This is a genomic window from Corallococcus praedator, assembly GCF_003612125.1.
Lineage (GTDB): Bacteria > Myxococcota > Myxococcia > Myxococcales > Myxococcaceae > Corallococcus > Corallococcus praedator.
Genome location: NZ_RAWI01000034.1, coordinates 1 through 42,581 on the forward strand (window position 1 = coordinate 1; position 42,581 = coordinate 42,581).

Annotated in this window: 31 protein-coding genes; 15 read left to right on the plus strand and 16 right to left on the minus strand. The window is 70.2% G+C overall.

Annotation, left to right across the window (positions count from 1 at the left end):
* The first annotated feature begins 547 nt into the window (after positions 1-547).
* The 4 genes from D7Y13_RS06850 (at position 548) to D7Y13_RS06870 (ending at position 7,420) form a co-directional block, all read left to right on the plus strand.
* Positions 548-1,537 (plus strand): type 2 periplasmic-binding domain-containing protein, encoded by a 990-nt coding sequence (locus D7Y13_RS06850; RefSeq protein WP_120532326.1) that lies wholly within the window; start codon positions 548-550, stop codon positions 1,535-1,537.
* Between the two features lie 118 nt (positions 1,538-1,655).
* A complete protein-coding gene (locus D7Y13_RS06855) occupies positions 1,656-2,699 on the plus strand; it encodes a Vgb family protein (RefSeq protein ID WP_120532325.1) in 1,044 nt (347 codons plus the stop codon).
* Between the two features lie 261 nt (positions 2,700-2,960).
* Complete coding sequence (locus tag D7Y13_RS06860; protein WP_233595478.1) at positions 2,961-5,594, plus strand: hypothetical protein; 2,634 nt, start codon at positions 2,961-2,963, stop codon at positions 5,592-5,594.
* Positions 5,595-5,689: 95 nt separating this feature from the next.
* Positions 5,690-7,420, plus strand: coding sequence for a DUF4397 domain-containing protein (locus tag D7Y13_RS06870; protein ID WP_233595483.1), 1,731 nt, complete (start codon positions 5,690-5,692; stop codon positions 7,418-7,420).
* 83 nt (positions 7,421-7,503) lie between these two features.
* Here D7Y13_RS06870 and D7Y13_RS06875 read toward each other — a convergent pair whose 3' ends face one another.
* Together D7Y13_RS06875 and D7Y13_RS06880 are read right to left on the minus strand one after the other, a co-directional pair.
* Positions 7,504-8,007, minus strand: coding sequence for a hypothetical protein (locus D7Y13_RS06875; RefSeq protein WP_120532322.1), 504 nt, complete (start codon positions 8,005-8,007; stop codon positions 7,504-7,506).
* A 98-nt stretch (positions 8,008-8,105) separates the two neighbouring features.
* The gene (locus D7Y13_RS06880) at positions 8,106-9,452 is read right to left on the minus strand and encodes a short-chain fatty acid transporter (RefSeq protein WP_120583248.1); all 1,347 of its coding nucleotides are present in this window, start codon (positions 9,450-9,452) and stop codon (positions 8,106-8,108) included.
* Between the two features lie 76 nt (positions 9,453-9,528).
* Here D7Y13_RS06880 and D7Y13_RS06885 point away from each other — a divergent pair, with 76 nt between their 5' ends.
* The 8 genes from D7Y13_RS06885 (at position 9,529) to D7Y13_RS06920 (ending at position 17,616) form a co-directional block, all read left to right on the plus strand.
* The gene (locus tag D7Y13_RS06885) at positions 9,529-11,001 is read left to right on the plus strand and encodes an ATPase domain-containing protein (protein ID WP_120532320.1); all 1,473 of its coding nucleotides are present in this window, start codon (positions 9,529-9,531) and stop codon (positions 10,999-11,001) included.
* A gap of 14 nt (positions 11,002-11,015) precedes the next feature.
* The gene (locus D7Y13_RS06890) at positions 11,016-11,402 is read left to right on the plus strand and encodes a response regulator (RefSeq protein WP_120532319.1); all 387 of its coding nucleotides are present in this window, start codon (positions 11,016-11,018) and stop codon (positions 11,400-11,402) included.
* Between the two features lie 31 nt (positions 11,403-11,433).
* Positions 11,434-12,255 carry a hypothetical protein gene (locus D7Y13_RS06895; RefSeq protein WP_120583249.1) on the plus strand — a complete coding sequence of 274 codons (822 nt, stop codon included), beginning with the start codon at positions 11,434-11,436 and terminating at the stop codon, positions 12,253-12,255.
* Positions 12,256-12,382: 127 nt separating this feature from the next.
* Positions 12,383-12,790 carry a hypothetical protein gene (locus D7Y13_RS06900; RefSeq protein ID WP_120532317.1) on the plus strand — a complete coding sequence of 136 codons (408 nt, stop codon included), beginning with the start codon at positions 12,383-12,385 and terminating at the stop codon, positions 12,788-12,790.
* Positions 12,783-13,040, plus strand: coding sequence for a DUF5985 family protein (locus D7Y13_RS06905; RefSeq protein ID WP_120583250.1), 258 nt, complete (start codon positions 12,783-12,785; stop codon positions 13,038-13,040). Before D7Y13_RS06900 ends, D7Y13_RS06905 begins: the two co-directional genes overlap by 8 nt.
* Before the next feature lie 14 nt (positions 13,041-13,054).
* Positions 13,055-13,330, plus strand: a complete 276-nt coding sequence (locus D7Y13_RS06910; RefSeq protein WP_120532315.1) for a DUF5985 family protein — start codon at positions 13,055-13,057, stop codon at positions 13,328-13,330.
* A gap of 27 nt (positions 13,331-13,357) precedes the next feature.
* Positions 13,358-14,314, plus strand: a complete 957-nt coding sequence (locus D7Y13_RS06915) for an aldo/keto reductase (RefSeq protein ID WP_120532314.1) — start codon at positions 13,358-13,360, stop codon at positions 14,312-14,314.
* A 158-nt stretch (positions 14,315-14,472) separates the two neighbouring features.
* Positions 14,473-17,616, plus strand: a complete 3,144-nt coding sequence (locus D7Y13_RS06920) for a sensor histidine kinase (RefSeq protein ID WP_120583251.1) — start codon at positions 14,473-14,475, stop codon at positions 17,614-17,616.
* A 27-nt stretch (positions 17,617-17,643) separates the two neighbouring features.
* On the opposite strand, the gene D7Y13_RS06925 is transcribed toward D7Y13_RS06920, so the two are convergent.
* Complete coding sequence (locus D7Y13_RS06925; protein WP_120583252.1) at positions 17,644-18,036, minus strand: DUF779 domain-containing protein; 393 nt, start codon at positions 18,034-18,036, stop codon at positions 17,644-17,646.
* 2 nt (positions 18,037-18,038) lie between these two features.
* Positions 18,039-19,565 carry an acetaldehyde dehydrogenase ExaC gene (gene exaC, locus D7Y13_RS06930; protein ID WP_120583253.1) on the minus strand — a complete coding sequence of 509 codons (1,527 nt, stop codon included), beginning with the start codon at positions 19,563-19,565 and terminating at the stop codon, positions 18,039-18,041.
* A 178-nt stretch (positions 19,566-19,743) separates the two neighbouring features.
* Here exaC and D7Y13_RS06935 point away from each other — a divergent pair, with 178 nt between their 5' ends.
* Positions 19,744-22,122 carry a TonB-dependent receptor gene (locus D7Y13_RS06935; protein WP_158620343.1) on the plus strand — a complete coding sequence of 793 codons (2,379 nt, stop codon included), beginning with the start codon at positions 19,744-19,746 and terminating at the stop codon, positions 22,120-22,122.
* A 32-nt stretch (positions 22,123-22,154) separates the two neighbouring features.
* On the opposite strand, the gene D7Y13_RS06940 is transcribed toward D7Y13_RS06935, so the two are convergent.
* Together D7Y13_RS06940 and D7Y13_RS06945 are read right to left on the minus strand one after the other, a co-directional pair.
* Positions 22,155-22,649, minus strand: a complete 495-nt coding sequence (locus tag D7Y13_RS06940) for a hypothetical protein (RefSeq protein WP_120583255.1) — start codon at positions 22,647-22,649, stop codon at positions 22,155-22,157.
* Positions 22,650-22,834: 185 nt separating this feature from the next.
* Positions 22,835-24,439, minus strand: coding sequence for a CocE/NonD family hydrolase (locus D7Y13_RS06945; protein ID WP_120583256.1), 1,605 nt, complete (start codon positions 24,437-24,439; stop codon positions 22,835-22,837).
* 722 nt (positions 24,440-25,161) lie between these two features.
* Between D7Y13_RS06945 and D7Y13_RS06950 the strand changes: the two genes are divergently transcribed.
* Both D7Y13_RS06950 and D7Y13_RS06955 read left to right on the plus strand, forming a co-directional pair.
* A complete protein-coding gene (locus D7Y13_RS06950) occupies positions 25,162-27,090 on the plus strand; it encodes a serine/threonine-protein kinase (RefSeq protein ID WP_120532307.1) in 1,929 nt (642 codons plus the stop codon).
* 75 nt (positions 27,091-27,165) lie between these two features.
* The gene (locus tag D7Y13_RS06955; protein ID WP_120583257.1) at positions 27,166-28,476 is read left to right on the plus strand and encodes an ABC1 kinase family protein; all 1,311 of its coding nucleotides are present in this window, start codon (positions 27,166-27,168) and stop codon (positions 28,474-28,476) included.
* Positions 28,477-28,494: 18 nt separating this feature from the next.
* Here the strand turns inward: D7Y13_RS06955 and D7Y13_RS06960 are convergent, their stop codons facing one another.
* The 10 genes from D7Y13_RS06960 to D7Y13_RS07005 form a co-directional block, all read right to left on the minus strand.
* Positions 28,495-28,899, minus strand: coding sequence for a response regulator (locus tag D7Y13_RS06960; RefSeq protein WP_120532305.1), 405 nt, complete (start codon positions 28,897-28,899; stop codon positions 28,495-28,497).
* Between the two features lie 456 nt (positions 28,900-29,355).
* Positions 29,356-30,159 carry a dienelactone hydrolase family protein gene (locus tag D7Y13_RS06965; RefSeq protein WP_233595480.1) on the minus strand — a complete coding sequence of 268 codons (804 nt, stop codon included), beginning with the start codon at positions 30,157-30,159 and terminating at the stop codon, positions 29,356-29,358.
* Positions 30,160-30,335: 176 nt separating this feature from the next.
* The gene (locus D7Y13_RS06970) at positions 30,336-31,397 is read right to left on the minus strand and encodes a methyltransferase (protein WP_120532303.1); all 1,062 of its coding nucleotides are present in this window, start codon (positions 31,395-31,397) and stop codon (positions 30,336-30,338) included.
* The gene (locus D7Y13_RS06975; protein WP_120583259.1) at positions 31,394-32,539 is read right to left on the minus strand and encodes an aminotransferase class V-fold PLP-dependent enzyme; all 1,146 of its coding nucleotides are present in this window, start codon (positions 32,537-32,539) and stop codon (positions 31,394-31,396) included. The genes D7Y13_RS06970 and D7Y13_RS06975 overlap by 4 nt, the downstream gene beginning before the upstream one ends.
* Positions 32,536-33,531: a tryptophan 2,3-dioxygenase family protein gene (locus D7Y13_RS06980; protein ID WP_233595481.1), complete on the minus strand. Its 996-nt coding sequence runs from the start codon at positions 33,529-33,531 to the stop codon at positions 32,536-32,538. The genes D7Y13_RS06975 and D7Y13_RS06980 overlap by 4 nt, the downstream gene beginning before the upstream one ends.
* Positions 33,532-33,750: 219 nt before the next feature.
* Positions 33,751-34,170: a response regulator gene (locus D7Y13_RS06985; RefSeq protein WP_120532300.1), complete on the minus strand. Its 420-nt coding sequence runs from the start codon at positions 34,168-34,170 to the stop codon at positions 33,751-33,753.
* A complete protein-coding gene (locus tag D7Y13_RS06990) occupies positions 34,163-37,129 on the minus strand; it encodes a response regulator (protein ID WP_120583261.1) in 2,967 nt (988 codons plus the stop codon). Before D7Y13_RS06990 ends, D7Y13_RS06985 begins: the two co-directional genes overlap by 8 nt.
* A 4-nt stretch (positions 37,130-37,133) precedes the next feature.
* Positions 37,134-38,294 carry an FIST signal transduction protein gene (locus tag D7Y13_RS06995; protein WP_120583262.1) on the minus strand — a complete coding sequence of 387 codons (1,161 nt, stop codon included), beginning with the start codon at positions 38,292-38,294 and terminating at the stop codon, positions 37,134-37,136.
* 34 nt (positions 38,295-38,328) lie between these two features.
* The gene (locus D7Y13_RS07000; RefSeq protein WP_120583263.1) at positions 38,329-40,209 is read right to left on the minus strand and encodes a cytochrome c3 family protein; all 1,881 of its coding nucleotides are present in this window, start codon (positions 40,207-40,209) and stop codon (positions 38,329-38,331) included.
* Between the two features lie 267 nt (positions 40,210-40,476).
* The gene (locus tag D7Y13_RS07005) at positions 40,477-42,336 is read right to left on the minus strand and encodes a sensor histidine kinase (protein ID WP_120583264.1); all 1,860 of its coding nucleotides are present in this window, start codon (positions 42,334-42,336) and stop codon (positions 40,477-40,479) included.
* Between the last annotated feature and the right edge of the window lie 245 nt (positions 42,337-42,581).

The following is a 42,581-nucleotide window of genomic DNA, read 5'->3' on the forward strand; positions in this document are numbered from 1 at the left end:
ACTCCCCCACCCTTCAACCGCGCAGGGACCCTTCTGCAAGCGCGCGGCCAAGGTCCTCACGCGAAGGTGTTCCCTCTGGGAACGCCCTGGGAACGCGGCGCAAGGGCGGGGTGCGTGTCCGCCAGCCGGTAAATCCTCCCGCCCCGGGGGCGGGGGGCGGCGGTAAAGAAAGTCGCCGCGCGGGTTGCCCTCCCGAGCACCAGGCGGGCGAGGGCAGGGGACGCGCTGTGTCCAATGGGTGACAGGAATGCCGCCACGCCCCCGTCACGGGAACGTGAGGGATTGGGCATCCCGCCGCGCGGAACATTCCTCCCATGCGGTGTGACCTGGCGTGGCAGAGATTTGACGCGTTTGAGTCATGTCGTTGTCTGGCATTGAGGCATCTTGCCCGTCGTCGAATCCGGGCACGCCGGGTCCGATGACTCTTCCGCCACCTCCATGTCCTCCCGACCGCGCAAGGCGGAAGGGCCGGGGTCTGCCCGGCAGCAGGGGCACGGGTGGCGATGAGGCTGTCCAACCTGCATCAGGCACCAACCAGGAGTTGTCCATGAAGACGACGATGAAGTGGGTGATGTCCGCCGCGGTGTTCGCGATGTCGGCCGTGGGCTGCGGTGGCGCGTCGGAGGCCACGGTGGAAGACATGGCGACGGCGAAGCAGGACCTGGGCCCGAACCGGGAGTTCTACGGCTCGGATACCTTGAAGGACGCGATGATCGCCGCGAGCCTCGCCTCCAGCGCCAACCTGAACGTCCAGGGCAAGGGCTCCGGCGTGGGCGAGGGCTGTGTGCGCACCGGTTCCGCCGGTTACTGCACCGCCGGCCAGCAGGCGCTCTCTCCGATGTCGCGTGACTTCAAGGCGCCCTGCCGCACGGGCGAGCGCAGCAACATCATCGCGCTGGACGCGGTGAACGCGTTCGTGAACACCAGCAACGCGCTGACCGACATCTCCCTGGCCGACCTGCGCAAGCTGTTCTTCGCCACGGACAGCGCGGGCGTGGCCATCCCCGGCTCCTGCACCAGCACCCTCACGAAGTACCGCCGCGACGACCTGTCCGGCACCACGGACACCTTCAAGTCCCTGGTGGGCGGCGGCACCTTCTGCTCCGACGTCACCGTCATCGCCGACGGCGCCCTGCCGGCGGCCTGCGCGGGGGAGACGAGCGCCACGAAGTGCATCGGCAAGCTGACCGCGACCGACGCAAACGCCATCGGCTACTCCGGTGACTCCGCCGCCCGCACGGGCAACCGGGCGCTGAGCGTGAATGGCATCGCCCCCAGCGTCACCAACGTCCGCAAGTTCCTGACGGACAAGGCCAACGCCTACCCGCTCTCCCGCGGGCTGTTCCTGAACGAGAGCACCACCAACACGCGCTCCACCAACGAGCGGATCCTCTACGCGTGGGCCTACAGCGCCGCGAACAAGCAGGCCTTCGAGAACATCCTGGTCAACCAGGGCTTCATCGCCTGCGACACCACGGGCGCCCTGAAGTGCGGCGGCGTGAACAACGACGGCAAGGGCGCCGGCCTCTGCCAGTAGTCCCGCGCTGAACCCAGGCAGCACGTCGCACCGGGCCGGGAGGGAAGACCCCTCCTGGCCCCCTTGCGCCGTGGGGCTGCCGCTGTCCCCCCACTGTCACCCGAAAGAACCCGGACCCATGCGCTCCATCGTCACGCTGCTCGTCGCATCCACCACCTTCATCAGCGCGCCCGCGCTCGCCGACTCCACCTCCCAGAATGCTCTCAAGGGAAGCCCGCCCTGGGCCTGCCGCCAACCGGCTGGCACCGTGGGCACCGTGCGGGAGATCCCGCTCGCCCCGGGCTCGGAGCCCGTGGGCATCACCGTCGGGCCGGACCTCAAGGTCTGGTTCACCCAGACCGGCAGCAACACGATTGGCCGCGCCACCCGGGACGGGCAGGTGACCCAGTTCGCCCTGCCCACGCCGTATGCCTCTCCCCAGAACATCACCCCGGCCCTGGACGGCAACCTCTGGTTCACCGAATTGAGCGTGGACCAGGTGGGGCGCATCACCCCGGCCGGCGTCGTGACGGAGTTCCCGCTCCCGGAGCGGGGTTCGTCCCCGTTTGGCATCACCGCGGGCCTGGACGGCAACGTGTGGTTCACGGAGGTGACGGGCAACCGCATTGGCCGCATCACCCCGGCGGGCGTGGTGACCGAATTCGCCATTCCCACGCTGGCGTCCCAGCCCCGGGGCATCGCCCTGGGCGTGGACGGCAACATCTGGTTCACCGAGCTGGCCGGCAACAAGATTGGCGTCATCTCCCCCGCCGACGGCACGCTGCGGGAGTTCAGCATTCCCACGCCGGACAGCGGCCCCAGCGCCATCACCCCGGGCCTGGACGGCGCCATGTGGTTCACCGAGCAGTTCGGCAACAAGGTGGGCCGCATCACCCCGGCCGGCGTCGTGACCGAGTACGCCATCCCCACCCCTGACAGCTCACCCGCCGCGCTCTCGGTCGGCGCCGACGGCAACGTCTGGTTCGTCGAACAGTTCGGCAACAAGCTGGGCCGCATCACCCGCACCGGCGCCATCACCGAGTTCCCCCTCCAGACCCCCGACAGCTTCCCTTCCGGCATCTCCTTTGGACCCGCTGGATTCTTCTGTCTGGATGGCAATGTCTGGTTTGCCGAGCGCTTCGGTGACCGGCTTGGAAAGCTTCAGGTCGTCACGACGCCGTGACGTCAGGTGTTGCAAGGACTTGTCAAAGCAAGACAGTGTCTGCGCGGTAGGGTGCCCTTCATGGTTGGCGCCCTACCGCGGGGGTTCTTCAAAGGCGGGGCCCGGCTGACGCCATTCGACGAACGGGGTCCCGAACACATGTGGATGACACGGAAGGGGTTTGTGCCCGGCCTGGCCCGGGGTGTCTTGTTATGGGCTGGGGTGCTCGCGGCGGGCTGTTCCGAGTCACCGCCCCCGCCGCTTCCGGTGCCGCCACCGCCCGTGGCCACGGCCTGTCCGCCCGCGCGTTCGGGCGAGCGCATCCCGATGCACGCCGGTGCGCCCGCGGCGACCTTCACGGAGACCTTCGACGGGCTGAAGGCCCGCGTGGATGCCCAGTGCGCCCAGTGTCATGCGGCGCCCAACGCCGTGGGGGGCTTCCAGTACGGCGCCGGCCTGGAAGGGCTGAAGCACGACGGCGCGAGGATGGCCCTGAAGGCCTCCCAGGGAGAGATGCCTCCGCTGGCCACGCCCGAACAGACGAAGAAGGCGGTGGAGCTGGCGTGCGCGATCGACGCCTGGCTGGCGCAGGGGTCTCCGACGGGGAGCTTCAGCGGCAGTTGTGACGACGCGGTCACGGGTGGTGTCTCCGTGGAGCCCGGGGTGGCGGCGGCGATGACCGACCTGGGCCACTGCGTCCCGGACGTCACGAAGCCGGAGCTGTTCGGGAGCGACCCGGACAAGGACGCGGCCTTCGCGGCGCTCACGAAGCTGCCGCCCAGGCTGTCCGACACGGACACGGACATCATGACGTTCGACGTGGAGAAGCTGGCGGCGCGCGGCACCTTCGCCTTCGCGCCCACCTATCCGCTCTTCTCCGACCACGCGAAGAAGCTGCGCCTGGTGCACGTGCCGGCCGGTCAGTCCATCCGGTACGACGCGCAAACGAAGGCGTTCCACATCCCTCCCAACACGCGCTTCTACAAGACGTTCTTCAAGTCGGTGGCCGGCAAGGATGGCTACCTGCGCTACCGGAAGATTGAAACGCGCCTCATCGTCGTGCGCGAGCCCTGGAACCAGTCGCTCTTCGGCACCTACCTGTGGAACGCGGAGGGCACGGTCGCGGAGCTGCATGACCTGCGCTACCGGAACGGGGAGCCGTTCTCCGACCGCGTCCTCGTCTACACGGAGCACGAGGGCACCGGGAAGACGCGCAACTACGCCATCCCCGGCGCGCACCGGTGCGTCAATTGTCACACGGGCTCCGAGGGCCAGAACTTCGTGCTCGGCTTCACACCGCTGCAGCTCAACCGCCGCGCTCCGGGCGAGGCGGGCGTGGATGCGAACGCGAACATCCAGGAGGACGAACTCAGCCAACTGGAGCGGCTGGTCCGCGCGGGCGTCATCACCGGCTTGCCGGCTTCCGGCACGCGGCAGGAGTTGAGGGACCTGCTCCCGAAGCTGGAGGGGTACGCGCAGCAGGCCGGCCCGGAGGGCCAGCCCGTCCCCGGAAAGGAAGCCCTGGAGCTGCAGGGCTACTTCGTTGGCAACTGCGCGCAGTGCCACAACCCCAACGGGTTCGCCGTGCAGAGCAACCCCGCCATCGCTTCGCTGGATTTCTCCGCGGGAGGCATCCTCTTCGGCTGGAACCCCTGTGGCGTGAAGGAGAGCAACGGCCAGCGCAGCTATGCCGTCTGTGATGATGGAGCCCAGCCCGACTTCTTCCTGAAGGACCTGTTGCTGCGCACCCCGGGCAGCACGCTCTATCAGCGCGTCGCTCGGGACACGGATGCCCGCATCATCCACATGCCCGCCAACGTGCCCGGCAACGACTGCCGCGCCGCGCTGCTGATGGCGCGCTACCTGGGCGCGCTGGAGTGGAAGGGCGAGGAGGCGCTGTCCGCGCAGGACAAGGCGGCGAAGAAGCAGGAGCGCCTGCGCCAGGCAGAGCAGGCCGTGGCCGCCTCGTGTTCGAACCCCACCGATGTGCGGTGGATCACCGAGGACTTCACGGACAAGGTGCCCTACGAGCCGCGCAACTCGCGCTGGAAGGACGCCATCGGGAAGCCTCCCTATGAGCACCTGACCCGCTATCCCATCACCGCCCAGCACGAACAGCTCGCCCGTCAGTCCTTCCCCACGAACTGGTGGGTGGGCAAGCCGGGCTGCTCGTTCCCAAACCAGCCCGCTCCGGAAACCATCGAACCGTGGATGCTGGATACGCTGGGCAGGCCCCGCTACAGCTGGGGCCGGCTCTACAGCTCCACGCCGGGCGCCACCGCCTTCCAGGGCATCTGCGCCAACTGCCACGGGCGCGCGGGCGACGGCCAGAGTGGCGCGGCCAAGACGCTGGTGGCCCTCAACGGCGCACGGGTGGCCAACCTCACCGCGGGCCTCTTCGGCGCGACGAACGGCACGCCCAACCTCGTGCCCTTCGAACAGGAGTACGGCGCGCACGGTGGCGCCCGCTACCTGCTGTGGATGGCGAGCGGCGGCACCACGGTCCAGTTCACCGAGCAGTTCATGCAGGCCTGGGTGAAGTACGGCGAGGTGGACATCGACTTCTCCGCCGACACCCGGGACTGGGCGTCGTGGGGCGCGAACATGCTCGGCGCGGCGCGCGGTGCCTGCGACCTCATCCGGCTGGGCAAGTTCGGCACGGCCACGCCCCCCAGCGCCAACATCACGGCCATCGGCGGAACGCGGATGTGGACGGAGGTCTGCGCCCTGGACAATCCGCTGACAGAAGGCATCCGCGAGGGCACGGACTCGGCGGCGCTCCAGGAGTGGCTGCGGCACGCGGAGTTCAACGTGGGCGTGATGGCCTACTTCTTCCTCCGGGATGAGCTGTCGAAGAACCCGCCGGGATGGATCTACCCGCTGCGCAACGAGTGCGAGAAGCGCGTCGCTCCCTGAAACCCATTCATGACCCTGCAACACCCATTCCCGAAAGGGGAAGTCGCGTGAAGAGACACAGCTTGAGGGCACTCCTGTGGTGTGTGGGATTGAGTGTGGTCCCGCTGCTGGCCGGATGTGGTTCCACCGAGTGCCGGGATGCGTTCGATTGCCGGGACCAGGGCACGGCCCCCACGGGCCAGGTGTGGGCGTGCCAGGAGGAGAAGTGCGTCGCCGTCACTCCGACGCCGACCGCGGAGGTGGACGCGGGCACGGGCACCGATGCCGGGACGGACGCGGGCACCGATGCCGGGACGGACGCGGGTGTGGACGCGGGCACCGATGCCGGAACGGACGCGGGCACCGATGCAGGGATGGACGCGGGCCCCATCGCGTATGTCCGCTTCGTCAACGCGCTCTACGAGGGCAACTTCGACGATGCCAACACCCCATGGGACGCGGCCCGTTACCGGATGGATGTCCAGGCGGGGACGCCCGCGCAATCCCTGTTCACGGGGGTGGAGTCCGGCGAGCCGGGGGTGAAGGACTTCGTCCCCGTCACGCCGGGCGCGGACCTCCAGTTCTCCCTGCGCAAGGCAGGGGCGTCCGCCACGGAGCCCGCGCTGGCGACGACCGGGAAGGTCTCACTGGCCGAAGGCGAACGGCTGACGCTGCTGGCGGTGGGCGGGATGGCGAGCGTGGGGACCAGCGAGGTCAACGCGCCGAAGCTCCTGGCGCTGAAGGACGACGCGTTCGGCGCCGTGCCGCCCGACGAGGTCCGCGTGCGCCACGTGACCGCGGACCAGGTGATCGCTGACTTCTTCCCCCGGCTCCTCAAGACGGACTCGGGCGAGGAGCTGCCGGAGGTCACGCCCTTCACCGCGGATCCGGAGGTGAAGGGGCGCGCCATCCCGGCGACGACGGGCCGGCTGCTGGTGCGAGGCAGCATCGACGCCCCGGAGCCCTCGCAGAGCGCGGAGGTGGGCTACACCCTGCCGTCCGGTGCGCTGGTGAAGGGTCAGGGCTACTACGTCCTGTCCTCGGGGGATGACCGCCGTGCCATGAACGACGCGGGCGCTTCCTCACTGCTGCTGATTCCCGCGGGGAAGGGCGGCGCCGTGCGCCTCAAGCGGGATCCGCTGCTCTATTTCTTCCATGCGCTCATCGACGGTGGGGCGCTGAAGGTGAGCAGCCAGGGCGCGCCCATCGCGACGGGCCTGGGCTACGGGAATGATCCGGCGGTCGGTGATGTGGCAGCGGGCACGGCGGGACATGCGCTGACGTTCTCCCTGGCGTCGGGCACGACCGTGCTGGACGCCTTCCAGACGGGCCCCCTGGAGGCGGGCCGCCGCTACCTGGTGGTCGTGAGCGGCAGGTCGGGACAGACGGGCGCCGAGGGGCCCCGGGCCTTCATCGTCCCGGACACCTTCGCGCCGGACGCGCAGGACGCGCGCGTGCGGTTCATCAATGCCTGTTCATCTTCTCCCGCGCAGGGCGTGGGGCTGGGCTTCTTCGATGTCGCCGGTGACAACTCCAGTCGCGGCCCCACGTACACGAGCGTCATCCCGGACGTGACGTATGGCGCGGTGGGCGGCTCCGTCGAAGGGGAGGGCTTCCCCGCGCCGATGGGGACGGACGCGACGGGCTCCTACGCCTGGTACGCCATCCGAGGGCAGGAGGGTGGTGCGTCCACGGAGCGCTCCGTGAAGGGGACCCGCATCACCCGGCCCCACCTCTTCGTGCTGATGGGGGACTGGACGACGGGCCCGAAGTTCCGCGCGCTCAACCTGCGCAACAACAGTTGGACCGCCCTGACGCCCCGGGGCGACGAAGCCTTCAAGCCGTAGTCGCATCGCTGGAAACACCAACGCCCGCTCGGGAAACCCATCCCGGGCGGGCGTCGTCGTGTGCCGTCTCGCGGTGCGGAGGACTACAGGACCTTCACGGGCACTTCCTTGAGCACCTGGTCGCCGCGCATGATGACGACGGTCCACGCGCCGGGCTTCGCCAGCTTCACGCCGGTCCACTGACGCGCGCGCCAGCCCTCGCCCTTCACCTTCACGTCCTTCGTCTCGCGCACGGTGGCGCCCTGCTTTACCTGCACCAGCAGGTCCTCGACGGAGTCGCCCTGGGGCACCAGGTAGCTCTGCCACAGCATCACGGAGGTGCCCGCCTTGACGCCCTCGGGGCCCACCTCGGCGGTGCACTCGTACTTGTTGGGGCCGTCCTTGGCCACCTCGGTACACAGCTTGGCTTCCACCAGCACCGGACCCTGGCCCTGGCCCTTGTAGAAGAAGTTCCAGGTGTCACGCACCGCGTCCGCGCTGGGGGCCTTCACGGTCTGCGCCGGCGGAGCCGCCGCCTCCTGCGCTCCCGCGACCGTCGCCACACCGAGTACCGCGCACAGCACGCTTCCGTTGAACACGCTCTTCATGATTCGGGATCCCCTCGTTTGGACGTTCAAGGAGGCCGTCCCACGTCCGGCCTCCAGGAGTGTGTGTCTAGCACGGAACACCCCGCCCCCGTCCTGCCCTACCCGAAGAGGAAGAAGCCCAGCGTCACCAGTGGCAGGTAGACGAGGAAGGCGACCAGGAGGAAGCCCAGGATGTCTTTGAACTCCAACCGCGCCACGGCCAGCAGCGGCAGCGCCCAGAAGGGCTGGATGAGGTCGGTGGCCATGTCGCCCCAGGCGTACGCCAGCACCACCTTCTCCGGCGCCACGCCCAGCCGGCCCGCGGCCTCCAGCAGGTACGGCGCTTCAATGGCCCACTTGGAGCCGCCGGAGGGCACGAAGTAGTTCACCACCCCGCTGTACAGATACACGATGGCGGGGAACGTCTCCCGCGTGGACAGCGACACGAAGAGCTCACCGATGCGGTCCGTCAGCCCCGTGGCCTTGAAGATGCCGTAGATGCCCGCGTACAGCGGGAACTGCAACACGATGCCGTGCAGCACGCTCGCGGCCTCCTCGCTCGCCTTGAGCAGCCGCGCGGGCGTGCCGTGCAGCAGCACCGCCAGCACCAGGAACGTGAAGTTCACCACGTTGAGGTTGAGCGCGCGCCAGCCGCCGTTCAGCCACAGGTGCCGCGCGAACCACGCAAGGCCCAGCACGCCGAAGATGACATTGAGCAGCCACGCGTGATCCAACCACTCGGCGGGGCTGAGCTTCCCGGAGGGCTTCGGCGGCGGGGTGAAGTCCCCCAGCTTCTCCAGCACCGCAGGCTCCACGCGCACGGTGCGCTCCGGGGACGGGTGCAGCGCCCACGCGAGCGCCGTGAGCAGCGCCACCGCGCAGAGCGTCAGGCCCACGTTGAAGGGGGAGAACAGCGTCCGGTCGATGGGGATGATCCCCAACTGCTTCTCCAGGAAGTGCCCCGGCGTCGCGACCAGCAGCGGGGCGGAGGCGGACAGGCCCGCGTGCCATGTGGCGCCCAGGCCGAAGTACGCGCACGCCACCAGCAGCCGGTAGTCCACGTCCGGCCTGCGGCGCGCGATGAAGCGCACCAGCATGGCGCTGGCCACCAGGGACAGGCCCCAGTTGAAGTACGCGAGCGCCATGGACACCGCCGCCATCAGCGCGGTGGCGCCGCGCGGGCTCCTGGGCAGGCTGGCGACCTTCTCCAGCAGCGCCTTCACCGGGGCGGTGAGCGCCAGCAGGTAGCCGGTGAACATCACCAGTGCCATCTGCATGGAGAAGGTGAGCAGCTCCCAGAATCCGCCGCCCCACGCATCCAGCACCACCGGCGGTGAAGCCCCCACCCACCCCAGGGCGAGGGCCATGGTGAGCAGGGTGAGGAGCACGGCGATGGCGAAGGCGCTGGGAACGAACCGGGAAGAGAAACGGCCCAGCCCTTCGGCGAGCCTGACGAGGGTTTCCACGGGGCGGACTCCAGGCGGGCAGGCGCTCCACAAACTCCGGAGCGACACCCCGGGTTTTACGGTATGAGCGGTCGCCATGTCCCCTAGCGAGCAGCACACCCCCGTCTTCGATCGCATCGCGACGGGCGTGCCCGGACTGGATCCCATCCTGGGCGGCGGCCTGATGGCATCGGGCGTCTACATCGTCGTGGGAGAGCCCGGGGCAGGGAAGACCATCCTCGCCAACCAGCTCTGTTACGAGCAGGCGCGCCAGGGCACTCGCTGCCTGTATGTGACGCTGCTCGCGGAGTCCCATTCGCGCATGCTGGCGAACCTGCGCAGCATGGCGTTCTTCGACGCCTCGCAGCTTCCCCAGCGCATCTACTACGTCAGCGGCTTCCGGATGCTGGAGGAGCAGGGGCTACCGGGCCTGCTGGAGCTGTTGCGCCGGGAGATGCGCAACCACGGCGCGGGCATCCTGGTGCTGGACGGGCTGGTGCAGGCGCAGGAGGCCGCGGGCAGCAGCCGCGACTTCAAGAAGTTCATCCATGAGCTCCAGGTGTCCGCGGGCCTCACGCGCTTCACCGCGCTGCTGCTCACGAGCAGCGTGGGCCCCACCGTGCATCCCGAATACACGATGGTGGACGGCATCCTGGAGCTGCGCGAGCGCACGGCGGCCATGCGCTCCTGGCGCGAGCTGCAGGTGCGCAAGTTCCGCGGCAGCGCGAGCCTGAGCGGGTCGCACCACTTCCGCATCTCCGAGGCGGGCGTGGAGGTGTTCCCCCGCCTGGAGTCGGTGGTCAGCCGCGCGCAGCCGCCGGACTGGGGCACGCAGCGGGTGCGCTTTGGCGTGCCCACGCTGGACGCGATGATTCCAGAAGGGCTGGCCGCCGCGTCCACCACGCTGGTGATGGGGCCTCCTGGCAGCGGCAAGACGCTCCTGGGCGCCAGCCACCTGGCGGAGGGGCTGCGCCTGGGCGAGCCCGGCCTGATGGTGAGCTTCTACGAAGGCCCGGACCGGCTCTTGCACAAGGCGGCCAACGTGGGGCTGTCGCTGGGCAGCGCGGTGCGGGACGGCCGGCTGACGCTCCAGTGGAACATGCCCGCCGAGTGCAACCTGGACATGGTGGCGCACGCGCTGCTGGAGGACGTGCGCAAGCGCGGCGTGAAGCGGCTGTTCGTGGACGGCCTGAGCGCCATGGTGGAGACGACGCACGAGCCGGCGCGCATCAGCCCCTTCTTCGCCGCGCTCACGCAGGAGCTGCGCCGGCTGGGGGTCACCACGTTCTTCACGTTGGAGACGCCCCGGCTCTTCGGCCCGGACATGGACGTGCCGCTGGGCACGGGCCTGTCCGGCGTGGCGGAGAACCTGCTGTTCATGCGCCACCTGGAGCTCAACGGCCGGCTGCGGCGGCTGCTCTCCATCTTCAAGCTGCGTGACGCGGACTACGACCCGACGTTGCGCGAGTTCCTCATCACGCCCCAGGGCATCGAGGTGCAGCCTCCGTTCCAGCCGTCGCCTGAATTGCTGCTCACCGGCATTGCCCGCTTCCCGGGCAACCACTCCTGACCCCCAGAGACTCCGTGGCTCCCGCGACCGAGACCGTGCTGGTGGTGGACGACGAACAGGGCATCCTGGAGGCCCTCGCGGACCTCTTGAGGGAAGAGGGCTACCGCGTGCTGACGGCGTCCCATGGCAAAGAGGCCCTGGAGCGCATGGCGGAGGTGAAGCCGGACCTGGTGCTCACCGACTGGATGATGCCCGTGCTGGATGGGCCCGCGCTCATCGAGCGCATCCAGAAGGACCCGGAGCTGCGGCACATCGCCGTGCTGGGCATGAGCGCCGTGGACACCAACGGCCTCAGGCGTCAGCACCCCGGGATGGAGTTCCTCCAGAAGCCCTTCGACATCCGCGCCCTGATGAAACAGGTGCGCAAGGCCCTGGACGCGCCGCGCGTCCGGGAAGGCTGAGCATTCCAGCCGCGAGCCCGGGAGGCCCGCCATGTTCCACCTGCTCAAGCTGGGCCCGGTGCCCCTCTCCATGGGCACCACCGGGGTGTACCTGCGCATCGGCGCGTCGGGCGACCCGTCCGCCCCCGTCTTCGAACAGGACGACGTCGCGGGCGTGAGGGCCCTCATCGCCGGCCTGGAGGACCCGTCCCAGGCGCTGTGCGAGCCCGCGCTGGCGGAGGCCGCCCTGGAGCTGGGCCTGAGCGTGGCGCCGCCTCCGCAGGCGGCGCTCTCCTCGCGGGCGGCCATCGCCACGTTCCTCGCGTGGGGACAGCGGGGCGTGTCCGGGCTGGGGTCGGACAAGGCGCTGCTCTTCGTCCAGGCCGCCACCGAGTACTGGAACGCGATGCCCTGGACGCACTGGGATGACGGCCAGCCCTTCGTGGTGGACGTCACCGGCGCGCACGCGCACACCTACGAGGGCTGCGTCTTCCACGCGGACGACGGCCTCGCGGGACTGGCCCTCTATGAACGGCCCGGCGCGCTCGCGCGGCTGCTGGAGCTCCAGGTCCACGGTCAGGGGGAGGAGGCGAAGGCGCTGCCCGCCATCGCCGTGTCCCTGGAGCCAAGCCCCGCCTACGCGGTGGAGGCCCTGTCCGCCGCCGGCCGCGTGCCCCGGCTGCCCCTGCCCATCAAGTCCGGCCCGCACGGCGTGAGCGTCCCCTCCAGCCTGGAGTCCCTCATCCTGGTGGCCGCCCTGCGCGCCGTGGCCCGCCTGTCCCCCACCCAGCCGGAGGCCCTGAGCAGCATGGTGGCGGGTGAGGCGCGGATGGACGTCCGGGTGCGGGCCCCGGCCCAGCGCGTGCGCAACTAGGCGGAATCAGGCGCCCCAGCCGTTTCGCCCCCTGCCCGAACAGGGGAGCGGGCTTGTGTGTAGCTGTGAACAACCGCTGCGATGGAAAAGGTTGATTCACAAAGTATCTGGGTCCATAGGTGGAGGCGTGACTGACGCCGGCCTCTCTCCACGGGTCCAGCGCTTCCTCACGACGCACATCGATTCCATCGAGAAGCTGGAGGTCCTCCTCCTGCTTCGCGCCCGGACAGACCGGGCGTGGAAGGCGCCGGAGGTGGCCCTGGAGCTGCGCATCACCGAAGCCTCGGCGGCCCGCCGTCTGGCGGAGCTGAAGACGGGAGGGCTGCTGCTCCAGGATGGGGTTCCGGGCGAGGCCTTCCGCTTCAGCCCCTTCCAGTCAGACGACGTGCAGGCCGCGGCGGAGCTGGCGACCACCTACGCGGCGCGGCGCGTGAGTGTGATTTCGTTCATCTTCTCCCGTCCCATGGACCGGGTGCGGGGGTTCGCGGACGCATTCGTGTTGAAGCCGGACAAGGATGGCAAGGACCATGGCTGAAGCGGTCTACCTCCTGTGCGCGTTGACGAGCGTGGCGTGCGCGGTGTTGCTCCTGCGCGCGTGGCGGCGCACGCGGATGAAGCTGCTGTTCTACAGCGGGCTGTGCTTCTGCATCTTCACCCTCAACAACGTGCTGCTCTTCGTGGACCTGGTGCTCATCCCGGAAGGGGACCTGTCGTTGGCGCGCACCGTCACGTCGCTCCTGGCCAGTGGGGTGCTGCTCTTCGGCCTCATCTGGGACGTGTCCTGACGGACGGACCGGCCATGCTCAAGACCCTGCTCGACGGCGCGGTGATGATGGCGTACCTGGCGTGCGCCCTGTTCTTCCTGCGCTTCCACCGGCAGTCCCGCGACCGGCTCTTCGCCTTCTTCGCCCTGGCCTTCGCGTTGATGGGCCTGCACAACCTGCTGGGCACGGTGGTGGGCCAGGACCTGGACTCCGAAAACCGGCACTACCTGTACGTCGTCCGGCTGGTCGCCTACCTGCTCATCCTGGGCGGCATCTGGGACAAGAACCGCGCGGGGCGAAGCGCGCGGTGAGATGTTGGGGGCCTGGAGGCGTCATCCATGTCCGGCCCATCGTCGTTGCCCCGCTTCACCCCGCGCCGTGAGTTGGGGCGCACGGGCTTCACCGCGACGTCGGTGGGCATTGGTGACGTGGCGGACCGCACGGTGCCGCGCGAGGAGTTGATCGCCACGCTGCGCCGGGCGCTGGACGCGGGGCTCAACGTCATCGACACGGCGCCCGGGTACGAGGACGGCCTGAGCGAGGAGGTCGTGGGCGAGGCCCTGCGCGGCCGGCGCGAGGGCGTCTTCGTCATCGACAAGGTGGACGTGCTGGACGCACCGGTGGCGCCGCAGGTGGAGGAGAGCCTGTCCCGGCTGGGCCTGCCGTCGGTGGACCTGTTCGCGCTGCACGCGGTGAAGTCGCTGGCGCAGTGGGAGCAGGTGGCGCGGCCGGGCGGGGCGCTGGAGCAGTTGGAGGCGTGCGTGGCGAAGGGCCAGGCGCGCTTCCGGGGCATCTCCTGTCACCACCCGGACGCGCTGCTGGCGGCGGTGCGTTCCGGGCGCTGTGACGTGGTGATGTTCCCGCTGGGCCCGTTCGTGGACGCGCGCTACGTGGAGCAGGTGCTGCCCCTGGCGCGCGAGAAGGGCGTGGGCGTGGTGTCCTTCAAGACGTTCGGCGCGGGCAAGCTGTTGGGGGACACGGAGGGCTACGGCCGGCCGCTCCAGGCGCGTCCGCGCGGAAAGGTGGGCTCCGGCGGCGAGGCGCGGGACACGCCGGTGTTGCCCCACCTGTCGGTGGCGGAGTGCGTGCACTACACGCTCACGTTGGATCCGGACGTGATGTTGATGGGGCTGGGCTTTCCCAACGAACAGGACGCCGCGCTGCACGCGGCCGCCGCCTTCCGCCCGCTGGAGGATGCCGCGCTGCGGACGGTGCGGGAGCGGGCCCATGCGGCCATCGAGGGCAAGGGCGCGGTGTGGTGGAACCCGCCTTCACCCGAAGTGCCCACGCGCTGAGCCGCCGCGAGAGGGCAGACGGGCCTGGACGGGTTGGCTGGCGGACACTCGTCCCGACTCCGGATTCCATGGGGCCTTGTGGGGGGGAGGAGACCGTCATTATCGAAGCGCCCCATCGGTAATGAAGCGCTGCCCGTGCGGTGCCTCGGTCCTCCTCCATGCCCGAACCCTCCCTCGAGCCATCCGCCGAGCCCTCCGGAGAGACGCCGCCTGTCATGGAGGCGACGAACGCGGTCCGGCTGGCGGACGCAGGAGGCGTGTCTGACTTCGCGAGGGCACCGGAGCCCCTGGATGCGGCGGCGCAGGTGGGGGTGTGGAACCTGTCCGAGCGTGTGCTGGAGGACAGTCCGCCTTCGCGAGGACCCGGCGAGGGGAATGATTCGCCCGAGGGCCGTAACCAGGACGTGAAGGTGGCCTCCGCGAACAGCCTGACGGACCTGGACGTCGCGAGCGCTCGCGACGTGTCGGAGCTGCGAGCCTCGCGCTCAAGCGGTCCACCCGAGCTGACGGCTTCGGCCGTGAGCACGAGGGACGCGGCGGACGGCGTGAAGGACCCTCCCGTGAGCCGGACCGGGGCCGCGCCGGTGCTGGCGCTTCCACCCGAGGCCGGCGCGCCGTCGCATGCCTTCGGGGAGGAGGGCCGCTTCGCCTTCCTGGCCCGCGCGGGGGAGGTGCTGTCGTCGTCGTTGGATGAGCCCACGGTGCTGCGCCAGCTCGCGGACCTGGTGGTGCCGGGGCTGGCGGACTGGTGCGTGGTGGATCTCATCACGCCCGCGGGCACGGTGGTGCGTCGGGCCGCGGCGCACCGCGACCCTTCGCTCGTGCCTGACGCGTATGCCATCGCGGAGCGCTGGCCCCTGCGGGTGGGCGGCCCCACGGGCGTGCCCCATGTGCTGGGCACCGGCCAGCCCTACCTCCTGCCGGACGTGCCCGAAGCCTACGTCCAGGCCGCCGTGGCGCGAGGAGACGGACGGCTGGCGGAGGCCTGGAGGCTGGGCTGCCGCTCCGTGATGCTGGTGCCGCTGGAGGCGCGGGGCCGGGTGCTGGGATGTCTGTCATTGATGCGCGGTACGTCCGACCGCCGCTATGGCGAGCAGGACCTGGCGCTGGCGCACGAGCTGGCCCGGCGGGCCGCGCTGTCGCTGGACAACGCCGCCCTGTATGGCGAAGCCCGTCAGGCCCAGGCGCGCACCGCGCGACTCCAGGCGGTGACGGCGGCCCTGTCCCGCGCGGCCACCGAGGACGCGGTGGCGCAGGTGCTGGCGCGCGAGGTGTGGGAGGCCAGCGGTGCCACGCGCGTCGCGGTGCTGGCCCTGGAAGAGGACGGCGGCCTGCGGCCCCTGCGCCTGCTGGGGTACTCCGAGGACGCGCTGGCCCGGTTCCTCCGCCCCCAGGACGAGGACGCCTTCCCGAGGATGCTCCAGGACTGTCGGCGCGAGGCGTGGTGGTTCAGCTCGCAGGAGGAGTTCCTCCGCCAGCACCCCCAGGCCGCCGGGTTCGCGCGGAGCCAGGGGCCCGGGGCCCGCGCGGTGGTGCCGCTGTGGGGCGAGACGCGGGTGCAGGGGCTGTTGCTGCTCGCGTGGCCGGAGGCGCGCGCCTTTTCTCCGTCGGAGCGGTCCTTCCTGGAAGCGCTGGCGCACCAGTGCGCGCAGGCGTTGGAGCGGGCCGCGCTCTACGAAGCCCTGCGCGAGCGCACCGAACGCCTGCGCCAGGCGCTCGTCACCGGCGACATGGGCACGTGGCGGGTGGACCTGGGGCGCGCGAAGGAGACGCGGGACGCGGCGCTCAACCACATGCTGGGATTGCCCGCGGTGGATTCCTCCTCGGCCGTGGGCGACTTCCTCTCCCGCCTGCACGCGGAGGACCGGCCGTACGTGGAGGCGGAGTTCCACCGGTACCAGCGTCAGCCCCCCTGCTTCTTCGAGCTGGAGTTCCGCGTGGTGCGCCGCGACGGCGGCGTCCGCTGGTTGCACAGCGTGGGGCAGTCCTTCCCCGGCCCGGACGGGAAGGTCGCGTACCTCACGGGCGCCATGGCGGACATCACGCGGCGCAAGGAGGCCGAGGAGCGGCTGCAATTGCTGCTGGACGCAAGCCGCGTGCTGGCGCTGCGCCTGGACGACGTGGAGCAGACGCTGCCGGAGGTGGCGAAGCTGGTCGCGAACCACGTGGCCACCGGATGTCGGGTGGACCTGGCATCGCCGGACGGCACCCTGCGGCGGGTGACGGCGGCCCACCGGGCGTCCGCGCACGACGCGCGGTGGAAGGACACCCCGTCGGACCGGGAATCGGGGCCCACGCAGCCGGCGCTCCAGTGCTTCGCGTCGGGCGAGGTCTGCTTCCTGTCGCACCTGGACGCCCAGCGGGGTGACGCGCTGTCCGTCCACGTGGACGGTGTGTCGCCCACGTCGGTGCTGGCGGTTCCGCTGCGCGCCCGGGGCCGCGTGCTGGGCGTCATCACGCTGTTCACCGCCGTGCCGCAGCGCGCGCTGGTGGCCGCGGACGTGACGATGGTGGAGGAGCTGGCGCTGCGCATTGGCGTCGCGCTGGAGAACGCGCGGCTCTTCCACGACGCCCAGTCCGCGGTGCGCCTGCGCGATGAGTTCCTCTCCGTGGCGAGCCATGAGCTGAAGACGCCGCTGACCAGCCTCATCCTCCAGCACAACCTGATTGGCCGGGCGCTGGAGGTGGCCGGGGCGTCGGGGCTGGTGACGGGCCGGCTGACCACGGCGCAGCGGCAGGTGCTCCGGTTGACGGCGCTGGTGGACAACCTGCTGGACGTCAGCCGTCTGTCATTGGGCAAGCTGGCGCTGGAGCGCACGGAGGTGGACCTGGCGCAGCTGACGCGCGACGCGGTGGAGCGGCTGGAGGAGGTGTTCGCCCAGTCCCGGTGTCCGGTGCGCGTGGACCTGCCCCGCACGCTGACGGGCCAGTGGGACGCGCTGCGGTTGGATCAGGTGCTGGTGAACCTGCTCACCAACGCGGCCAAGTACGGCGCGGGCCACCCGGTGTCGGTGCGCGCGGGCACCGGAGCGGAAGGCGAAGCCTGGCTGGAGGTGCGCGACGAGGGCATCGGCATCGACGCGGCCGCGCTGCCCCGCCTCTTCGGCCGCTTCGAGCGCGCCGTGTCCGACCGGCACTACGGCGGCATGGGGCTGGGGCTCTACATCAGCCGGCAGATTGTCGAAGCGCTGGGCGGCCGCATCGACGTGGACAGCCAGCCGGGGCAGGGCGCCACCTTCACCCTGCGACTGCCCCGTCACGCCGCGCCCGACACGCAGTCCCGTCCCCCCCAGGATTCGTGAGGGGGGGACGGGGCGCGCGGGGCGTCGTCAGTGGTGCTGGACGCCCTTGAGCGGAGGCCCTTCGGCTTCCATCGCCCGGTACTCGTCGTCGGTGAACAGGCGCGAGCGGATGAGGAAGCGCACGCCTTCGGGGGCTTCGACGGAGAAGCCACTGCCGCGACCGGGCACCACGTCCACGGTGAGGTGGGTGTGGCGCCAGTACTCGAACTGCGACCCGGACATGTAGAAGGGCGTGCCGACCACCGCACCCAGGTACACGTCCTCCTGGCCCACGCGGAAGTCGCCGCGCGGGAAGCACATGGGCGCGCTGCCGTCGCAGCAGCCGCCGGACTGATGGAAGAGCAGCGGACCGTGGAGGCCCTGCATCTTGTGGAGCAGGGCCTCGGCGGCCGGCGTCACTTCAACGCGCGGAACAGGCATCCCTAGAAGAAGCCCATGGGCTTGGCGTCGTAGCTGACGAGCATGTTCTTCGTCTGCTGGTAGTGATTGAGCATCATCTTGTGGTTCTCGCGGCCGATGCCGGACTGCTTGTAGCCGCCGAACGCCGCGTGCGCGGGGTACAGGTGGTAGCAGTTCACCCAGACGCGGCCGGCCTGGATGCCCCGGCCCATGCGGTAGGCGGTGTTGGTGTCGCGCGTCCACACGCCGGCGCCCAGGCCGTAGAGCGACTCGTTGGCCTGCGCGAGCGCGTCGGCTGCGTCCTTGAACTTCGCCACCGCGACGACGGGGCCGAAGATCTCCTCCTGGAACACGCGCATTTTATTATTGCCCTCGAAGATGGTGGGCTCCACGTAGAAGCCCTCCGCCAGCGCGCCGGGCAGCGCCTTGCGGCCGCCACCGGTGAGCACCTTCGCGCCCTCCTTCCTGCCGATGTCCAGGTAGGAGAGGATCTTCTCCAGCTGATCATTGCTCGCCTGGGCGCCGATCTGCGTCGCGGTGTCCAGCGGGTTGCCCTGCACGATGCGCTTCGTGCGCTCCACGGCCTTCTGCATGAACTCGTCGTAGAAGCGCTCCGCGACGAGCGAGCGCGACGGGCACGTGCAGACCTCGCCCTGGTTGAGGGCGAACATGGCGAAGCCCTCCAGCGCCTTCTGGGCGAAGTCGTCGTCCTTGGCGAAGACGTCCTCGAAGAAGATGTTGGGGGACTTGCCGCCCAGCTCCAGCGTCACCGGGATGAGGTTCTCGGAGGCGTACTGCATGATGAGGCGACCCGTGGTCGTCTCACCCGTGAAGGCGATCTTCGCGATGCGCTTGTTGCTCGCGAGCGGCTTGCCGGCCTCGATGCCGAAGCCGTTCACGATGTTGAGCACGCCGGGGGGCAGCAGGTCGCCCACCAGCTCCACGAACTTCAGGATGGTGACGGGCGTCTGCTCCGCGGGCTTGAGGACGATGCAGTTGCCGGCCGCGAGCGCGGGCGCCATCTTCCACGCGGCCATCAGCAGCGGGAAGTTCCACGGGATGATCTGCCCCACGACGCCGAGCGGCTCGTTGAAGTGGTAGGCGACCGTGTTGTCATCCAACTGGCTGAGCGACCCCTCCTGCGCGCGGATACAACCGGCGAAGTAGCGGAAGTGGTCGATGGCGAGCGGCAGGTCGGCGGCCAGACACTCACGGATGGGCTTGCCGTTGTCCCAGGACTCGGAGACGGCCAGCATCTCCAGGTTCTGCTGCATGCGGTCGGCGATCTGATTGAGGATGTTCGCGCGCTCGGCGGCGGGCGTCTTGCCCCACGCATCCTTGGCCGCGTGCGCTGCGTCCAGCGCGTTCTCGATGTCCTCCGCGGTGGAGCGCGGGACCTCGCAGAAGGGGCGCCCGTTCACGGGGCTGATGTTCTCGAAGTACTGGCCCTTCACCGGGGGCACGAACTTCCCGCCAATGTAGTTGCCATAGCGGCTCTGGAACTGGACCTTGCTGCCCTTCTGACCCGGTGCTTCGTAGACCGTCGACATTCGCGCGACTCCTGTCCTGCGGTGGGTTTTGAAGACGAACCGACGATAGGCACGTGACGCTCCGCGTTATGCGAGGGGCGCGGCCTGTTAATGTCTGTTAATGATCTGCGAGGATGCGCAGACGGGCGCCCGCAGAGCCTGCCTGGGGCCGAGGGACGCAAGCGTGGATGGGAGTGGGATGACCTGGGTCGCCAGGGCTGCACTGGCGGCCTTGCTGGCCTGCGGGAGCGGGGCTCGAGCGAGCAGTGACATCGTCGGCACCGCGGTGGACGTCTGGGAGGAAGCTCCGCTCAAGGACGTCCAGGTCTGGGCCCACTCGCCTTCCCAGGACGTGTCCCGGTTCGCGCGGACGGATGCGCAGGGCAGATTCCACTTCGCCCAGCTTCCTCCGGGGACCTACTCGCTCCTGTTCTCCACGGAGCAGGACAGGTCACAGCACCGCTACTGGGTTCTCCGGAAGGAGGACGTCCTGCTGCGGGACGGAGTCACCCTTCGCGTCGACGCGGCGCTGGTGGAGGAGTCCGGCACCATGATCTGCTTTGGGGGGCGCGACCGGGATGTGAACAGGTCGAGGACGGACTGGTCGCTCACGCCTTCGTACCTCGGGGGCTTCGCGGTGGGACGGTCCACGCCGGTGCAGGGCGCGGTGCGCTCGCTCGACGGACTCCTCGCGCTCGCGGCGGGGGGGCGCACGGACGCCTCAGGAGCGGGCATCTCCTTCCATGGCGCCTCCGCCTTCGAGAATCGCCATGTCCTGGAGGGGATCTCCACCAGCGATCCCTCGTTCGGAACCAATGCCCTTCCGCTCAGCACGGAGCTGCTCGGGTCCTTCCTCCTGACGACGGGGGGATACGCTCCGGAGATGGGCCGCGTCTCCGGTGGCCTCATCGAGGCGACGCTCCCCACGGACGCCACTCCCCTCGTGGACCTCGCGACCCTCGACACCGTCGAATACGACGACGCCCTCGAAGCCGCCAAATCCCTCCATGGCTCCGTCTTCGGCTCCTGGGCGCCGGGTGTGTTGGAGGGCCCGCGCGCGTCCGACACGGGCACGCTCCAGCACCTGGGGGACTTCGGGGCCACCGTCGGTGGACCGCTCATCCCGGAGCGTTTGTCCTTCTTCGCGGGCGTCACCCCGGCACTCAGCCGCGTGGCGACGCCCCGGTCCGCGCAGCAGGGCGAACCCTCACGCTTCACCGACCAGCGCAGCGTCCAGGCCCTGGCGAAGCTGACGTATTCGCCCAGCCTGGCCCATGTCCTGTCGCTGTCCTGGGTCACCACGCCTGCTTCCCTGAGAGGCGCCAGTCCCCCCGTGGGGGATGCCTGGACGGGAAGCGGATCCGACAGCACCACCACGCTGATGGCGCTGGGGTATTCAGGGTACCCGGGCCCCGTGCAGGTGGATGCACGGGTGGGCTGGCTGCGACAGCAGGGCTCCGACGCGGCCTTCCCTCATGAACGGGAGCGCCTCCAGGCCAATGCCCGCACCACGTACCGGCTCAAGGCCCTGGGCGCGCATGTCTTCCGCGCGGGGGCCGACGCGGAGTTCCTGCGTGATGCGCCCCTCGGAGCGAGCGCGACCAGCCAGCAGGTCGGGGTCTTCGTGCAGGACTTCTGGGACGTGCGCGACTGGTTCGCGGTCAATGGAGGGGTTCGCTACGACGTGCAGTGGTTGAGGGACACGGACGGCGGGCCCGCGCTTCGGCTCGGGCGCCCCTTCTCCCCGCGCCTGGGCGTGGTCCTGGACCCGTCTGGCAGGACCTTCTCGCGGTTCTTCGCTCACGTCGCGAAGGTCCAGGGGCCGGTCCTGCTGGGCCTGCTCACGCCCCCGTCCTCCCGTGTGTCGCTGGCGCCGGGGCTCGTGGCGCCGTCCTCCACGGAGTTCCTCGCGGGCGTGGAGCTGCCCCTCATGAGCGAGGACACGCTGGGCGCGACCTATACGCACCGCCGACTGGAGACGGGCCTCCGGTCGTTGAACCGCGACGACGGCGGCCTCGTCCTCGTCAATCCAGGGACGGGCCTGGGGGCGGACCTGCCGGAGGCGCGGCGCACCTACGAGGCGGTGATGCTGGAGTGGCGACGCACGCTCCGCTTCGGCTGGCAGGCCCAGGTCAGCTACACGTGGTCGCGGCTGCGCGGCAACGACGCGGGACTGATGCTGCTGTCGGATGCGCGGGGCGTGCCCCGGCTCGTCACCGACACCGAGGCCCGTGAGCCGGACGCCCTGCTGCCGGCGGACCGTACCCACATCCTCAAGGCGTTCGGCTCCCGGGAGTTCAAACACTCCCACCGCCTGAAGTCGGTCCTGGGCCTGTCCTATCTCGGAGGCTCCGGTACCCCCGTCGACGGTGTGGCCGAGCGCCTGCCGTGGAGCCACACCGTCAATGTCCATGTGGACGTGCGCTACCGCGTCGACCGCGTGGCCAATGCCTCCTTCAGCCTGGATGTCTTCAACCTGCTCAATGGCCAGGCGGAGACCCGTCTGGATGTCGCGGGAGCGCCCTTGCGGTACCCGCTTCCCCGGCAGGTGCGAATCGGGGTCCGGTACACCTTCTGATCCTTCAGGGCGGAGCGTGGAGGGAGTGGGTCCTACTTCGCGGCGACCGTGGCGGACTCCACCTTCTGGATGAGCTCCCACTCCAGGTCGGTGTCGCGGGTCGTCGGGTACAGCCCCGCGTTCTGGATGACGTCGTTCTTGTACACGTTGCGGCCGTCGGCCTCGCGCGTCTGCGTGCGCTCATCGCGCTGGAAGTGGACGGTGCTCTGGCCGGGGACGCGCTCGACGCCCGTCACGGAGTAGCGCGCCCAGGTGGTGCCCAGGGACGTGGGGGTGCCGATGAGGAGCCACTCGGTCCGCGCGATGAAGCCTTCGCGGGAGCGCTCATCGAGGGGCTTGATGGAGAAGCCCTCGTCCTTGATCAGCGCGAGGGCCTCGGGCCAGACCTCCGCGAGGGGCTTGCGGTACACGTGGTCGCGCGCGGTGTCTTCCTGAGCGACCTGCTGGCGGACAGCGGCGCAGCCGGAGCCCGCCAGCGAGAAGACGGTGGATGCCAGCAACGCAGCGGTTCGGAAGGATGGCTTCATGGCGTTCCTGTTTCCTTGGGAAGGTGGCGCCAGGACTGTCCCTGGCGCGGGGCCCAAGCGCCAAGCCTCCGGACACGGTCGGGACGACTACCCTTCAAGACGCAACCATCCGCCGTGTCTTCGCCCAAGCCCGGAGGCCGACGCGCGCGGTTTCAGCACCGGCGCGCGCCGGCACGGGACTCCCATCAGCGCAGCGGCAGGTCCAGCCAGGACGGGCCGCGGAGCGACAGCTGTGCTCCGACGTTGTTGGCGCCCAGGTAGAGCGGGTCCTGGGTGTCCACGACGAGCGCGAGCTGGTGCAACGCCGCGACGTCATAGGCCGTGGCGGGGAACTTCAGGTCCAGGTCCACGGGGGTGCCGGGCGTGGCGCCGGTCCAGGTGAGCGGCACGTGGGTGATGAGGCCACCGAAGTCGCCGGTGACGTCATACAGGTACGCGACCACGGTCCCGGAAGAGGCGGACGGCGTGATGCGCAGGCGCAGGGTGGCCGAGCCACGGATGGCGATGGACCGGGTTGAAAGGGCCGACGTCCAGACGCCCGCGTTGAGGCGGTTGATGCCCGGCAGCCAGACGATGGGCGGAATGCCGGTCAGCGCCTGGAGCCCGTTGGTCAAGAGCGCCACGCCCGCGTCGGCGGTGGTGTCGAACGCCCAGACGGTCCTCGCGGCGCTGGAAGAGGGCGTGCCACCCAGCGTGCCGGCGCCATCCAGCAGGCGGATGGCGCCCAGTCCGTAGCGCTGCGTGCTGGAGGCGACAGCGGCCCATGACGCGTAGCCCTCCACCGCGCCGTTGTACGTGCGCAGCACGATGGGCGCCTCGTGGGTGATGCTGGGGTCCACGCCCGCGACGTGCGCGTCCATCCAGCGCGTGACGCTGCTCCAGACGTGGTTGGGAAGCCCGAACAGGCCGGTGGCCTCCACGACGGCGTGGTCACCCGGCGCGAGCTCCAGGCGCTTGGGCCCCGTGAGCTGGCCGTAGAACTCCACCAGCTGGTTGGGCGGAAAGAGGCTGTCGCCATAGGCGTTGGCGATGAGGATGGCGGGCGCGTTCGCGTTGATGCGGGACAGGTAGGTGCTCGCGGAGCGCACCCGGCCCCAGGCCTTGATGCCCGCGATGTCGCGGTTGGCGTAGTAGTTGTCGATGGTCGTGCGCAGCTCCGGGCCAGGCCTGCCCAGCAGGCGCGACGTGAAGTCCAGCAGGCCCACCGCCTGCGGTCGCCGGGTCTCCCCGCCGAACAGCGAGGCCACCAGGTCCGTCCAGCCGGACAGCGCGGCCACGGCCTTCACGCGCGGGTCGAACCCGGACGCGATGAGCGAGATGCCAGCGCCATACGAGACCCCCGCGAGGCCGATGCGCGAGCCGTCCGCGGACGTATTCGCGAGCAGCCAGTCGATGATGCGCGACGTGTCCGCGATGTCCGCGGGGCCTGCCGTGTCGATGCCACCCCCCGAGGCCCAGAAGCCTCGCGGCGTATAGGACAGCGCCACGTAGCCCCGCTGCGCCAGCGCGCTCGCCTGGGCCAGGTACTCCAGGTCATTGAGCCCCCAGCTGGAGATGAAGACGATGGCCGGGTGCGGCCCCGGCGTCGTCGGCGCGATGTAGTTGGCCTTGAGCACGGTGCCGTCGCCCGCGGTGATGTCCACGAACTTGAAGCCGGTGGTCGGCACCGCGGCCACGACGGCACGCGCGGCCGTGGCCTGGACGGGAAGCGCGACGCCCGCGAACGGCGCGAGCAAGGCCAGCAGGAGGAACGGCAGCGGGAGGACCCGCGATGGAACACGCTGCGACATGGGACACCTCAAGTGGGGGAAGCCTTGAGAAGAGGGGAAGACCTCTAAGATTAGATAGAGGCGCACTCACGGTATGAGCAGATTGATTCCCGAATCAAGGCCCCGGCAGGGGTCCATCCCAATCGCAGACAAATGTTTCAAGGCATGGCGGGGCACCGTCGGTCCTGGTCGGTCCGAAGCCCGGGAGCCCCCGGCATCCACGGAAGACTCTTCATTCCTGCGGGCTTTGTCGTGCCTCGAACAGGTCGCGGATCCGCGCGCCCCTCGCACGGCGTCAGCGGCTTCCACGCGTCCACCGGGAGCCGCGCGAACACGGCTTTCTTCGCGAGTGAACGAGGTGTTTTCCGCTCTCGTTGGTGATGTTGATGAACACTGGAAACCCGCACGCACGCCTGTCATCGTGTGGGACTGCGCGTCGCGGTGGCGACGTTGAAGGGGCGTGAAGGCGGAAGTCGGTCAAGGTTGGGCGGACTGAACGTATTGAGTAGCAGGGCGGAAAATTATCCCGTCCCGGGGCTGTAAAAACTCCCCGAAACCGAAGGGTGTCTCCGGATGCGCTGGAACACGGGTCGCGAAGGAGTGTCGGAAAAGCGAAGCGGATCAACCGTTTGGCGCGACCGTCCGCGCAACCCTGAAAATCCCGGGTCCTGGCACACCGCTGGCATCCGCTCCTGACGCTGTCCCAACCCCCGCTTCGCTTCGGCAGGTCCCGGTCCCCCTCCGTGCTCGCTTCGTCGTCCTTCACCTGTTCCTGTGGTCAGCCCCACTCCGACGCGGAGGCGTGTCCCACGCTGATGCGGGGGCTCGACACCGGTGGCACCCTGCTCTACGCGGGCACGCCTCCTCCGGGACCGGTCGCGGCGCTGCCCCTGACGCCTTCGCCCCTGTCGTCGCCCACGCCCATCGTCCCGTCGCTGGTGGGCCAGGAGTTCGGCCGCTTCCGCGTGGTGCGCGAGCTGGGGCGCGGCGGCATGGGCACGGTGTTCCTCGCGGAGCACACGCTCATCCAGAAGCGCGTGGCCATCAAGGTGCTGCACGCGCACCTGGCGCAGGCGCCGGAGCTGGTCGCGCGCTTCCTGTCCGAAGCGCGCACGCTCACGCTGGTGCAGCACGAGAACGTCGTCACGCTCTACGACCTGGACTCGCGCGACGGTCGCCCGTACTTGGTGATGGAGTACCTGGAGGGGGACAGCCTGGCCCAGTTCGCGCGCGGCCCCATGGCCCCGGCGCTGGTGGTGGACCTGATGACGCAGGTGTGTGACGCGCTGGGCGCCGCGCACGCGCACGGCATCGTCCACCGCGACCTCAAGCCCGCGAACGTCTTCCTCGTGCCTGGCCCCGGTGGCCGGCACCGCGTGAAGCTGCTCGACTTCGGCATCGCCAAGCTGCTGTCCCGGCCCGCTGGTGAGATGACCACGGAAGTGGGCGTCCTGCTGGGCACGCCGGAGTTCATGGCCCCCGAGCAGTGCGGCGACGGGCTGGTGGATGCCCGCAGCGACATCTACGCGGCGGGCGTGCTGGCCTACCTGCTGCTCACCGGTCAGGTGCCCTTCTTCGGCCGCACTGCGGCGGAGATCCTCGTCGGCCACCTGCAGAAGGAGCCGGTGCCGCCGCACGAGGTGTGCGCCGCCGTGCCGCAGGCCCTCTCCAAGGTGCTGCTGCGCGCCCTGGCCAAGCGCCCCGAGCACCGCTTCGCCTCCGCCGCGGAGCTGAAGGCCGCCCTGGAGGCCTCGCTCGCCCCGCCGCCCGCGCCGCAGGTGCCGAAGCTGTCCGCGCTCCTGCGCGGCACGGGCGCGCAGGCCTCCCTGGAGCTCCAGGGCGAGTGGGTGGGCCGCACCGGCCTCTTCTTCCCGCTGGCCTCCCCGCCTCCCGCGCTCCTGTCGGACGTGTCGCTGCTGCTCCGGCTGCCCGGCGGCGAGCTGCCCTGCACCGCGCAGGTGGTGCGCCACGTGACGGCCGAACAGGCCCAGGCGTGGCACATGTCCCCGGGCTTCGGCGTGCAGCTGCGCGACAGCGGCCCCGGCTTCCAGGCCTCGCTCGCCCAGCTGCGCCACGCCACGCGCCCCCTGTCCGCGCAGGCCGGGGCGGCCGCTGCCCTGCCCACGCCGGAGGACACCCAGGCGGAAACCGTCCTCCAGGCCTTCCGTCGCCGGCTCGCCGGGGACCCGTACGCGGTGCTGGAGCTGCCGCGCGACGCCACCCTGGAGTCGGTGCGCACCGCCGCCCAGCGCGCGCGCGGGGCCCTGGAGCTGCTCAAGGCCCGCCCGCTGTCGGACGCCCAGCGCGCCCAGGTGGAGCGCGCCCTGGAGCGCGTCGCTGGGGCCCTGCACACGCTGGGACACGTGGAGCGCCGCGTGGAGTACGACGCGACGCTGGGCAACGTGGAGGGCATCGAGCGGTGCCTCGCCGCGGGCCTCACCGCCACGATGCTGGAGCAGTGCCGCCGCCGCTTCCTCGCGGGCAACACCGGCCGCGAGGGCCGCGCCGCCGTGCACCGGCTGTCCGGGGATGCGCTGGCGTCGGTGGGCCGGCTGGAAGAGGCGCTCGCCGCCTACGAACAGGCCGTCCGCGCGGACCCCCTGGACCTGGAGGGCCTCAAGCGCTGGCGCTTCCTCCGGGCCCGGGTCCAGGGCTCGGCTGCTCCCCGGTAGGGGGGCCGGCCCCGCATCTGGAGTGGGGTCGCCTTGCGTATGGGAGGGGAGTCCTCGTTAATCCTCTCCTCTTCCATGGCTTCCGAACCCGACGACAAGCTTCCGCCCCAGGGGCGGTTCAACCGCCTGCGCAAGCTGGCGGGCCTCTCCATGCACGTGGGCTCGGAGGTGCTCAAGACGGGCGCCAAACACCTCGCGGGCTCTAGCCCGTCTGAGCTGCTCAGCCTGGGCACCGCGGAGAAGCTGGTGGCCACGCTGGGGGAGATGAAGGGCGCGGCCATGAAGCTGGGCCAGGCGCTCTCCATGGACCAGGACCTGCTCACGCCCGAAGTGCGGCAGATGCTGGCGAAGCTGCAGAACCAGGCGCCCGCCATGTCCTACGCGCAGGTGTCGCGCGTGGTGAAGGAGGAGCTGGGCGCGCCGCCGGAGGAGCTGTTCCGCGAGTTCTCCCGTGAGGCGCTGGCCGCCGCGTCGCTGGGGCAGGTGCACAAGGCGGTGCTGCACGACGGCCGCGCGGTGGCGGTGAAGGTGCAGTACCCGGGCATCGACGCGTCCATGGTCCACGACATGGACAACCTGGGCCTGGTCGTGAAGACGGTGTCCAAGACGTCGCGGATGATGGACGGCACCGCGTACTTCCAGGAGTTCCGCGACGAACTCATGCTGGAGCTGGACTACCGCCGCGAGGCGATGCTCGCCGCGGGCTTCGCCCAGAGCGTGGCGAAGCTGCCGGACCTGTACGTGCCGCAGGTCATCGTGGACCGGAGCGCCCGGCGCGTCCTCACGCTGGAGTTCCTGGAAGGCCAGACGCTCAAGGACTGGGTGCCGACGTCCCCGGACAACGCCGCGCGCTTCCGCGTCGCGCGCCAGCTCATCCGCGCCACCTACGGGCCCTTCCTGGACGCGGGGGAGATCCACGCGGATCCGCACCCGGGCAACTTCATGGTGATGCCGGACGGGCGCATGGGCCTCTTGGACTTCGGCTCCATCAAGCGCTTCAGCCCGGGCTTCGTCGCCTCCAACCGCCGCATGTTCCACCAGGCGCTGCGACTGGAGACGCTGGACGTCCTGGCCCTGTGCCGGGAGGTCGGCTTCACGGTGGAGTTGCCGGAGCCGGAGGCGGAGGCGCTCCTGCGCGAGGTGCTGCACATCGCCGGGCGGCCCATGCGCGCGTCGCCGTATGACTACGGCACCTGCGACATCAACCGCGACCTGCGCAACCACTTCACGCGCAACGCCGCGCGCTTCCTGCGCATCAAGCCGCCCCCGGAGGCGATGATGTTCTTTCGCGCCACCGGCGGGCTCGCGCAGAACCTGCGCCTGCTGGGCGCGCACGGCGACTTCCGGCAGGTGTTCCTGGAGGTCGGCGCCCTCGTGGAGGCGTGAGGGCGCGCGGGGACGGCGCTACTTCGCGGGGGCCTCGGCGGCGCGCGGGCGCTTGTGCAGCCGCTCCAGCTTGCGCGCCAGGTCCGCGCCCTGCGTGCTCTTGGACAGGTAGCCGTCCGCGCCCGCCGCCAGCGCCAGGGCGCGCAGCTTGGCCTCGTCGGAGGCGGAGTAGAGGACGAAGCGCGTGTGTTCCGGGGCCTGCTGCCGGGCCAGCGCCAGCACCTTGTCGCCGCTGAGCGCCGGGATGTTCACGTCCAGGAGCACCAGGTCCGGCGCGGTGGTGCGCACCAGGTTGGAGACCCCCAACGACGAGCGGTGCGTGCGCACCTCGAAGTTGTAGGAAGACAGCGTCCGCTCGGCCAGCGCGAGCTGGTCCGGGTCATCGTCCACGATGAGGACGCGAATCTTGGACTCCGACGACATGGTGGCTCCCCCTGGAACCGACAGTTGGGGTGTCCCGATCACGCCGCCCCAGAGACCAGCGCGTCAGGCACCCCCGGAGTATCGCCCAAGCGTCTCCCGCCTGACCAGCGTCCCTGGAATTTTCTGGAATGTTTCATCCTGGATGGGGCCCCTGTACCTGGAGGGTCGGGCCGTTCGTGCAGGTCATCGTTCACTTCTCGTGGATCGCCTCCCACGAGGACTCCCGATGTCCACCCAGGACGTCGTCTCCAGGTTGCGCCAACGCAGCCAGCGCCTGGCCGGCCGCCAGCACTCCCAGGGATGACGCGGAGTGCGGCCGGGCGCTCGGCGATGGACGCCGCGCCCACGCGAATGCCCTCTGCGTGGACCGTCCCGTGCTGTGGCAATGACAGACACCGGGAGTCCCCCGTGGCTGGCACGGGGGACCCTGGCATGAAGCGATGAAGCCGGGCTGCTTCAGGGCGCCAGCGCGGGGTCCGTCTCCGCGTCGTGCCGGGGCTGGCCCAGGTGTTGGAGGAACCATTCCCCGGCGAGCTCGGCCACCCGCTCCAGCTCCGCGTCCTCCTGGAAGTGGTGGGTCGCGCCCGGGATGATCTCCATGTGCTTCTGGGCCTGGAGGTCGGCGTAGGCCCGGCGGTTGATGTCCAGGCCCAGCGTGTCCGCGCCGCCCACCAGCAGCAGCGTGGGCGCCCGCACCCTGGGGAGCACCGCGCCGGCCAGGTCGGGCCGGCCGCCCCGGGAGACGACGGCGCCCACCAGCTCCGGACGGTTGGCCGCGGCGGACAGCGCCGCGCCCGCGCCGGTGTGCGCGCCGAAGTAGCCCACGCTCAGGCCGGTGGTGTGGGGTTCGCGTTGCAGCCACCGCGCCGCGCCCGCCATGCGCAGGCCCAACAGGCCCATGTTGAAGCGCAGCTGTCGCGTGCGGCGCTCCTCCATCTCCTCGCTGGTGAGCAGGTCCAACAGCAGGGTGCCCAGTCCCATCGCCTGGAACAGGCGCGAGGTCTGCGCGAGCCGGGGACTCTGGCGGCTGCTGTCGCTGCCTCGCGCCAGCACCACCACGCCCCGAGCGCCCGCGGGCACCGCCAACCGCCCCCGCAGGAGGACGGCGTCATCCACCGGCACCATCACCTCGCGCTCCAGGTGCGTGCGCGCCGCCGGTGTTCCCGCGCCACGTGCCGCGGGGGCTTCCCGCTGCTGCTCCGACGACCCGTGGTCCTGCCGTGCTGCCCTCAACCCCGTTCGTGACCGGGGACCTGTCATACAGGCTCCTCCCGTCTGCGTTTGGCTGACCTGCGACTGAGGGCAAGTTGAGCACCCGCCCGGCCGCTGTGACCTGTCGGAAGGTCCAGGTTGTCCGCCGTCCGACACCGCATTGTAGGGAGGGAGGAGGCCCCGAGGAAACGACCCACCCCGGAGGGTGGGGCCGCTGTCGGATTTCAGGGCTTCGTGGCCACCACGAGCTCGAAGGGGCCGGGCCGCACGTGCGCGTCGCGGAAGCCCGCGGCGGTGAGCGCGTCCAGGTAGAACTCCACCTCGCGCAGCCGGCTGGAGCACGCGTCCACGCCGATGAGGAAGTAGGACCAGAAGAACTGCGCCGCCAGTCGCTCCGGCGTGCGGAACTCCTCGCAGATGAGCACGCGGCCCCCGGAGGGCAGCGCGGCGAAGGCGGCCTGCATCAACTGACGCGCCACCTCCGCGGGCCAGTCGTGGAGCACGCGCACGAACGACAGCGCGTCGTAGCCCTGCGGCAGCGGCTCGCGCAGGAAGTCCCCGCCCACGAAGCCCAGGCGCTCTTGCGGCAGCCCCGCGCGCTCGCGCGTGCGCGTGACGAGCGCCTCGGTGGCGGGCAGGTTGTAGACGTCCACGGAGAGCGCCGCGTGTTCGCGCAGCAGGTGCTCCGCGAGCGTCCCGTCACCGCCGCCCACGTCGAGCAGCCGCGCCCCGGAAGGCCACAGCGCGCCCGCGTGCGCGCGGAACGTCTCCAGGATGGGGCCCAGGCCCGCGGCCATGCTGGCCTCGAAGCCCTCCACCTGTTCGGGCGTGCGCGGAGGCCAGTCGAAGGAGGCGGCGGACATGGAGTGCTGTCCGCGCAGCACCTCCGGAAGCCGGCCATGCAGCGCCTTCCAGTCGTACTTCTCCCGGTCGCGCTCCAGCGCGCGAGGCCCCAGCACCGCCTCCGCCGCCGCGCGCAGCCCTGCCACGCCCCGGTAGCGCGTGTCCTCCAGCGCGTCGGTGGGCTGTTCGCGCTGCACGAGCCCCAGGCTCTCCAGGCAGTCGAGGAACTTGTACAGCCGCTGCGGCACGAAGCCGTGCCGCGTGGCCAGCGTCCCCAGCGTCACCGGCCCGGGCTCCAGTTCGTCCAGGAGCCCCAGCCCCAGCGCCGTCTCCACCACGTCCAGCGCGCGCGCGCCGTTGAACAGCAGGTGCAGCAGGGCACGCGGCGACGTGGGCTCGCGCGGGGGAAGGGCGGAAGGGGAGGATGACAGCGCCGCGCTCATGCGGCCTCCTTGCGCTGCTCTTGGAGGAGCGCGTCCATGAAACCGTCCACTTCTTCCAGCGTATTGTAGAAGTGCGGCGCGACGCGCAGGAAGCCCCGGTGGCTGCAGATGAAGCCGCGCGCCACCAGCCGCTGCATCACGCTCACGTCGCCGGGGAAGCTCAGCGCCACGATGCCGCCGCGCTGGTGCGGCTCGCGCGGCGTCACCACGCGCAGGCCCGCTTCATCCGCGCGGGCCATCACCCGCGACGTGAGCTTCAACGAGTGCTCGCGCACGGCGGTGATGCCCACGCCCTTCAGGAGCTCCAGCCCCGGCCGCGACAGCAGCACCATCAGCGGCGCGGGCGTGCCGCCCATCATCCGCCGCGCATCCGGCGCCCAGTCCTCCGCGGCCTGGAAGGCCAGCGGCGTCGCGCCGGCCAGCCACCCGGTGCTCGCGGGCCGGAGCGTGGGCAGCAGCTCCGGACGCACATACAGGAAGGCGGCCTCGGAGCCGCCCAGCCACTTGTGCGCGCCGCCCATGAGGAAGTCCACGTCCAGCGCGCGCACGTCCACGGGCACCGTGCCCACCGACTGGTACGCGTCCGTGGCGATGAGCGCCCCGGCCGCGTGCGCCGCCTTCGCCACGCGCGCGATGTCCAGCAGCGCGCCGGTGGAGAACGCGGCGTGCGACACGCAGACCAGCCGCGTGCGCTCGTCGATGGCCGCCTCCAGCGCGGCCTCATCCACGCGGCCGTCGCGCGACGGCACCACCACCAGCTCCGCTCCGTAGCGCGCGAAGCCCTTCCAGATGAAGGGCACCGTGGGGAACTCCAGGTCGGTGACGACGACGCGGCGGCGCTCGCCGCTGAAGTCCAGGCAGGTGCCCAGGCGCGACAGGTGCGCGCTCAGGTTCAAGTCCAACGCCACGGACGCGGGCGGCGCGTTGATGAGTCCCGCCACCGCGTCCGCGTAGCCCTGCATCTGGGACAGCCATTCATCCCAGACGGCGTCGCGCCACGTGCGCATCGTGGTCCAGTACCGCGCGAGCACGCCCTCCACGGCCCGGGGCATCGCCCCGGTGGAGTTGCTGTTGAGGTAGGTGCAGGTTTCAAGCAGGGGATACTCCGCGCGCAGGGCCCCCGGGAGCACCCCTCCGCTCACGTCTGGTTCCTCAGCTCGTGGGGATGGGGATACGCGGTCGGCGCGCCGTGGGCGTGCATCGGGGCCGGTGCGCCGTGGGCGTGCATCGCGGCCGCCGCGCCGTGGGCGTGCATCGCGGCCGCCGCGTCGTGGGCGTGCATCGCGGTCGGCGCGCCGTGGGCGTGCATCATCGGGCATCCGCCCCCGCGAGGCGCCGCGTGCGCATCCGTCCCGCGCGCCGCGCCCGTCGCGTAGCCACCCTCGCGCTTCCAGCTGTTGGTCATCTCCACGCGCACGTCCCACAGCGCGCGGAACAGCGGCAGGGTCATGCGCCCGGCCAGCACCTGCGTGGGCAGGCCGTCCAGCGCCTTCACCGAACGGTCCACGCCGATGGTGCGGCGCACCAGCTGGAAGTGCGCGTACAGCCAGCCCTGGAAGGCCTCGTCCATGGTGACCAGGTTCTCGCAGACGTGCTTCAGATCCTCGTGCCCCCCGGCCGTGTAGATCTGCATCAGCGTCACATTCCGCCGCTCCAGCATCCGCTCCATCGCGGACTCCAGCCCCGTGGCCGCCAGCCGGAACGTGTTGTAGCCCGGCGACTCCTGCCCGCTGCCGTTGCCCAGGCTGCGGCGGATGACCTGGTACGCCTCCGGCGTCATCGTCTCCAGGATGGCCATCTCAGAGGTGATGCACTGGAGGATGCGCTGCACCCGCGCCAGCCGGGCGACCACGGCCCACAGCGCGTCCCGGTCCAGCTCCGCCACCACTTCCACGATCTCCCGCGACGCCAGCTTCAGGTACAGCTCCTGGGACTGGTGGACGATCTGGAACATCAGCTCGTCGTGCGACACGCGCTCCGCTTCCGCGGACTGCAGGCCCAGCAGCGTCCCCGTGTGCAGGTAGCGCTCGTAGTCCAGCTCTCCCTTGCCCACCCACTTCTTCAGCATCGGGTTGAAGAGCGGCTGAGTCAGCTCGTGCTTCAGTTTTTCCGCGTGGCTGTAATCAGTGGACATGAACATAGCTCCCTCCGGGGTGCAGGAACGTATGAGTGCTGGGTGGAATGCGCCCCGGTTCGGCGGGAACAGTGAGCGCGGAAAACTCTAGAAGCGACTACCTTACAGGGCTTTCTGTAGAGTTCAAGATGCCAGCCCTACTTGGTTATCACTTTCCGAGATTTTTCTCGCACTGGAAGGCAGGGTGGCCCGAGGGGTCGGGCGCACCCAGGGTGCTGTCTACCCCTCAACAGGCGAGGGGTTCCGGCCTGGCGTGGCCGGCCGGGGCTTCAGGCGCATCGCATTGAGCTTCTGGGCCAGGTCGGCGCCCTGCACGCTCTTGGAGATGTAGCCGTCCGCGCCGGAGGCGATGGCCAGCGAGCGCAGCTTCGCCTCATCTGACGCGGAGTAGAGGATGAAGCGGGTGCCGGGGGGCGCGTACTGGCGCGCCAGCCCCACGACCTTGTCGCCCTTGAGGGCGGGGAAGTTCACGTCGATGAGCACGAAGTCCGGCTCGGACGCGCGCACGATGTTGGACACACCCAACGCGGACGTATGGGTCTGCACTTCGAACCCGTACGCGCTCAGCGAGCGCTGCACGAGGTCGAGCAGGTCCGGGTCGTCGTCCACCACCAGGACGCGCGGTTTTGGTTCAGCCATGGCTTCTCCCTAGGTACTGACGAATCGTCTCGATCAACTGATCGCGATCCAGGGGCTTGGTCAGGTAGGCCGTGCAGCCGGCCGCCTGGGCCTTGTCCTGGTATTCGCGCCCCGCGTGGGCGGTGACGGCGATGACGGGCACATTCTGCCCATCCGGCAACGCCCGGAGCCTGCGGGTGACTTCCCAGCCGTCGAGTCTCGGCAGGGACAAATCCATGAGGATGAGGTCCGGCACGTCGGCTTTCGCGCGCTCCAAGCCCTGCTCGCCGTCCTCCGCCTCGATGAGGTCATACAGCCCGCCCAGGTAGCGGCGGACGATGTCGCGGTTCTGCTCGCTGTCCTCCACGTACAGCACGCGGGGCAGCTTGCCGGCGCTCGCGGCCCGCTGGGACATGAGCAGGCCCTTGGCCTGGGAGATGACGTCCTCCAGGGCCGTGCCGCCCTTGCGCACGAAGCCGGCGAAGCCGTCGCGCAGGAGCGTCTCTTCCTCGCCGGTGAGCGTCTTGCCGGTGAGCACCACCACCGGCACGGACAGCTTCTCCGCGCGCAGCCGGCGCAGCACCTCGAAGCCGTCCAGGTTCGGCATCATCAGGTCCAGCACCACCAGCGACGGCGGGGACACGCGCGCCTTGAGCAGCGCGTCCTCGCCGTTGCGCGCCTCGTTGGTGGAGAAGCCCGCGCGGCGCAGGTTGCGGCTGACCAGCTCGCGCGTGGCCGCGTCGTCGTCCACCACCAGCACGTCACCCGTGGCGGCCGTGGCGCCCGCGGAGGCGAGGCTCTTCTGCACTACCTCCACCAGCCGCTCCGGCTCCACCGGCTTCACCAGGTACTCGCACGCGCCCAGGCTGAAGCCGCGCGCGCGCTGCTCCTCCACGGACACGAGGATGACCGGGATGCCCGCCAGGCCCGGCTCGCTCTTGAGCTGGCTCAGCACCGACCAGCCGTCCATCCGGGGCAGGTGGATGTCCAGCAGGATGGCCTGCGGCTTGAGCTCCCGCGCGAGCTTCAGCGCGGCGATGCCGTCATCCGCCGTCACCACCTTGAAGCCCGCGGGCTCCAGCTGTCCGGTGACGAGCTGCTGGATGAGCGGATCATCATCCACCACCAGCACCGTGCTGCCCGGCCGCGCCATGGGCGCGAGCTTCTGCGCCACGTCCTGGATGGGGACCAGCCGCTCCGTCGCATGCGGGCTGTTGGCGCCCACCGTGGTCGCCAGCACGTCCGGCAGCCGCACGGTGAAGGTGGAGCCCCGGCCCAGCGTGCTCGTCACATCCACCGTGCCGCCCAGCACGCGCGTCAGTTCGCGCACGATGGCGAGCCCCAGCCCCGTGCCGCCCACCTTGCGCGTGGTGGAGCCGTCCACCTGGCGGAACTTCTCGAAGATGAAGGGCAGCTGGTCCGCGGGGATGCCCACGCCGGTGTCCTCCACCGTCATCAGCATCTCCCCCGAACCCGCGGGCACCACCGTGAGCGCGACCTCGCCCGTGTCGGTGAACTTGGCCGCGTTGCTCAGGAGGTTGAGCATGATCTGCCGCAGCTTGAGCGCGTCCGTGCGCACCTCGTGCGCCTCCGGATCCACGTGCACCGTGAGGGCGACGTCCTTGCCCTTCAGGTACTCCTTCACCGTGGCCATGCACTCGTCGGCCAGCTCCTGCACGTCCACCGGTTCGGTGACGACCTCCACGCGGCCGGCTTCAATCTTGGACAGGTCCAGGATGTCGTTGATGAGCGCCAGCAGCGTCTTGGCGTTCGTCTTCACCACGTTGAGGTCGCGCCGGCCGTGCGGCGTCAGGCGGTTGCCCTCCTCGCGCATCAACAGGTCGCAGTAGCCGATGATGCCGTTGAGCGGGGTGCGGATCTCATGGCTGAAGTTCGCCAGGAACTCGCTCTTGAGCCGCACGGCGCCTTCCGCCTCGCGCGCGCGCTCCTCCTCGTTGCGCTTGGCGACGGAGAGCTCCTGGGCCAGACGGTCCAGGTCCTCGTTCTGCTGACGGATGATCTCCATCTGCAGCGCGCGCTGCTGGTAGCTGGCCAGCGACCGGGCGGACACCGCGCGCGTCTTCTTGATCTCCTCCAGGCTGGCGGCCAACTGGAGGTTCGCGGCCTCCAGCTCCTCCTTGGAGGCGCGCAGCATGGCCTCGTTCTGCTTGCGCTCGGTGATGTCGTCGGTGACGCCCATCACGAAGCGCGCGATGCCGTGCTCGTCCAGCAGGGGAATCTTGCGCGTGGCGAAGATGCGGTCCTCGCCGTCCGCGCGGGCCACCTCCTCGAACGTCTTCATCTTCCGGGTCTCGAGGATCTCCGTGTCGATGGCGACGAACGAGTCCGCCTGGTCATGCGGGAAGTAGTCGTGGTCCAGCTTCCCCAGCAGCCATTCCTTGGTGACCTTGAAGGCGTCCGCGAACGTCTTGTTGGCCACCACCAGCCGGCGCGTCTGGGCGTCCTTCACGAACAGCACGAAGGGCAGCGCGTCGATGATGTTGCTCAGCAGGTAGTTGGTCCGCTTCAGCTCCACGCCCGTCGCCTGGTGCTGGGCGCGCTCGGCGTGCAGGCGCAGCTCGCGCGCGACGACGAAGGGCAGGTGTCCGTAGCGGTCCTCGGTGACGTAGTCGAGCGCCCCCAGCCGCATGGCGGTGTCCAGCGTGGCCGGGTTCCACGCGGGCGAACTCACCACGAACGAAAGCGACAGCCCGCGCTGCTGCCACGTCGCGTGGACGGCCTCCCAGGACAGCCCCGGCACTTCCGTGCCCACGAGCACGAGCGCGTAGGGCCGCGCCAGGGCCTGCTCCAGCGCCGCCTGCGAGCACGCCTGCTCCAGCGTGAGCATGGAGAGGATGTCCTCGCGCTCCAGCGCGTCGCGCATGGCGCGCGTTTCGCGCTCGCTGCCCACCAGGAGCAACGACAAGGTGTACCCCAGCGGTGCTTCCGCGAGCGCCACGTCGAACGGTTGGTTGGCCATGTGTCTAGTTGGAACCGAACGCCAGCACGGTCAGCGTGGTGTTGATGTGGAAGCCTGAGTAGATCTCGAACTGCACGTTCATCCCAGCAGCGGACGGTGCGAGCTTCAACGCTTCGGAGAGCTGGGGCACCACACCGGTCGCGTTCGCGTACCACATGCGTCCGCTGCAGTGGAACAGGAGGGCGGCCTGGGGGTTCTGGACCCGCCTGGGCAGCTCCTCGGCGAAGAAGTCGCGCGTCATACCCGCCAGGTCGCCTGCCTTCATCAAATCCAGCTCGCTTCCCTCCTCCAGCAGGTTGGCGAACAGGATGGAGCCGTCCTCCAGGGGCCGCCACGCGGCGCGGATGAAGTACTCGCGGCCCACCTTCAGCGCGGTGGGGCGCACGGCGAAGCCCTTGGGCTTGCCGAACTCCAGCTCGTCCGGGGTGACGCCCAGGATTTCGGCGTAGCGCTTCGCGGCGGGCTGCCCGTCGATTTCGAGCGCGCGCGTGTGCGTCTCATCCACCTTGGTGATGGTGAGCCGCTGGCCGGTGGGCACGTACCAGTGCGAGCGCAGCGCGGCCCAGGGCGCGTTCGTCTTGAAGAGGGCCACGAGCACGCCGTCGCCGGCCACTTCGCCATCCACGTGGATGAGCGCGGACTGGCGCGAGGGGTCCGGCTCCGAGTCGCTGGCGCCGCCGCCCACCAGCACCAGCGTCTGGTTCTTCTCCAGGATGCCCAGCAGCAGCTCTTCTTTTTTGTAGCGGAAGCCGTCGTCAATCACGAGGCCCACGTACCGGCGCGCGTCCAGGTCCTGCTGGCGCACGCCCAGCTCCTCGCACGCGCGCTTGATGGCCTGGGCGCCCGCGGCGATGGCGTCGCCGGTGAGGCCGCTGCCCAGGCCCAGGCCCACCTCGAAGTCGCCGGACAGCGCGCCCAGCACCACGCTGTTGGTGTGGATGCCGTTGTTGTCCAGCTCCCCGGCCGTGGTGGCGCCCACGAGCCGGGTGTCCTTGGGCAGCCGCTCCCGCACCGCGCGGTTGAGCGCGCGCTGGTCGCGCTGGCGGGAGGCGAACAGCGTGACCAGCTTCGGCGGGGGGCCGTGAAGCTGTCGTAGGAGGTCCTCCGCGGCGGCGACTGGATCCGTGAGGGTGGAGCGAGCCGTCTGCATCTTCACGCTGGCCATGGAGGACCTTCCCTTGCGAACCGGGCTTGGGCGGCTAGAGGCCGCTGCCCGGGTGTGTCTTGTGACAACTGCCGGTGCACTGCTGGAACGATTCGCGACCGCCACCGACATACATGCTTTCGATGGGGCCGAAGGACTTCACGTGGCTGTCCGGATAGCTCTTGTGGCACGACAGGCAGGCGGCCTTGCTGGTGCGCTGCGTGGTCTCCTTGTCCAGGTGGCAGGAGGAGCACTTCTCCAGGGGCGCGTCGAAGCGGTTGGAGCGCGAGTGGATGAAGTGCGTGCGCACGAAGATGGGGCCTTCCAGTTCGAAGCCCAGCGGAGCATGGCACGACGCGCACGCGGCGCGGTTGTCGTTTCCGTGCAGCACGTTGCTCAGCTCGCCGCCCTGGCTGTGGCAGCTGTTGCAGGGGCCGGTGGTCAGCCTGGCCTCGGTGTGGGTCTTGGTACCCACCTGGATTTCGATGGTGCGGGAGGCGGGCAGGTCCTCGCCCAGGAACACGCGGCGGCTCTTGGCCGTGACCAGGTACGTGCCGGGCTTCGCGTCCGTGGGCAGGTGGTAGGTCCAGGTGTCGCTCACGGGCGCGTCCCAGCGGCCGTCATTGGGGAAGAAGGCGCCGCCGAAGAGCTTGTTGGCGGGCGGGAACGTCATGAACTGCGCGTAGACGCCGTCGCGCGCCGGGGTGGCGATGGTCTGCACGTCCTGGGAGTCGTCGAGGAACGCCTCCAGGTCGACGATGGTGCGGATGGGCTTGATGTCCTGCGCGGGCCCGATGAGCTGCGTCATCATCATCCGTTCCCGGTGCTTGCGGCGGTAGTACGTGGCGGTCGGGTCGAAGAAGGCCTGATAGTACTGGATCCCGGCGGGGTGACCGGGAGCACCCGGCGGTGCGACCTCATTGTAGGTTGGTAGGCTGCCGGCGGGGTGCAGCCGCTTGCCCTTCCCGTCCTTCAGGGTCATCTGGAAGGTGACATCCGACCCGGGGGCATACGTGCCGTCCTTGCGGGGCGCCGTCAGCGCCTTGATGTCGATGGCGAACCCGTAGTCGTACGCGGGCGACGCCACCTGCGTGACGGGGATGTAGTAGGGCGCGAACGGCCGCAGGCTCCAGCGCAGGCGCAGGCCCTTCGTCTTGGACGTGAAGGTGAGGGTCTGCTTCTTCGCGTGCTCGTACGCGTTGCGCACCTCCACCAGCGCCTCCTCCTCGAAGGCCTTCGCGCCCGAGCAGTCCGTGAGGCTGCGACAGTCGCGCGTCCACTGAATGGCGCGCAGACGGCGGATGAAGAAGTCGTCGCGCTCCGTGCGGCGCGTCTCCTCGCTGCCGATGTTCAGCAGCACCGGCGGACCGGTGAGGATGCCGCGCGCGTCCACGGGCTCCACGGTGAAGAGGCTGGTCGCCTTCATCCAGGCCGCGTCGCGGTAGAAGCGGCGGCGGGTGAAGGTCCCGTCCGGGTTGGACAGGCCGACGAACTCCTCGTCCGCCTGGCGCACACCGCCCCACCCGATGGCCAGGAAGTCGCTGTTCTGGCGCAGGCCGTTCACGCCCTCGTCCACGGTCGCGTTGATGGAGGCGCGCAGGTCGATCTGGTTCACCCAGAACGTCTGCCCGGCCTTCACCTTCAGGGGCACGCCCTCGCCGTTGTCCACCTCCAGCGCCAGCGCCACGGGGGCCGACCCGCCGTTGCCGCCGCCCCTGCGGGCGTCGTCGTCCGTCACCGCCTGGGACTGGGACGCGAGCTCCAGCGGGGCGACCTGACCGTCCAGGGAGGTGGAGTCCTCCGAACCTGAAGCGTCCTGTCCGCCGCACGCCAGCGCCAGGCCCGCCATCGCTGCCAGCAAGCTCGCGCGGCCCGCGGAACCCACGCGGGAAGAAGTACGAGTACACCGCGCCCTGAAAGCTCCAACTGCGACCATGGGGGACTCCTCGAAGGCTTGATTGCGGACGCTTACAGTCACAGCGTCGCGTTCTGGGGACCCGGTAGCCCTTCCGTCGGGGGGACGGTGGCGGATGAGGTCCGACTCAAAACCGGCTTTTACCGGGAGCGAGTACTTTTAGCCGTACGAAGAATATCCACAACGAACAGATCGATTCAACTTCTGAGAATATTTCCGCTCAGAGGAGAACCCGATTGTTTGGGACTGGATGGGAGGGGTGCCTGGGGCACAACCCACCCGGACGGGTCAGGCCCGAATCGCGGCGGCGACATCCGCCGGGGATTCCGGGATGAACGGGAGTTCGACAATGAACTCGGCCCCTTCGCCCTGGCAGCTGTGGACGCGGATGGTGCCGCCGTGGGCCTCCACGAGCTGCCGGACGATGTAGAGGCCCAGGCCGAAGCCGGGGGCGCGGCTGTCGGTGGTGACCCGCTCGAAGCGGGCGAAGAGGCGCTGCTGGTCTTCCAGGGGGATGCCGGCGCCGTGGTCGCGCACGACGAGCCGGGCCCGGTGGGCGTCGTGCTCCACGCGCACCTCCACGGGCTGGCCCCGGCCGAACTTGAGGGCGTTGCTGACCAGGTTGGTGAGGACGCGGTCCAGGCGCTGGCGGTCCCAGCGGCCGCACGCGGCGCCCCGGGCGTGGACGGTGAGGGCGCAGCCGGCGGCGGTGGCCTGGTCCTCGTGGCGGGCCACCACCTCGCGCGCCAGCTCCGCCAGGTCCATGGTGCGCGCTTCCAGCTCCAGCCGGCCTCCGGACAGGCGCGACAGGTCCAGCAGGTTGTGCACCAGCCGGCCCAGGCGCTTGGTCTCGTCCTCGGCCAGCAGCAGCCCTTCGCGCAGGCGGGGGTCCTCCGCGTTCGCGGGGGCGCACTGCAGGCGCAGGCGGCGCAGGCGCAGTTGGAGCGAGCTCAGCGGGTTGCCCAGGTCGTGCGCCGCGACGCCGATGAGCTCCAGCGCCCCCTGCGTGGCGGCGAGCAGGCGGGCGTTGTCCAGCGCCAGCGCGGCCCGGGCGGACAGCTCCTCCAGGAAGGCCTGGTCCGCGGCGCCGTAGTGGCGGTGCGGGCGGGTGGACAAGAGGCACAGCGCGCCCAGCACGCGGTTGTCCACGATGAGCGGCACGCTCAGGGCGGAGCGCACGCCCAGCGCGCGCCACAGCTCGCCGTAGGTGCTGTCGTTGACGGACGCGGGCAGCCGCTCTGGATCCACCTCCGCGAAGCGCTCCGCGCGGCCGGTGTAGACGACGCGGGCGGGGCCGGGTTCGTCGCGCGCGGGGCGGCGCAGGAGGGGCTCCCACAGCCGCGTCTGGGTGGCCGCGTCCGCGCACGTCACCGCGCCGGGGCGCACGTGGCCGTCCTCGCCCGGGAGGTAGAGCACGCACGCGTCCGCGATCTCCGGCACGCACAGGCGGGTGAGGTCGGCGCCCAGGGCCTCCGCGCCGGCCTGGGGCTGCAGCACGCGGCCGGCCTCGGCGAGCAGCGCCTGCATGCGCTCGGTGCGCTTGCGCTCGGTGATGTCGCGCGTCACCTCCGCGAAGCCCTGCAGGCGGCCCGCGTCGTCGTACAGCGCGGTGAGCAGGCTCTCCGCCCAGAAGCGCGAGCCGTCCTTGCGCATCCGCCAGCCCTCGGACTGCAACCGCCGCTCGCGGGCGGCGCGCTCGCGGTAGGAGGCGGGCACGGCGCGGGACACCGCGTCCGGCACGTGCAGCAACTCCACGTCCTGGCCCACGATGTCCTCTGACGTCCAGCCGGTGAGCCGCTCCGCGCCGGTGCTCCAGCAGGACACCTTGCCGTCCGGCTCCAGGAAGCACAGCGCGTAGTCGGACACGCCATCCATGAACAGGTGCAACCGCTGTTCACTCTGCAGCCGCTCCGCGTGCATGGGGCCCAGGGCGTTTCTGAGCACCATGCCCAGCGCGGCCACGCAGCCCAGGCCCAGCAGCGCCACCAGCAGCGTGCGCAGGTCGGAGTCGCGGTGCGTGGAGAGGGCGTCACCCGCCGCCAGCGTGTGGGCCGCGGACACCATGGTGGCGAGCAGGATGAGTCCGGCCAGAAGGCACACGGACAGACCCGCCCCGACCCGCTGAGCGAAGGTCCAGCGACGCAGCATGTGGCACTCCCCCCCGACGGCACCGAGCGCTTCTGTGCAGAAGGACCCGCAGCATCACTGAAAAAGTAGGGCGAATGACATCGCACTCCCGGGCAGGGTAGTCATTAACCCATGCTTTCCAGGAATACCGGGGTAGGATGCCCGGCGCCGCCAGAGAAGAAAAGTTCCTGGCAGGCGGGTTCTTGCCGGGGTGTCCACCGGTGGACACCTGGAAATCGGGCGGAGATCCAGAGAGGGGCTGCCGC

What these genes read in the sequence shown, in the direction of transcription:
- D7Y13_RS06850 (WP_120532326.1), top strand. Translation starts at nt 548, where the DNA reads ATGAAGACGACGATGAAGTGGGTGATGTCCGCCGCGGTGTTCGCGATG.
- D7Y13_RS06855 (WP_120532325.1), top strand. Translation starts at nt 1,656, where the DNA reads ATGCGCTCCATCGTCACGCTGCTCGTCGCATCCACCACCTTCATCAGC.
- D7Y13_RS06875 (WP_120532322.1), bottom strand. Translation starts at nt 8,007, where the DNA reads ATGAAGAGCGTGTTCAACGGAAGCGTGCTGTGCGCGGTACTCGGTGTG.
- D7Y13_RS06885 (WP_120532320.1), top strand. Translation starts at nt 9,529, where the DNA reads ATGTCCCCTAGCGAGCAGCACACCCCCGTCTTCGATCGCATCGCGACG.
- D7Y13_RS06895 (WP_120583249.1), top strand. Translation starts at nt 11,434, where the DNA reads ATGTTCCACCTGCTCAAGCTGGGCCCGGTGCCCCTCTCCATGGGCACC.
- D7Y13_RS06905 (WP_120583250.1), top strand. Translation starts at nt 12,783, where the DNA reads ATGGCTGAAGCGGTCTACCTCCTGTGCGCGTTGACGAGCGTGGCGTGC.
- D7Y13_RS06910 (WP_120532315.1), top strand. Translation starts at nt 13,055, where the DNA reads ATGCTCAAGACCCTGCTCGACGGCGCGGTGATGATGGCGTACCTGGCG.
- D7Y13_RS06915 (WP_120532314.1), top strand. Translation starts at nt 13,358, where the DNA reads ATGTCCGGCCCATCGTCGTTGCCCCGCTTCACCCCGCGCCGTGAGTTG.
- D7Y13_RS06920 (WP_120583251.1), top strand. Translation starts at nt 14,473, where the DNA reads ATGCCCGAACCCTCCCTCGAGCCATCCGCCGAGCCCTCCGGAGAGACG.
- D7Y13_RS06925 (WP_120583252.1), bottom strand. Translation starts at nt 18,036, where the DNA reads ATGCCTGTTCCGCGCGTTGAAGTGACGCCGGCCGCCGAGGCCCTGCTC.
- exaC (WP_120583253.1), bottom strand. Translation starts at nt 19,565, where the DNA reads ATGTCGACGGTCTACGAAGCACCGGGTCAGAAGGGCAGCAAGGTCCAG.
- D7Y13_RS06935 (WP_158620343.1), top strand. Translation starts at nt 19,744, where the DNA reads ATGACCTGGGTCGCCAGGGCTGCACTGGCGGCCTTGCTGGCCTGCGGG.
- D7Y13_RS06940 (WP_120583255.1), bottom strand. Translation starts at nt 22,649, where the DNA reads ATGAAGCCATCCTTCCGAACCGCTGCGTTGCTGGCATCCACCGTCTTC.
- D7Y13_RS06945 (WP_120583256.1), bottom strand. Translation starts at nt 24,439, where the DNA reads ATGTCGCAGCGTGTTCCATCGCGGGTCCTCCCGCTGCCGTTCCTCCTG.
- D7Y13_RS06955 (WP_120583257.1), top strand. Translation starts at nt 27,166, where the DNA reads ATGGCTTCCGAACCCGACGACAAGCTTCCGCCCCAGGGGCGGTTCAAC.
- D7Y13_RS06960 (WP_120532305.1), bottom strand. Translation starts at nt 28,899, where the DNA reads ATGTCGTCGGAGTCCAAGATTCGCGTCCTCATCGTGGACGATGACCCG.
- D7Y13_RS06965 (WP_233595480.1), bottom strand. Translation starts at nt 30,159, where the DNA reads ATGACAGGTCCCCGGTCACGAACGGGGTTGAGGGCAGCACGGCAGGAC.
- D7Y13_RS06970 (WP_120532303.1), bottom strand. Translation starts at nt 31,397, where the DNA reads ATGAGCGCGGCGCTGTCATCCTCCCCTTCCGCCCTTCCCCCGCGCGAG.
- D7Y13_RS06980 (WP_233595481.1), bottom strand. Translation starts at nt 33,531, where the DNA reads ATGTCCACTGATTACAGCCACGCGGAAAAACTGAAGCACGAGCTGACT.
- D7Y13_RS06985 (WP_120532300.1), bottom strand. Translation starts at nt 34,170, where the DNA reads ATGGCTGAACCAAAACCGCGCGTCCTGGTGGTGGACGACGACCCGGAC.
- D7Y13_RS06990 (WP_120583261.1), bottom strand. Translation starts at nt 37,129, where the DNA reads ATGGCCAACCAACCGTTCGACGTGGCGCTCGCGGAAGCACCGCTGGGG.
- D7Y13_RS06995 (WP_120583262.1), bottom strand. Translation starts at nt 38,294, where the DNA reads ATGGCCAGCGTGAAGATGCAGACGGCTCGCTCCACCCTCACGGATCCA.
- D7Y13_RS07000 (WP_120583263.1), bottom strand. Translation starts at nt 40,209, where the DNA reads ATGGTCGCAGTTGGAGCTTTCAGGGCGCGGTGTACTCGTACTTCTTCC.
- D7Y13_RS07005 (WP_120583264.1), bottom strand. Translation starts at nt 42,336, where the DNA reads ATGCTGCGTCGCTGGACCTTCGCTCAGCGGGTCGGGGCGGGTCTGTCC.